The organism is Kitasatospora saccharophila (assembly GCF_039529925.1).
In the GTDB taxonomy this organism is placed as follows: domain Bacteria; phylum Actinomycetota; class Actinomycetes; order Streptomycetales; family Streptomycetaceae; genus Kitasatospora; species Kitasatospora saccharophila.
This window is the reverse complement of the sequence record NZ_BAAANS010000007.1, coordinates 115,105-172,162: the sequence shown is the minus strand read 5'-3', so window position 1 is coordinate 172,162 and position 57,058 is coordinate 115,105. Positions and strand designations below refer to the sequence as shown.

49 protein-coding genes (2 of these 49 running past the window's edge) are annotated in these 57,058 nt (G+C 74.3%); 35 read left to right on the top strand and 14 right to left on the bottom strand.

The features are described 5' to 3' along the window. Positions 1 to 2,609, top strand: the final stretch of a protein-coding gene (locus tag ABD345_RS07775; RefSeq protein WP_344551132.1) for a LamG domain-containing protein. It extends 4,705 nt beyond the left edge of the window; only the last 2,609 of its 7,314 coding nucleotides appear in the window; the start codon falls outside the window, past its left edge; the stop codon is at positions 2,607 to 2,609. 156 nt (positions 2,610 to 2,765) lie between these two features. Next, complete coding sequence (locus ABD345_RS07770) at positions 2,766 to 3,716, top strand: beta-ketoacyl-ACP synthase III (RefSeq protein WP_344551131.1); 951 nt, start codon at positions 2,766 to 2,768, stop codon at positions 3,714 to 3,716. 24 nt (positions 3,717 to 3,740) lie between these two features. Here the strand turns inward: ABD345_RS07770 and ABD345_RS07765 are convergent, their stop codons facing one another. Further along, on the bottom strand, positions 3,741 to 4,070 hold the full coding sequence (locus ABD345_RS07765) for a hypothetical protein (protein WP_344551129.1): 330 nt from the start codon (positions 4,068 to 4,070) through the stop codon (positions 3,741 to 3,743). Between the two features lie 192 nt (positions 4,071 to 4,262). Between ABD345_RS07765 and ABD345_RS07760 the strand changes: the two genes are divergently transcribed. Then, entirely contained in the window at positions 4,263 to 6,755 is a 2,493-nt protein-coding gene (locus ABD345_RS07760; protein WP_380276597.1) for a DEAD/DEAH box helicase, read from the top strand. Between the two features lie 30 nt (positions 6,756 to 6,785). Next, complete coding sequence (locus ABD345_RS07755; protein ID WP_344551127.1) at positions 6,786 to 7,568, top strand: aminoglycoside phosphotransferase family protein; 783 nt, start codon at positions 6,786 to 6,788, stop codon at positions 7,566 to 7,568. A gap of 67 nt (positions 7,569 to 7,635) precedes the next feature. Here the strand turns inward: ABD345_RS07755 and ABD345_RS07750 are convergent, their stop codons facing one another. Continuing rightward, positions 7,636 to 8,481: a helix-turn-helix transcriptional regulator gene (locus ABD345_RS07750; RefSeq protein ID WP_344551125.1), complete on the bottom strand. Its 846-nt coding sequence runs from the start codon at positions 8,479 to 8,481 to the stop codon at positions 7,636 to 7,638. A gap of 148 nt (positions 8,482 to 8,629) precedes the next feature. On the opposite strand from ABD345_RS07750, the gene ABD345_RS07745 reads away from it, so the two are divergent. Continuing rightward, entirely contained in the window at positions 8,630 to 9,403 is a 774-nt protein-coding gene (locus ABD345_RS07745) for an SDR family oxidoreductase (protein ID WP_344551123.1), read from the top strand. Here ABD345_RS07745 and ABD345_RS07740 read toward each other — a convergent pair. Continuing rightward, positions 9,378 to 9,689: a phosphotransferase-like protein gene (locus tag ABD345_RS07740; protein WP_344551121.1), complete on the bottom strand. Its 312-nt coding sequence runs from the start codon at positions 9,687 to 9,689 to the stop codon at positions 9,378 to 9,380. The two genes, ABD345_RS07745 and ABD345_RS07740, sit on opposite strands and share 26 nt — an antisense overlap. Positions 9,690 to 9,709: 20 nt before the next feature. Next, positions 9,710 to 10,228, bottom strand: coding sequence for a MarR family winged helix-turn-helix transcriptional regulator (locus tag ABD345_RS07735; RefSeq protein ID WP_344551120.1), 519 nt, complete (start codon positions 10,226 to 10,228; stop codon positions 9,710 to 9,712). A gap of 87 nt (positions 10,229 to 10,315) precedes the next feature. On the opposite strand from ABD345_RS07735, the gene ABD345_RS07730 reads away from it, so the two are divergent. Continuing rightward, on the top strand, positions 10,316 to 10,903 hold the full coding sequence (locus ABD345_RS07730) for an NADPH-dependent FMN reductase (RefSeq protein WP_344551119.1): 588 nt from the start codon (positions 10,316 to 10,318) through the stop codon (positions 10,901 to 10,903). Between the two features lie 46 nt (positions 10,904 to 10,949). On the opposite strand, the gene ABD345_RS07725 is transcribed toward ABD345_RS07730, so the two are convergent. After that, positions 10,950 to 11,486 carry a TetR-like C-terminal domain-containing protein gene (locus ABD345_RS07725; RefSeq protein ID WP_380276596.1) on the bottom strand — a complete coding sequence of 179 codons (537 nt, stop codon included), beginning with the start codon at positions 11,484 to 11,486 and terminating at the stop codon, positions 10,950 to 10,952. Between the two features lie 216 nt (positions 11,487 to 11,702). Between ABD345_RS07725 and ABD345_RS07720 the strand changes: the two genes are divergently transcribed. Beyond that, positions 11,703 to 12,713, top strand: coding sequence for a zinc-binding dehydrogenase (locus ABD345_RS07720; protein WP_344551117.1), 1,011 nt, complete (start codon positions 11,703 to 11,705; stop codon positions 12,711 to 12,713). A 46-nt stretch (positions 12,714 to 12,759) separates the two neighbouring features. After that, positions 12,760 to 13,167 carry an Imm7 family immunity protein gene (locus ABD345_RS07715; protein WP_344551116.1) on the top strand — a complete coding sequence of 136 codons (408 nt, stop codon included), beginning with the start codon at positions 12,760 to 12,762 and terminating at the stop codon, positions 13,165 to 13,167. A gap of 4 nt (positions 13,168 to 13,171) precedes the next feature. Here the strand turns inward: ABD345_RS07715 and ABD345_RS07710 are convergent, their stop codons facing one another. Further along, entirely contained in the window at positions 13,172 to 14,425 is a 1,254-nt protein-coding gene (locus ABD345_RS07710; protein WP_344551114.1) for an MFS transporter, read from the bottom strand. A gap of 105 nt (positions 14,426 to 14,530) precedes the next feature. On the opposite strand from ABD345_RS07710, the gene ABD345_RS07705 reads away from it, so the two are divergent. From ABD345_RS07705 to ABD345_RS07670, 7 genes are all read left to right on the top strand, one after another. Continuing rightward, positions 14,531 to 15,514 (top strand): ArsR/SmtB family transcription factor, encoded by a 984-nt coding sequence (locus ABD345_RS07705; RefSeq protein ID WP_344551113.1) that lies wholly within the window; start codon positions 14,531 to 14,533, stop codon positions 15,512 to 15,514. Positions 15,515 to 15,655: 141 nt separating this feature from the next. After that, the gene (locus ABD345_RS07700; RefSeq protein ID WP_344551112.1) at positions 15,656 to 16,114 is read left to right on the top strand and encodes a carboxymuconolactone decarboxylase family protein; all 459 of its coding nucleotides are present in this window, start codon (positions 15,656 to 15,658) and stop codon (positions 16,112 to 16,114) included. Between the two features lie 162 nt (positions 16,115 to 16,276). Then, the gene (locus ABD345_RS07695) at positions 16,277 to 19,243 is read left to right on the top strand and encodes a discoidin domain-containing protein (protein WP_425556781.1); all 2,967 of its coding nucleotides are present in this window, start codon (positions 16,277 to 16,279) and stop codon (positions 19,241 to 19,243) included. Positions 19,244 to 19,510: 267 nt separating this feature from the next. Then, positions 19,511 to 19,762: a hypothetical protein gene (locus ABD345_RS07685; protein WP_344551110.1), complete on the top strand. Its 252-nt coding sequence runs from the start codon at positions 19,511 to 19,513 to the stop codon at positions 19,760 to 19,762. A gap of 75 nt (positions 19,763 to 19,837) precedes the next feature. Then, the gene (locus tag ABD345_RS07680) at positions 19,838 to 20,566 is read left to right on the top strand and encodes a maleylpyruvate isomerase family mycothiol-dependent enzyme (RefSeq protein WP_344551109.1); all 729 of its coding nucleotides are present in this window, start codon (positions 19,838 to 19,840) and stop codon (positions 20,564 to 20,566) included. Positions 20,567 to 20,643: 77 nt separating this feature from the next. Continuing rightward, positions 20,644 to 21,384, top strand: a complete 741-nt coding sequence (locus tag ABD345_RS07675) for a response regulator (RefSeq protein ID WP_344551108.1) — start codon at positions 20,644 to 20,646, stop codon at positions 21,382 to 21,384. Continuing rightward, on the top strand, positions 21,381 to 22,481 hold the full coding sequence (locus tag ABD345_RS07670) for a glycoside hydrolase family 11 protein (protein WP_344551107.1): 1,101 nt from the start codon (positions 21,381 to 21,383) through the stop codon (positions 22,479 to 22,481). Before ABD345_RS07675 ends, ABD345_RS07670 begins: the two co-directional genes overlap by 4 nt. A 158-nt stretch (positions 22,482 to 22,639) precedes the next feature. Here the strand turns inward: ABD345_RS07670 and ABD345_RS07665 are convergent, their stop codons facing one another. After that, positions 22,640 to 23,017, bottom strand: coding sequence for an ArsR/SmtB family transcription factor (locus tag ABD345_RS07665; RefSeq protein ID WP_344551106.1), 378 nt, complete (start codon positions 23,015 to 23,017; stop codon positions 22,640 to 22,642). 96 nt (positions 23,018 to 23,113) lie between these two features. On the opposite strand from ABD345_RS07665, the gene ABD345_RS07660 reads away from it, so the two are divergent. The 3 genes from ABD345_RS07660 to ABD345_RS07650 all read left to right on the top strand — a co-directional run bounded on the left by ABD345_RS07660 (position 23,114) and on the right by ABD345_RS07650 (position 26,206). Beyond that, positions 23,114 to 25,099, top strand: coding sequence for a heavy metal translocating P-type ATPase (locus tag ABD345_RS07660; RefSeq protein ID WP_344551105.1), 1,986 nt, complete (start codon positions 23,114 to 23,116; stop codon positions 25,097 to 25,099). 82 nt (positions 25,100 to 25,181) lie between these two features. Next, complete coding sequence (locus ABD345_RS07655; RefSeq protein WP_344551104.1) at positions 25,182 to 25,598, top strand: (2Fe-2S) ferredoxin domain-containing protein; 417 nt, start codon at positions 25,182 to 25,184, stop codon at positions 25,596 to 25,598. A gap of 116 nt (positions 25,599 to 25,714) precedes the next feature. Continuing rightward, positions 25,715 to 26,206: an RrF2 family transcriptional regulator gene (locus tag ABD345_RS07650; RefSeq protein WP_344551103.1), complete on the top strand. Its 492-nt coding sequence runs from the start codon at positions 25,715 to 25,717 to the stop codon at positions 26,204 to 26,206. Positions 26,207 to 26,351: 145 nt separating this feature from the next. Here the strand turns inward: ABD345_RS07650 and ABD345_RS07645 are convergent, their stop codons facing one another. Further along, the gene (locus ABD345_RS07645; RefSeq protein ID WP_344551102.1) at positions 26,352 to 28,526 is read right to left on the bottom strand and encodes a M4 family metallopeptidase; all 2,175 of its coding nucleotides are present in this window, start codon (positions 28,524 to 28,526) and stop codon (positions 26,352 to 26,354) included. A 215-nt stretch (positions 28,527 to 28,741) separates the two neighbouring features. Between ABD345_RS07645 and ABD345_RS07640 the strand changes: the two genes are divergently transcribed. Further along, complete coding sequence (locus ABD345_RS07640) at positions 28,742 to 31,426, top strand: helix-turn-helix transcriptional regulator (protein ID WP_344551101.1); 2,685 nt, start codon at positions 28,742 to 28,744, stop codon at positions 31,424 to 31,426. A 166-nt stretch (positions 31,427 to 31,592) separates the two neighbouring features. Continuing rightward, entirely contained in the window at positions 31,593 to 32,810 is a 1,218-nt protein-coding gene (locus ABD345_RS07635; protein WP_344551100.1) for an MFS transporter, read from the top strand. A 25-nt stretch (positions 32,811 to 32,835) separates the two neighbouring features. On the opposite strand, the gene ABD345_RS07630 is transcribed toward ABD345_RS07635, so the two are convergent. Next, complete coding sequence (locus tag ABD345_RS07630) at positions 32,836 to 33,567, bottom strand: hypothetical protein (RefSeq protein ID WP_344551099.1); 732 nt, start codon at positions 33,565 to 33,567, stop codon at positions 32,836 to 32,838. A 259-nt stretch (positions 33,568 to 33,826) separates the two neighbouring features. Between ABD345_RS07630 and bioB the strand changes: the two genes are divergently transcribed. The 6 genes from bioB to ligA all read left to right on the top strand — a co-directional run bounded on the left by bioB (position 33,827) and on the right by ligA (position 42,416). Continuing rightward, the gene (bioB, locus tag ABD345_RS07625; RefSeq protein WP_344551097.1) at positions 33,827 to 35,068 is read left to right on the top strand and encodes a biotin synthase BioB; all 1,242 of its coding nucleotides are present in this window, start codon (positions 33,827 to 33,829) and stop codon (positions 35,066 to 35,068) included. An 8-nt stretch (positions 35,069 to 35,076) separates the two neighbouring features. After that, positions 35,077 to 36,435, top strand: coding sequence for an adenosylmethionine--8-amino-7-oxononanoate transaminase (locus ABD345_RS07620; RefSeq protein WP_344551096.1), 1,359 nt, complete (start codon positions 35,077 to 35,079; stop codon positions 36,433 to 36,435). A gap of 140 nt (positions 36,436 to 36,575) precedes the next feature. Then, positions 36,576 to 37,307 (top strand): dethiobiotin synthase, encoded by a 732-nt coding sequence (gene bioD, locus ABD345_RS07615; protein ID WP_344551095.1) that lies wholly within the window; start codon positions 36,576 to 36,578, stop codon positions 37,305 to 37,307. Further along, positions 37,307 to 38,026 (top strand): SMI1/KNR4 family protein, encoded by a 720-nt coding sequence (locus ABD345_RS07610; protein WP_344551094.1) that lies wholly within the window; start codon positions 37,307 to 37,309, stop codon positions 38,024 to 38,026. Before bioD ends, ABD345_RS07610 begins: the two co-directional genes overlap by 1 nt. A gap of 174 nt (positions 38,027 to 38,200) precedes the next feature. Further along, positions 38,201 to 40,312 (top strand): vWA domain-containing protein, encoded by a 2,112-nt coding sequence (locus tag ABD345_RS07605; protein ID WP_344551093.1) that lies wholly within the window; start codon positions 38,201 to 38,203, stop codon positions 40,310 to 40,312. 43 nt (positions 40,313 to 40,355) lie between these two features. Beyond that, entirely contained in the window at positions 40,356 to 42,416 is a 2,061-nt protein-coding gene (gene ligA, locus ABD345_RS07600; RefSeq protein ID WP_425556780.1) for an NAD-dependent DNA ligase LigA, read from the top strand. Positions 42,417 to 42,441: 25 nt separating this feature from the next. Here the strand turns inward: ligA and ABD345_RS07595 are convergent, their stop codons facing one another. From ABD345_RS07595 to ABD345_RS07580, 4 genes are all read right to left on the bottom strand, one after another. Beyond that, the gene (locus ABD345_RS07595; RefSeq protein WP_344551091.1) at positions 42,442 to 43,326 is read right to left on the bottom strand and encodes a GNAT family N-acetyltransferase; all 885 of its coding nucleotides are present in this window, start codon (positions 43,324 to 43,326) and stop codon (positions 42,442 to 42,444) included. Positions 43,327 to 43,412: 86 nt separating this feature from the next. Next, a complete protein-coding gene (locus tag ABD345_RS07590) occupies positions 43,413 to 43,547 on the bottom strand; it encodes a hypothetical protein (RefSeq protein WP_344551090.1) in 135 nt (44 codons plus the stop codon). After that, on the bottom strand, positions 43,544 to 44,674 hold the full coding sequence (locus ABD345_RS07585) for a radical SAM protein (RefSeq protein WP_344551089.1): 1,131 nt from the start codon (positions 44,672 to 44,674) through the stop codon (positions 43,544 to 43,546). The genes ABD345_RS07590 and ABD345_RS07585 overlap by 4 nt, the downstream gene beginning before the upstream one ends. Before the next feature lies 1 nt (position 44,675). Continuing rightward, positions 44,676 to 45,212, bottom strand: a complete 537-nt coding sequence (locus ABD345_RS07580) for an ATP-binding protein (RefSeq protein ID WP_344551088.1) — start codon at positions 45,210 to 45,212, stop codon at positions 44,676 to 44,678. A gap of 240 nt (positions 45,213 to 45,452) precedes the next feature. Between ABD345_RS07580 and ABD345_RS07575 the strand changes: the two genes are divergently transcribed. Beyond that, on the top strand, positions 45,453 to 46,802 hold the full coding sequence (locus ABD345_RS07575; RefSeq protein ID WP_344551087.1) for an NsdA family TPR-like regulatory protein: 1,350 nt from the start codon (positions 45,453 to 45,455) through the stop codon (positions 46,800 to 46,802). 269 nt (positions 46,803 to 47,071) lie between these two features. Here ABD345_RS07575 and ABD345_RS07570 read toward each other — a convergent pair whose 3' ends face one another. Next, on the bottom strand, positions 47,072 to 47,911 hold the full coding sequence (locus tag ABD345_RS07570; RefSeq protein WP_344551086.1) for a hypothetical protein: 840 nt from the start codon (positions 47,909 to 47,911) through the stop codon (positions 47,072 to 47,074). Between the two features lie 339 nt (positions 47,912 to 48,250). Here ABD345_RS07570 and ABD345_RS07565 point away from each other — a divergent pair, with 339 nt between their 5' ends. From ABD345_RS07565 to ABD345_RS07530, 8 genes are all read left to right on the top strand, one after another. Next, complete coding sequence (locus ABD345_RS07565; RefSeq protein WP_344551085.1) at positions 48,251 to 48,469, top strand: hypothetical protein; 219 nt, start codon at positions 48,251 to 48,253, stop codon at positions 48,467 to 48,469. Positions 48,470 to 49,168: 699 nt separating this feature from the next. Next, on the top strand, positions 49,169 to 50,035 hold the full coding sequence (locus ABD345_RS07560) for a YihY/virulence factor BrkB family protein (protein ID WP_425556779.1): 867 nt from the start codon (positions 49,169 to 49,171) through the stop codon (positions 50,033 to 50,035). A 479-nt stretch (positions 50,036 to 50,514) separates the two neighbouring features. Next, positions 50,515 to 51,282: a dienelactone hydrolase family protein gene (locus tag ABD345_RS07555; RefSeq protein WP_344551083.1), complete on the top strand. Its 768-nt coding sequence runs from the start codon at positions 50,515 to 50,517 to the stop codon at positions 51,280 to 51,282. A gap of 240 nt (positions 51,283 to 51,522) precedes the next feature. Continuing rightward, positions 51,523 to 51,720, top strand: coding sequence for a hypothetical protein (locus ABD345_RS07550; protein WP_344551082.1), 198 nt, complete (start codon positions 51,523 to 51,525; stop codon positions 51,718 to 51,720). A gap of 518 nt (positions 51,721 to 52,238) precedes the next feature. Continuing rightward, positions 52,239 to 53,222 (top strand): TauD/TfdA dioxygenase family protein, encoded by a 984-nt coding sequence (locus ABD345_RS07545; RefSeq protein WP_344551081.1) that lies wholly within the window; start codon positions 52,239 to 52,241, stop codon positions 53,220 to 53,222. Between the two features lie 49 nt (positions 53,223 to 53,271). Continuing rightward, complete coding sequence (locus ABD345_RS07540; RefSeq protein WP_344551080.1) at positions 53,272 to 54,555, top strand: ROK family protein; 1,284 nt, start codon at positions 53,272 to 53,274, stop codon at positions 54,553 to 54,555. A gap of 72 nt (positions 54,556 to 54,627) precedes the next feature. After that, on the top strand, positions 54,628 to 56,241 hold the full coding sequence (locus ABD345_RS07535; protein ID WP_344551079.1) for an ABC transporter substrate-binding protein: 1,614 nt from the start codon (positions 54,628 to 54,630) through the stop codon (positions 56,239 to 56,241). A 3-nt stretch (positions 56,242 to 56,244) separates the two neighbouring features. After that, on the top strand, positions 56,245 to 57,058 hold the 5' portion of the coding sequence (locus tag ABD345_RS07530) for an ABC transporter permease (RefSeq protein WP_344551078.1). 131 nt of this gene lie beyond the right edge of the window; 814 of the gene's 945 nt are visible here — the first part of the coding sequence; its start codon is at positions 56,245 to 56,247; the stop codon falls past the right edge of the window.

Here is a 57,058-nt window from a genome sequence, read left to right as displayed (position 1 = left end):
GCTTCTACTTCGACGGCACCCTGGCCGGCGCCCACGTCTACGGCGGCCCGGGCGCGCAGTCCAACAGCAGCGACCTGGAGATCGGCCGGGGCCTGAACGGCGTCCTGTGCGAGGTCCGGCTGTGGAGCTCCGCCCGGACGCTCCACCAGATCGGCCAGCCGGTCGCCGTCCGCGAGAAGGGGCTGCTGGCGCGCTGGCCCTTCAACGAGAACGCCGGCAACACCACCCTGGACGTCTCCGGCTCCTTCCCCGCCAAGCTGCGCGGCGCCCGCTGGACCCGCGACGTCGACCCCGCCGCCAGCCCGCTGCGGCTGTACCGCAACGGCGAGCCGCTGCTCGCCACCACGACCCCGCTCCCGGCGGACCTCCTTCCCCACGGCGACCCGCAACTCACCCTCGGCGCGCGGCTGGAGGGGGGCAAGCCCACCGACCTGCTGACCGGCATGCTGGAGGAGGTGCGGATCTGGCGCACCGTGCGCACCAGGGAGCAGATCCTGGACAACCTGTTCACCCGCCTGCGCGGGGACAAGCAGGACCTGCTCGGCTACTGGACGTTCGACCGGGACTCCACCGCCGCCACCACCACCTCGGTGCGCGACGAGGGCCTGCGCGGCAACGACCTGGCCTTCTCCACGAAGCGGCCGCGGATCCTACTCTCCACCGCGCCGGTGTCCACCGACACCGCCCAGGTCCGCTCCGCGCTCGCCGACGTCCGCACCCCCTTCCACGACACCGTCTCCGGCGCGCCCGCCGCCTCCGAGTACGCCGACCTCCAGTTCGACGCCAAGGGCGAGACGCTGGGCGTGCTCAAGCGCTGCTACGGCTTCGTCCGCGACGGCCGCTGGCACCTGGTCACCGGCTACAAGGTCGGCGACCTGACCACCGAGTGGGTCGGCCAGGCCCAGTTCGACCCGCAGCTGATGGGCTACGTCGAGGGCGCCCCGCCGGTGCCCTCGGAGAACCTCACCGACAAGCCCGACGGCTTCCCCGCCGCCTCCTCGGTGGAGTTCACCGAGGCCGACCAGGTGGTGCACAGCCTCTCGGCCAGCAAGACCCGCAGCACCAACACCGCCTTCAACGTCTCCTTCGGCCTGGAGACCGTCGCCGACGTCATGACGGTCGCCGCACCCCTCGGCTTCGGCACCGCCAGCCCGCTGGCCGAGGGCCAGCTCAAGATGGCCGCGACGGCCGGCCTGGAATTCTCCAACACCTGGAGCGAGGACACCACCGTCAGCCAGGGCAAGAACACCGCCCGCAGGACCAGGCTGGAGCTGACCGGGTACACCGAGGACCCCGCCAACGTCCTGAACTCCGACCTCGGCCCCCGGTACGTGCCCGCCAACACCGGCATGGCGCTGGTGCAGTCGCAGACCGCCGACGTCTTCGCGCTGCGCCTGGCGCACACCGGCGCCCTGGTCGCCTACCGGATGCTGCCCAACCCGGACATCCCGCTGGACTGGAACATCGTCCACTTCCCGATCAACCCCCGCTACACCAAGCAGGGCACCCTGGACGGCGGGGTCGGCTTCGACGCCTCCGGCAAGGTCACCGACCCCGACTACCCCACCGCCACCGGCTACGGCGAGTACAGCTACTTCAAACCGCGCGACGCCTACGCGCTCAAGCGCCGCATCACCCGCGACCAGCAGCGGCTGCAGGCCTTCTACCAGTCGATCTCGACCGACGTCGGCCACAACTCGGGCACCGAGCCGGCCGAGACCCAGGCCAAGGCGGTGCTGCGCTCGATGGGCATGTCCGCCGAGCAGCAGGAGGGCGCCCGCTCCACCACCGGCAGCGCCGCCGCCACCGGCTTCGCGCACCGGGACCTGGTCAACACCTACGTCTGGACCGCCCAGGGCGGTTTCTTCGCCGAGACCACCGAGGCCACCGACGCCGTCAGCGAGACCACCTCCGGCTCGTACAACTTCACCCACTCCTACGGCGGCAACCTCGACCTGAGCTTCGGCGCCCTCGGCCTCGGCTGGGCCTTCCACCTCGACGCCTCCCGCGGCGGCGGCTTCAGCACCACCCGGGCCAAGAGCAAGGAGGCCTCCCGCAGCTTCGGCCTCGACGTCCAGTGCGCGCCCTCCAACGACCTGCGACGCCGGGACGCCAACGGCAAACCGAAGTACGACGCCGCGGGCAAGCCCGTCCTCGTGCCGGGCAAGGTCGACGCCTACCGCTTCCTCACCTTCTACCTCGGCGAGAGCAGCGCCAACTTCGACGACTTCTACCACAAGGTCGTCGACCCGACCTGGCTGCAGGGCAGCAACGCCCCCGACGCGGCCGCGCTGCGCCAGACCCGCCAGAGCTCCGCCAAACCCCCGTGCTGGCGCGTCCTGCACCGGGTCACCTACATCAGCCGCGTCCTCGCCCCCGTCCCGCCGCCCGGCGCACCGCCGCTGGAGCGGGCCATGCGCACCGAGAACATCGCCAGCAACTACGAACTGATCAAGCGCCTCGAACCGTACGTCCGCCCCGCCGCCACCAGCTCGGCCAATCTCGCCGCCGCCACCCGCGACGCCCTCACCGCCCAGCTGCCCGAACTCCTGCCCCACGCGGCCGAAATCACCGAGTACCTCGGCCACTACTTCGGAATGGAGAACTGACCCCCGGCCCGGCCCCCGCCCGCTGGGGAGCCGGGCCGGCGCTCGACGGCCCTCGATGCCCTGCGGGCCGCGTTTAGCTTCCGATCGGTCGGTTGCTATATTCCCGGCCGTTGCCCCGGCACCGGCCGGGTGCCGCCGTGGAAAGAGGGAAACACCATGCCCGGAGTCCGGATCGCCGCGCTCGGTCACTACCAGCCCGCCCGGGTGCTCACCAACGACGAGTTGGCGACGATGGTGGACACCAATGACGAGTGGATCCGGCGGCGCACCGGGATCGTGACCCGGCGGATCGCCGGGCCGGACGAGTCGGTGACCGACCTGGCGGTGGGGGCGGCCGCGAAGGCGCTGGCCGCGTCCGGGCTGGACCCGGCGGACATCGGGCAGGTCACGGTGGCCACCTGCAGCGCGGTGGACCGCTGCCCGTCGATCGCGGCGCAGGTCGCGGGGCAGCTGGGCATCCCGTCCGCCGTGGCGTTCGACCTGAACAACGGCTGCGCGGGCTTCTGCACCTCGCTGTCGGTGGCGAGCCACTCGCTGCTGGCGGGCGGGGCGAAGCACGCGCTGGTGATCGGCGCGGAGAAGATGTCGGACCTGGTCGACTGGACGGACCGGCGCAGCTGCATCCTGCTGGGCGACGGCGCGGGCGCGGCGGTGCTGTCGGCGACCGAGGGTCCGGAGAGCGCGGTCGGCCCGGTGGTCTGGGGCTCGGACCCGTCCCGGGCGAGCGCGGTGCGGCTGCTGGGCCAGTGGCACCCGCAGTTCGAGCAGGACGGCCAGGCGGTGTTCCGCTGGGCCACCACCGAGCTGCCCGCGCTGGCCGAACAGGCGTGCCGGGCGGCCGGGTTGAGCCCGGCGGAGCTGGACGGGGTGGTGACCCACCAGGCGAACCTGCGGATCATCGAGTCGCTGGTGCAGAAGCTCGGGCTGCGCGAGGACGCGGTGATCGCCCGGGACGTGGTGGACTCCGGCAACACCTCGGCGGCCTCAGTGCCGCTGGCGCTGGCGAAGCTGGTGGAGCGCGGCGAGCTGCACTCCGGCGCCCGGGTGCTGCTGTTCGCGTTCGGCGGCGGCCTGTCCTGGGCCGGCCAGGTGGTCACCTGCCCGTGAGGCCGGCCCAGGGGGCTCAGCGGCTCAGCACCGGGTGCAGGTGACGGTGAGCGCGATCGTGTCCGGCGGCGGAGGGGAGTCCAGGTACGGGGCGATCCAGCCCGCGAAGCCCTCGCCGCCCTCGATCGGGCCGTAGTGCCAGCGCTGGTTGGGCGCCAGCGGGGTGCCGTCGCCGTTGGCGATGTGCGGGTCGCTGGCCGTCCAGCCCTGGGGGCAGCGGGCCACCACGCCGCCGGAGGAGCCGACCGCGGTGACCGTCTCGACGTTCGGGTCGGCCGCGGCGGCGGCCGGTCCGGCGGCCACTGCCGCCAGGGCGGCGGCGGCCAGCCCGAGGCCGAGGATGCGCTTGCGCATGGGTGTCCTTCCGTTGCTTCGCGCCGCCCCGTGGGTTCGTGGGCGGTCGATCCGCATCATCTCCGTCACGCAGCGTGATATCCCGGGCGCCCTCGGCAACCACCCGTTCGGGCGGAGCGCGGCTGGCGCGCGCGGGCTTTGCCCGCGGTGATCGAGTGCGGGCAAGATAGCGGGGTGACCCTCCTGGACCTGATGCCGAAGCCCGCCACGCCCGACTCGCTGTTCGAGACCTTCGCCGAGTGGGCGTCGGAGCGCGGCATCACCCTCTACCCCGCCCAGGAGGAGGCGCTGATCGAGCTGGTCTCCGGGAACAACGTGATCCTGGCGACGCCGACCGGCTCCGGCAAGTCCCTGGTCGCGGCGGGCGCGCACTTCGCCGCGCTGGCCGAGGGCAAGCGGACGTTCTACACCGCGCCGATCAAGGCGCTGGTGTCGGAGAAGTTCTTCGACCTGTGCAAGATCTTCGGCACCGAGCAGGTCGGCATGATGACCGGCGACGCCTCGGTGAACCCGACCGCGCCGATCATCTGCTGCACCGCCGAGGTGCTGGCCCAGATCGCCCTGCACGACGGCCCGCGCGCCGACATCGGCCAGGTCGTGATGGACGAGTTCCACTTCTACGCCGAGCCGGACCGCGGCTGGGCCTGGCAGATCCCGATCCTGGAGCTGCCGCAGGTGCAGTTCCTGCTGATGTCGGCGACCCTCGGCGACGTCCGCCGCTTCGAGGAGGACCTGACCCGGCGCACCGGCCGCCCGACCACGGCGGTGCGTTCGGTGACCCGTCCGGTGCCGCTGTTCTACGAGTACCGGCGCACCAACCTGCACGACACGCTGGAGGAGCTGCTGAACACCGGCCAGGCGCCGGTGTACGTCGTGCACTTCACCCAGAAGGAGGCGGTGGAGCGGGCGCAGTCGCTGATGAGCATCAACATGTGCTCGAAGCAGGAGAAGGACGCGATCGCCTCGCTGATCGGCAACTTCCGCTTCACCACCAAGTTCGGCCGCAACCTGTCCCGGTATGTGCGGCACGGCATCGGCGTGCACCACGCGGGCATGCTGCCCAAGTACCGCCGCCTGGTGGAGCGCCTGGCGCAGGCCGGCCTGCTGAAGGTGATCTGCGGCACCGACACCCTCGGCGTGGGCGTCAACGTGCCGATCCGCACGGTGCTGTTCACCGCGCTGTCCAAGTACGACGGGCAGCGGGTGCGGATCCTGCGGGCCCGCGAGTTCCACCAGATCGCCGGCCGCGCTGGCCGGGCCGGGTTCGACACCGTCGGCCAGGTGGTGGCGCAGGCCCCCGAGCACGTGGTGGAGAACGACCGGGCGCTGGCCAAGGCCGGGGACGACCCGAAGAAGCGCAAGAAGGTGGTCCGCAAGAAGGCCCCGGACGGCTTCGTGTCCTGGACCGAGGAGACCTTCGAGCGGCTGATCGGGGCCGACCCGGAGCCGCTGGTCTCCCGGTTCAAGGTCAGCCACGCGATGCTGCTGTCGGTGATCGGCCGCCCGGGCAACGCCTTCGACGCGATGCGCAAGCTGCTCACCGACAACCACGAGGACCGCGCCTCCCAGCGCCGCCACATCCGCACCGCGCTCGCCATCTACCGCTCGCTGCGGGAGGGCGGCGTGGTCGAGCAGTTCGACGAGCCGGACGCCGAGGGCCGGATCGCCCGGCTGACCCTCGACCTGCAGGAGAACTTCGCGCTCAACCAGCCGCTGTCCACCTTCGCGCTGGCCGCCTTCGACCTGCTCGACCCGGAGTCCCCCTCGTACGCGCTGGACGTGGTCTCGGTGGTCGAGGCGACCCTCGACGACCCGCGGCAGATCCTCGCCTCGCAGGAGAACAAGGCCCGCGGCGAGGCCGTCGCGGAGATGAAGCGGGACGGGATCGAGTACGAGGAGCGGATGAACCGGCTCCAGGAGATCAGCTACCCGAAGCCGCTGGAGGAGGAGCTCGGCCACGCCTACGAGGTGTACCGCCGGGCGCACCCGTGGATCGGCGACCACCCGCTGCGGCCCAAGTCCGTGGTGCGCGACCTGTACGAGCGCGCGATGACCTTCACCGACTACGTGGGCTTCTACGAGCTGGCCCGCACCGAGGGCATCGTGCTGCGCTACCTGGCGGGCGCGTTCAAGGCGCTGGAGCAGACCGTCCCGGACGACATCAAGACCGACGACCTGAAGGACGTCATCGCCTGGCTGGGCGAACTCGTCCGGCAGGTCGACTCCTCGCTGCTGGACGAGTGGGAGGCGCTGGCCAACCCGACCGAGCCGGAGGCCGGCGAAGTCCGCCTGGACGACAAGCCCGCGCCGGTCACCGCCAACGCCCGGGCCTTCCGGGTGCTGGTCCGCAACGAACTGTTCCGCCGGGTCGAGCTGTGCGCGCTGGAGCACTACGACGAACTGGCCGAGCTCGACGGCGAGGACGGCTGGAACGCCGACCGCTGGGCCGACGCGATGGACGGGTACTGGGAGGAGTACGACGACCTGTTCACCGGCCCGAACGCGCGCGGCCCGAAGATGCTGCTGATCGAGGAGGTCGAGGACGAGGGCCTGTGGCGGGTCCGGCAGATCTTCGACGACCCGAACGGCGACCACGACTGGGGCATCTCCGCCGAGGTCGACCTGTACGGCTCGGACGAGGAGGGCCGCGCCGTCGTCAAGGTCACCTCGGTGGGCGCGCACTGACCCTCCGGTGCGCGCCCGTACGATGGCGCGGTGGAAGAACTGGTGCGCGTGCCGCCGGAGGTCCGGGAGCGGTTCGCCGTCCGGTTCGGGGCCTCGGTGGTTGACTGGTGCGACGAACTGCCGTCCCTGGTGGGCGGGTTGGCCGGGCACTGGGGGCTGGAGGTCGTCCCGGCGGGCGGCGGTGGGACGTCCCGGGTATTCCGTTGCGTGCGCGGCGACGAGGCGGTCTGGCTGAAGCTCACCCCCGAACCCGCGATCGCCCGCGAGGAGGCCGAGGCGCTGGACCACTGGGCCGCCACGCCCTCGGTCGTCCCGCTGCTCGCGGCGGACCTCTCCGCCGGGGCGCTGCTGCTGGCGGACGTCCGGCCCGGTACGACGCTGCGGCGGCTCGGCTGGAACCTGCCGGAAGTCGCCGCCCTGCTACGGGACTTGCGCGTCCCCGCCGCACCGGGCGCAGGCTCGGCGCTGCGGCCGCTCGCCGACCGGGTCGGCTTCGTGTTCGACCTGGCCGAGCGCCGGGGCCGGCCCGTCTCGGCCGCGCGGCGGGCGGCCGCCCTGGAGTTGGCCGCCACCGGCCCGGTCGCCCTGGTCCACGGCGACCTGCACCCGTCCAACGTGCTGGCCGGTCCGGGCGGCCGCCCGGTGGCGATCGACCCGCGCCCGTCCTGGGGCGACCCGGACTTCGACGCGGTCGACTGGGTGCTGACCGGCCCGGGCACCCCGGAACGGCGCATCGCCGACCTGGCCGCCCTCGTCCCCGGCCTCTCCCCCGACCGCTTGCTGGCCTGGTGCCGGGCCCTGGACGGCCTGTGACACCGCCGCTCGCACCGTGGGCGGGGCGGCCGCCGAGAAGAGGGGCCCCGGGCCGGTGCCCGGGGTGTCAGCGGGTGGCGCCGGTGGCCGCCGCCGCGGCGGCGAAGACCTCGCGGGCCCGGCTGCCGGGCGGGGCGAGGCAGGCGAAGACGTACCGCCCGGGTTCGGGGAGCGCGAGGACGGTGTACTCCAGCACCTCGGTGTCCAGTTCGGGGTGGCGCACGTGCAGACGGCCGGGGCCGGGTGGGCCGGCCCGGTGCTGCGACCAGAGCGCGGCGAAGGCCGGGCTGGCGGCGGAGAACCGGCCGACCAGGTCGGCGAGCGCCCGGTCGGCGGGGCGGTCGGCGTGGTGGGCCCGCAGCGAGGCGACCAGGTCGGCGCCGATCGACCGGTCCGGGGCGTGGTTGTCGGCGCCGCGCGAGCCGTGCGGGCAGCAGAACACCTGCCAGAGCAGGTTCCGCTCGTGCGGGGGCCGACGGGCGGGCTCGGCCATCAGCAGCGCGGCGGGGCGGTTCCAGGCCAGCAGGTCGAAGGTCGGGCCGGTGACGAACGCTGGTGCGGCGTCCAGGGTGTCGAGCAGTGCCAGGGTGCTCGCGGAGACCGTCTCCCGCCGGGGTCCGGCCGCGGGCGTCCGGGGGTGGCGGTGGGCGGCCAGCCGGTGCAGGTAGGCCCGCTCGGTGTCGGCCAGGTGCAGGGCGTCCGCGATCCCGTCCAGCACCGGGCCGGTGGGCACCCGCTGGCGCCCCTGCTCCAGCCGGGCGTAGTAGTCCGGCGAGATCCCGGCCCGGGCCGCGACCTCCTCCCGCCGCAGCCCCGGCGTGCGCCGCCGCCCGCTCGCGGCGACACCCGCCTCGGACGGCACCAGCCGGGCACGACGGGCGCGCAGGAACGCCCCCAACGGGGTCTCGGGCATGCCCGTCACCCTCCCACACCCGCGCCGCCCCAGCCAGGACCTGCCGGGTCCCGGCTACCGGGTCCGGGACCTGCCGGGTCCCGGACCCGCGCTCCCCGGTCGAGGTGGCCGCTGGTGGGGCGGGGCGGCAGCAACGAGCCTCGGGGGCATGGGACTTCTGGAGGACAAGGTCACGATCGTCACCGGCGCGGGACGCGGCATCGGGGCGGCGGCCGCGCGGCTGTTCGCGCGGGAGGGGGCGGCGCTGGTGCTGGCGGCCCGGAGCGGGGACGAGGTGGAGGCGCTGGCCGCCGAGTTGCGGGCGGCCGGGGCGCGGGCGGTGGCCGTGGCGGTGGACCTGACCACGGCGGCGGGCGCGGACCGGGTGGTGGACGTCGCGCTGGACGCGTACGGCCGGCTGGACGCGGCGTTCGACAACGCGGGCAACGGCCTGCCGCCCGTGCCGCTGGGCGAGCGCGCCGAGGACGAGTGGGACGCCGTCCACGCGCTGAACCTGCGCGGCACCTGGCTGTGCCTGCGGGCGCAGCTGGCCGCGCTGGTGGCGGGCGGGCGGGGCGGGGCGATCGTGGTCAACTCGGGGGTGGGGGCGCTGGTCGGCGGGTTCGGGGACGGGGTGCAGCAGGCCGCGAAGCACGGGCTGACCGGTCTGGTCCGGGCGGCGGTGGCGGACTACGCGCCGCTCGGCATCCGGGTCAACGCGGTGGCGCCGGGCGTGGTGCGCACCCCGGGCACGGCGGACTTCTTCGCGCTCGGCGAGCCCTTCACCGAGCTGGTGGCCCGCTCGACGCCGCTGGGCCGCCCGGCCCGGGCGGAGGAGGTCGCGGAGGCCGCGGCCTGGCTGCTCAGCGACCGCGCCTCGTACGTGACGGGCGTGACGCTGCCGGTGGACGGCGGGATCACCGCGACCCGGCGCTTCGACTGAGCATCGGGAACCGCGCCACGGCGCGGGTGGTGTCGACCTCCAGGTCGTGGTGGACGCCGCGGTGGACGCGTTCGGCCTGGTCGGCGGCCGTGCCGGTGGCGCGGTCGGCGCGGGCGCCGGCCCGGAACACGTCCAGGCCCGCCGAGGAACACGTCGTCGACGATGACGGGGGCGCCGGCCCGGGCGGTGGCGGCGATCCCGGCGGCCCGGGCTCCGGCGGGAGCGCCCGGGGCGCCCGCGCGAGACTGGTCTTGCCGCTGCTGGAGCCGCCGTTGAGCACGATCACCCGGCGTCCACCGACCCGCCCTAGGGGGCGCCCGGACCGGTCGGGGGCGGGTCCGCGGCGTCCGTGGCGGCGGCGGCACTGCGGTGCGGTTCCAGGCGGTCGACCGCCTGCTCGCTCCAGGCCCGGATGACCGACGCCTGCTCGGGGGTGAGCGGGTCGAGGAAGTGGCGGCGGATGTTGTCGCCGTGCACGAGGACGGCGTTCCCGGCGGCGCGGCGGCCCTCGGCGGTCAGCCGGATCCCCGCGCGGCGGCCGTCGGCCCCGTACCGGGTGCGCTCGACGAAGCCGCGCTTCTCCATCCGGGTCAGCTGGTGCGAGACGCGGCTCTTGTCCCAGTCGAGCGACTCGGCGAGCTCGCCGACGCGCAGCTCGCGGCCGGCGGCCTGCCACAACGTCACCAGCACGCTGAACTCGGGCTTCGAGATGTCGCAGTCGCGCTGCAGGCCGCGCTCCAGCTCCCTGGTGAGCAGGCGCTGCGCGCGCATCCAGGCGTCCCAGAGCTCCCACTCCCCCGGATCCAGCGATCGAGTCTCCGTCATGCCGCCAAGCCTACCCCGACCAGCGGAGTTGTCACATCAACTTTTCCCGACCTAGAGTTGACACATCAACTCCACGGAAGGAAGACCATGCCGCTCCGCATCGCCCTCATCCTCGGAAGCACCCGCCCCGGACGCCGCGGCGACCAGATCGCCGCCTGGGCCCTGGAGGCCGCCCGCGCCCACGGCGGCGCCGACTACGAACTCGTCGACCTCGCCGACCACGACCTCGGCAACCTCGACGAGCCCGGAAACCCGAACTTCCAGCAGTACCAGCACGACCACACCCGCGCCTGGGGCGCCCTCGTCGACGGCTTCGACGGCTACGTGTTCCTCGTCCCCGAGTACAACCACTCCTACCCCGGGGCCCTGAAGAACGCCCTGGACTACGTCTACCGGGAGTGGAACGACAAGGCCGCCGGGATCATCAGCTACGGCGGCTGGGTCGCCGGGGCCCGGGCCGCCGAGGCGCTGCGGCTCGTCCTCGCCGAACTCCAGGTGGCCACGGTCCGCAACCAGCCGACCATCTCCACGCACCCCTCGTTCCACACCGGCGCCTTCGTCCCCCAGCCGGGCCTCGACACCGCCGTGGGCGGCATGCTCGACCAGGTGATCGCCTGGTCCGGCGCCCTGCGCGAGGTGCGCCGGGCCAGGGCGCGGGCGGCCGCGGCCGCCTGAGGCCCGGCTCCCGGCCCCGTGTCCCGCGTCGTGCTCGGTGCGGGGCTCAGCGCGGGGCGAGGCCGTCCAGGACGAGGTCGACCAGGGCGGTGACGAAGGCGGGGGTGACGGGTTCGCCGAGCAGCAGGTGGCGGGCGAACAGCGGGCTCATCAGGGCTTCGACCGCGGTGCGGGGGTCGGCGTCGGGGCGGATCTCGCCGCGGGCGGCGGCCCGGTGCAGCAGGTGTTCGGCGCGGGTGAGGCGGGCGGCCCAGTAGGCGTCGCGGCCGCTGCGGGTCTCGGCGGTGGCGGGGGCGATGCTCAGGTGCAGCAGGGCCGGGCCCTCGGGGGTGTCGAGGAAGGCGCCGAGGGCGGTGAGGAGCCGGCGCAGGTCCTCGCGCAGGCTGCCGGTGTCGGGCAGTGGCATGGCCTGGTCGGTGTAGTCGGCGAGGGCTTCGCGCAGCAGTTCCTCGCGGGTCCCCCAGTTCCGGTAGACCGAGGTTTCGTGCACCCCGGCGGCGGCAGCGACCGCGGCGACGGTGGCGGCCTCCAGGCCGCCCTCGGCGAGCAGGCGCACGGTGGCGTCCAGGACGGCCCGGCGCATCGCGGCGCCGCGGCGGCGCAGCGGGGCGGCGGCCTTGGCCTGGGGAGTCTCGTCCTGGGGCACACCGGGAGCCTAACGCAGGTCTCCTTGCGTTGCACCGGTCCGCGACGTAGCCTCGACAATGCAAGTCACCTTGCGATAGCCCGCCGTACGCCGGGGTGTCGCGAGCGGCAACGAGGCCGCCGACGGCTCGCCGCCGGCCGGAGAGGAACGACCATGGCTACGATGCGCGCCGTCCGCCTGCACCTGCCCACCCGCACGCTGAGCGTGGAGGAGGTGGAGCGTCCGGTGCCCGGCCCCGGCCAGGTGCTGGTGAAGGTCGAGGCGGCGGGCGTCTGCCTGTCCGACGTGCACCTGATCGAGGGCTCGCTCACCCCGCTGTACCTGCCCGGCGAGAGCGTCACGCTGGGGCACGAAGTCGCGGGCACCGTCGCCGAGTCGGGCGCGGAGCCGGGCCGCTGGCAGGTCGGCGACCGGGTGGTGCTGCAGGCCGGCGAGAAGCGCGACGGGATCACCTGGACCCGCGGCGTGGACTACGACGGCGGCTGGGCCGAGTACGCACTGGCCCGGGTCGACACGCTGTTCGCGCTGCCCGACTCGATCCCGTTCGAGCAGGGTTCGATCATCCCGGACGCGGTCTCCACCCCGTGGGGCGCGGTGACCACCACCGGCGGCGTCCGCCCGGCCGAGCCGGTCGGCGTCTGGGGCGTCGGCGGCCTGGGCGCGCACGGCGTGCAGCTGCTGCGGGCGATCGGCGCCAACCCGATCGTCGCGGTCGACCCGGCGCCCGCCGCCCGCGAGCGCGCCCTCGCCTTCGGCGCGGACCTCGCGCTGGACTCGGCCGACCCCGAGCTGGCCGCCAGGATCGGCGCGGCCACCGGCGGCGCGGGCCTGGCCGCCGCGTTCGACTTCGCGGGCGTCCCCGCCGTCCGCGAGCAGGCCATGACGGTGCTCGGCGCGCACGGCCGGCTGGTGCTGGTCGGCCTCACCGACCAGCCGCTGACGGTCCCCGACAGCATCCGCTTCTCGTACCTGCAGCAGCAGATCCTCGGCCACTACGGCTCCGAGGACGCCGCCGTCCCCCAGCTGATCGCCCTCGCCGCGGGCGGCCGGCTGGACTTCTCCCGCTCCGTCAGCGAGGTCCTCCCGCTGGAGCGGGCCGCCGAGGCCGTCGAGCGCCTGCAGACCAAGCAGGGCAACCCGATCCGGCTGATCCTCAAGCCCTGACGAAAACCCTGACGGGCCGTCGGCGGGCATCGGTAGGGTACGGACCGTGTTCGAGTACCACGGCTGGATCAACGTCATGACGAGCGCCGCCGCCGAGGACGACGACGAGCCGGCCCGCACGCTGGAGGCCGTCGCGGAGATCGGGCGACGGATCGCGGAGATCAACAGCCCCTACCTGCTCGACCTGAGGTGGATGAACGGCGAGGCGCTCCTCCACCTCGGGGGCTGCCCCAACCACCGCGACCCGGAGATCCTCCGCTTCTTCGCGGAGGTCGGCGAGCGGGCCCCGGGGTCGTACGGCCTGCTGCACGTGCGGAGCGGCGAGGGACCCGAAGGGTGGAACGAGGTCCGCGTGCTGCGGATGGTGCGCGGGCGGGTGACCGAGCACCTGGAGCCGCTGCTGTCGCCCTGCGTCCCCGTCCTGGAGGACCCGGACCCGCTGTCCGTGCGGTAGCCGCTCAGACCGCCCCCGTCCCCGCCTCGGCCCCCGTCTCCGCCGGTTCCGCCGGTTCCGCGAGGACGGGGGCCGGGGCCGGGGCCGGGCGGTGCCAGCTGGCGATCCACAGGGCGGTCAGGGCGGCGGCGGCGCCCGCGGCGGCCATCGCGGGGCCGGTGCCGGTGCCGACGGCCAGGGTGCCGAACAGGGCCGGGCCGATGCCCTGGAGGGTCATGTTGCCGGAGCCGAGCAGGGTGAACGCCTGGCCCTGGCCGTCCGCGGGGAGCACGTCCAGGAAGCAGCGCTGCAGCCCCAGCGCGTAGGCGAAGCCGCCGCCGGCGGCCAGCAGGGCGGCGGCGCACAGCGGCAGCGGGGCGGGCAGCGCGAAGACCAGCAGCGGCAGGCCCATCAGCGCGGCCAGCGGCGCCACCAGGCGCTCCCGGGTCGCGGGGGCGGCGAAGCGGCCGACCAGCAGGTCACCGGCGAGCATCCCGACCGGCAGGCAGGCCAGCAGGAAGCCGTACCCGCCCGCCGGGAAGTCCCGCGCTCCGGCGTACGCGATGACCAGCGACTCCGCCCCGGTCACCGCGGCCGAGGGCAGCCACTGGGCGAGCAGCAGCCGCCGGACGGCGGTGGCCCGCAGCAGGGCGCCGTTGCCGCGCCAGCTCTGCCGGAGCACCGAGCCGCCGGAACCCCGCAGCGGCGGCAGGTCGGGCAGCCGCAGCCGGATCGCCAGGGCGCTGCCGAGGTGCAGCCCCGCGGCGACCAGCAGCGCGCCGCGCGGGCCGAGCAGGGCGACCGTGACGCCGCCGCCGGCCAGGCCGAGCAACTGCGCGCCGGAGGAGGCGACGTTGTTCAACGACCGGCCGAGGACGTACGCGTCCCCGTGCAGGGTCTGCGCGACCAGCCGGCTGGACGCCCCGTTGAACACCGGGGTGAGCACCGCGACGGCACCCACCAGCAGCAGGCTGACCGCGACCGGCAGCCGGACCAGTCCGAGCAGCGCGGCGGCGCCCGCGTCCAGCAGGTAGCCGCCGGTGATCAGCGGCCGGGGGCGCAGGCGGTCGGTGAGCGAGCCGAGCAGCATCGAGCCGAGCAGCTGCGGCAGGAAGCCGATCCCGAAGGCGACGGCGCTCAGCAGCGCGGAACCGGTGCCCGCGTAGATCAGCACGGCCAGGGTGGTGATCCGCAGCGAGTCCCCGACGATGCCGAGGGTGCGGGTGGTGAACAGCAGCCGGAAGCGCGGGTCGCCCAGCACCTCGCGATAGGTCGTCATGCCGGGCAGCCTGGCGTCCCGGGCCCGGGGCGGGCGAGAGATTCGCCCCGGGACGTAAGGTCGCGGGGTGCGCGGGGTGCGCGGGAAGAGCCGGAGGGGGACGGGGTGCTGAGGTACGAGGTCGCGGCCGAGGACCTGGCGCGCAGCCGGTTCGCGCTCTCGCCCGCGTTCGAACTCGCCAACCTGCTGCGGCTGTTGGACCGCGGCGGGGAGCGGGCGCTGCCGCCGGGGTGGCGGGAGCGGCTGCGGCCGGGGTTCCTGCGGCTGCGGGCGGATCCGGCGGTGCGGGCGGCGCTGGCGCTGCACAACCCGAAGTTCGGGGCGGACTTCATCGCCATCCCGCCGCGCGGCATGGACCAGACCTGGGCGGACGACCTCGCGGCGATCCTGGCCGCGCCGCCGGAACCGGCCCGGGCCGAGATCCGGGCCTGCCTGGCGGCCCGGCCGGAGACCGACCGGGAGGCCCGGGCGGTGCTCGGCTCGCCGGACGCGGTCCGGCTGGTCGCCGGGGCGCTGGACCGCTGCTGGCAGGAGCTGCTGGCCCGGGACTGGCCGCAGCTGCGGGCGCTGTGCGAGCGCGACGTGGTGCACCGGGCGGGCGAGTTGGGGCGGCTCGGCTGGGCGGCGGCGCTGGCCGGGCTGCACGAGAACGTCCGCTGGCGGGACGGCGGGATCGACGTCCCGCCGTTCGACGCCGCCACCACCTACCCGCTGCGCGGCGAGGGGCTGCTGCTGGTGCCCTCGGCGTTCGTCTGGCCGGGCGTCGCGGCGCACCACGACGAGCCCTGGCCCTGCACCCTGATCTACCCGGCCCGGGGCATCTCCGCGCTGTGGGAGCCGGGGGCCGCCGTCCCGCCCGAGGCACTGGCCGCGCTGCTCGGCCGCTCCCGGGCCCGGATCCTGACCGCCCTGGACACCCCGGCCAGCACCACCCAGCTGGCCCGCACCCTCGACCAGGCCCCCGGCGCCGTCGCCGACCACCTCGCCGTGCTGCGCGCCGCCGGCCTGCTCTCCCGGGCCCGGGCGGGCCGCTCGGTGCTCTACCGGCGCACCCCGATGGGGGACGCCCTGATCGGCTCGGCGGGCTGAACCGCCCAACGTCCGGTTCCGGCAGGCGAGTTGGGGGCCGGGCGCACCCGGCGGACCGGCTTGCCTTGGAGCGCACTCCAACTCCTACTGTTTCCAGCGTTCGCACGGAAACCATGCACCGCACGAGTCTCAGGAGCCTCCATGAGCACCGCCACCGCCACCCCCGACGCCACCGCCACCGCCACCGACGCCGCGACCACCCGCCAGGAGCGCCTCGACCACGGCCTGGAGGTGCTCGGCCGGATCGACGGCGACGCGGGGGCGAACATCATGAGCGCGCTCTCCGACGTCTCGCCCGAACTCGCCCACCAGGTGGCCGCCTGGGGCTTCGGCGAGATCTACTCCCGCCCGGTCCTGCCGCCCCGCGACCGCCAGCTGGTCACCCTGGGCATGCTCACCGCCCTGGGCGGCTGCGAACCGCAACTGCGCGTGCACGTGAACGCCGCCCTGAACGTCGGCCTCTCCCCGCGGGAGATCGTCGAGGCGCTGCTGCAGACCGCCGTCTACTGCGGTTTCCCGCGCGCCCTGAACGCCACCTTCGCCGCCAAGCAGGTCTTCGCCGAGCGCGGCCTGCTGCCCGTCACCCCCACCACCGCCTGACCCGAGCGTGACAGTCGGGTTTCATCAATCCTTCACAGCTGATCTTGCATCAATCTGTAACTTTCTTGCGTTCACCCGTGGACTTCCTGCCGTACCGAGCCCTACGCTCGGCACGCCCGGCCACCACCCGGGCCCTCCCCCATGCAGGAAGCACGGTCACCCATGCAGAATCCCCCCACCCGCGCCAGGCGGACCGTCGCGTCGTTGACCACCCTCGCGCTGGGCGCCACCGGCTTGTTGGCGGCGGCCTTCGTCAACGCCGGTTCGGCGCACGCCGCCGCGGTGCCCGCGCTGTCGCCGCTGGCCGTCCCGAACCGCGGGGCGAGCGTCCCGTTCATCGAGCAGGAGGCCGAGTACGCGGCCACCAACGGCACCGTGGTCGGGCCGGACCGGCTGTACGGCCACCTGGTCTCGGAGGCCTCCGGCCGGCAGGCCGTGACGCTGAACGCGACCGGCCAGTACGTGGAGTTCACGCTCACCGCGCCCGCCAACTCGATCGACTTCCGCTACAGCCTGCCGGACTCCCCGGACGGCAAGGGCCGGGACGCCTCGATGGACCTGCTGGTCAACGGGCAGAAGCTGAAGAGCGTAGACGTGACCTCCAAGTACAGCTGGTACTACGGCGGTTACCCGTTCAACAACAACCCGGGCGACACCAACCCGCACCACTTCTTCGACGAGACCCGCACCCTGCTGGGCACCAGCTACCCGGCCGGCACGAAGATCCGGCTGCAGGTGTCCTCCACCGCGCAGTCGCCGACCTTCACCATCGACCTGGCCGACTTCGAGAACGTCGCCGCGCCGATCGCCAAGCCCGCGAACGCGATCGACGTGGTCACCGACTTCGGCGCCGACCCCACCGGCGCCACCGACTCCACCGCCAAGTTCCAGGCCGCGGTCAACGCCGGTGCCGCGCAGGGCCGGACGGTCTACATCCCGCAGGGCAACTTCACGCTGTACGACCACGTGGTGGTCGACAAGGTGACGCTGGCCGGGGCGGGCCCCTGGTACAGCGTGCTGGGCGGGCGCGACCCGATCAACCGCAACCGGGCGGCGGGCATCTACGGCAAGTACGTGGCGGGCGGCGGCTACGGCGGCGGCGTCCGGCCGCAGGAGGCCGGCGGCCCGAGCCAGAACGTCACCCTGAAGGACTTCGCCATCATCGGCGACGTGCGCGAGCGGGTCGACGACGACCAGGTCAACGCCCTGGGCGGCGCGATGTCCAACTCCACCGTCGACAACCTGTGGATCCAGCACACCAAGGTCGGCGCCTGGATGGACGGTCCGATGGACCACTTCACCATCAAGAACAGCCGGATCCTCGACCAGACCGCGGACGGCGTCAACTTCCACACCGGCGTGACCAACTCGACGGTCACCAACACCTTCCTGCGCAACACCGGTGACGACGGCCTGGCCTCCTGGCCGGAGCGGCTGGCGAACGTCAACGACAGCTTCACCCACAACACGGTGGTGCTGCCGATCCTCGCCAACAACATCGTCACGTACGGCGGCAAGGACTTCACCATCTCGGACAACGTGATGGCCGACACCATCACCAACGGCGGCGGCCTGCACATCGCCAACCGCTACCCGGGTGTCACCTCCGGCAACGGCACCGCCGTCGCCGGCACCATCACCGCGGCCCGCAACACCATGATCCGCGCCGGCAACAGCGACTACAACTGGCAGTTCGGCGTCGGCGCGCTCTGGTTCGACGGCCTGAACGAGCCGATCGCCGGCGCGACCATCAACATCACCGACACCGACATCCTGGACAGCTCCTACGAGGCGATCCAGACCATCGACGGCAGCTCCAGCGGCATCAACCTGACCAACGTGAACATCGACGGCGCCGGCACCTACGCGGTCCAGGCGCAGGCCAACGCCCAGATGAAGTTCACCAACGTCAAGGCCAAGAACATCGCGCAGGCCGCCACCCCGATCCACAACTGCGTGGGCACCGGCTTCCAGATCACCGACGGCGGCGGCAACTCCGGCCTGAGCGGCACCACCTGCACCGGCCAGTGGCCCGCGCCGGTCTGGACGTACAACGGCGTCCCGGTCGGCGGCGGCAACGGCGGCACCTCCTCGCCGTCCCCGTCCCCGTCCACCTCGGCCCCGGCCTCCCCGTCGCCGTCCCCCTCCGCCTCCAGCACGCCGGCCTGCCCGAGCGGCACCGGCAACCTGGCCCAGGGCCGTCCGGCCACCGCCTCCGGCACCAACGCGGGCCTGGGCGCGGGCAACGCGGTCGACGGTGACGCCAACAGCTACTGGGAGAGCGCGAACGGCGCCTTCCCGCAGTGGATCCAGGTCGACCTGGGCTGCTCGACCAGCCTGACCAAGGCCGTCCTCAAGCTCCCGCCGGCCACCGCCTGGGCCTCCCGCACCCAGACCGTCACCGTCCAGGGCTCCACCGACGGCACCAACTTCACCACCCTGGTCGGCTCGACCGGCTACACCTTCGACCCGGCCACCGGCAACACCGTGACCGTCAACCTCCCCGCCACGCCCACCCGTTACCTGCGACTGACCGTCACCGGCAACACCGGCTGGCCCGCCGCCCAGCTCTCCGAGTTCCAGGTGTTCGGCGGCGGCAACGGCACCTCCTCGCCGTCCTCCTCGCCGTCCTCCTCGCCGTCCTCCTCCCCGTCGACCTCGGCCTCGCCGTCCCCCTCGGCCTCGGCCACCGCCACCTGCCCCGCGGGCACCGGCAACCTGGCCCAGGGCCGTCCGGCCACCGCCTCCGGCACCAGCCAGAACTACGGGCCGGGCAACGCGGTCGACGGTGACGCCAACACCTACTGGGAGAGCGCGAACAACGCCTTCCCGCAGTGGATCCAGGTCGACCTGGGCTGCTCCCGCGCCCTCACCAAGGCCGTCCTGAAGCTGCCGCCGGCCACCGCCTGGGCCTCCCGCACCCAGACCGTCACCGTCCAGGGCTCCACCGACGGCACCAACTTCACCACCCTGGTCGGCTCGACCGGCTACACCTTCGACCCGGCCACCGGCAACACCGTGACCGTCAACCTCCCCGCCACGCCCACCCGTTACCTGCGACTGACCGTCACCGGCAACACCGGCTGGCCCGCCGCCCAGCTCTCCGAGCTGCAGGCGTTCACCTCCTGACCCGGTCGCTGCCGGGGCCCGCACGGGCGGGGAGCCTCCACGGGCCCCGGCAGCGACCGACCACCACCCGCCCCGCCCGGTCCCCCCGACCGGGCGGGGACGGGCGTTCCCGGGGGCCGACACCTGCCGGGAACCGGCTTCCCCGGCCGTTCCCGCCCCGATCGGAGCGTCAACGGCAGTGATCTGAAAGGTGGTTGGGGCCGCAGGCAGAGTGGGCGACCGAGGCCGCCGGGCCGCACCCGACCTGCCGTGCGATGGGGCGGCGGGGTGGCGGAGGACCGCCCGGCGCGGGAGGTGGTCGAGGCGTCCCTGTCCGCCGCCCGCGGCGGCGACCTGGCCCGGCTGGCCGCACTGCTGGCCCCGACGCCCGACTGCTGCCAGCCGGCCACCCCGTCGAGACCCGCGCCTTCGCCGCCCGGATCGCCCTCGCCGTGCCGCTGCCGCTGCGCGGTCGCCCGGATCGGCATCACCCCGCTCGGCCGACTGGCCCTCGGCCCGGACGGGCTCCCGACCGGCTGAGCCCCGCGCCTCCGCGGGCGCACCTCGCCTCCTGGAGCGGCGGGTGTTGTCACCCGGACGTGATAGACCGTCAGGATGACTGCTCCCCTTGCCTTCCCGGATCTACTGGACCTGATCGACGGGCGCTCCGCCGCGCTGCGCAAGGCCGTGGCCGACGCGCCCGATCCGGGGGCGCAGGTGCCCAGCTGTCCCGGATGGACGCTGGTGGACTTGCTCGACCACCTGGCCGGGGTGCACCTGTTCTGGGCCGCCGCCGTCACCGCCGGGGCCGGATTCACGCCGGTCGCACCGGAGTTGGCCGAAGGGCTGGCGTTCGGCGAGGCGCTGGCCCGGGCCGAGGAGGCGACGGAGGCGCTGCTGGCGGCGCTCCGGGAGGCCGGGCCGGACCGCGCCTGCTGGACGTGGTGGAGCTCGGACGAGGTGGCGAGCGACAGCAGGGCGGTCGCCCGCCACCAGGTGCAGGAGGTCGCCGTGCACGCCCACGACGCGGAACTCGCCGTCGGCGCGCCCCGGCCCGTCCCGGCGGTGGCCGCCCTCGACGGCCTCGACGAGTTCCCCGCCCTGTACTGGGGCTCCGCCGACCCCTGGCCGCACGGCCCAGCCACCGTCCGGCTGCGCGCCGCCGAGGGCTTGGAGCGGACGGTCGAACTCGCCCCCGGAGCCGCTCCCGAACTGCTGGAACTCACCGGCACCGCGAGCGAGTTGCTGCTCGTCCTGCACCGCCGCCGGCCGGCCGGCGCCCTGCTGACGGCCGGCTCCCCCGCCCTCCTCGACCACCTGCTGGCCTGGCCCCGGCTGGGCTGAGCCCGACCGGGCCCCGGATCACACGTCGCGGCGGCGCACCACCAGCGCGGTGAGCAGCACCGCGCGCCGGGCTGCGCATGGTGCTCGGCGGCGCCCCGGACATCGAGGTGGTCGGGGAGGCCGCCACCGGGGCCCAGGCGGTCCCGCCGTGCCGGGAGCGGCGACCGGACGTGGTGCTGATGGACCTCCGGAGGCCCGGCACGGACGGCATCGAGGCCGCCCGGATGATCACCGCTGAGCTCCCGGCGGTCCGGGTCGTCGTGCTGACCACCCTCGACGAGGCCCCCGACGTCCACGGCGCGCTTGCGAGCAGGGGCGAGCGGCTTCCCGGTGGAGGACAGCACCCTGGAGGAGATCCTGGCGGCCGTCCGGGTGGCCGGTGCGATGGGTGTCACCTCCCCATGGTCCCTTCCGGGAGCGGCCGGGTCGAGCGGGTTTCACTACTCCGAAGCGATCGATTCAGAGCAAGAAAGTTTCGAGAAAAACGGACCCGTCCGGTCGGCTTTTTCTCCCGCCACGGTCGATCCGGACTCCGTCGTACCCGCCTCACCAGGCCATCAGGCTCCCGCAGACCGCCATTGAACAGGGAAGACCTTCCACCGGGCGGACCTCCGGTCACCCCTGGCCATTTCGCAAGCGTGTCGAAAGTGTTGACAGCCCGACAGCTGCGGGCCAGCATCGTCGCCATCGGCAGGCCCACGACTGCCGCTCCCGGTCGCCCTTCGCGACTCCCCCCGGCGTTCCCCGGTCGCGGCGCCGCGCCGGGTCACGCCGCGCACCCCCTTCCGTCCACCCCACCGAAGAGGAAGCACACGTGAAGCTCATCCGCCCCACCGGAGGCAGCCGCCTCTCACGGTTCGTCAGCAAGGCGTCCGTCCTCGCCGTGGCCGTCGCGGCCGTGCTCACCGTCTCCACCTCGGCGAACGCCGACACGACCGTCTCCTCGAACAGCACCGGTACCAACAACGGGTACTTCTACTCGTTCTGGAGCCAGAACAGCGGCCAGGCGTCCATGACCCTGGGCACCGGCGGCCAGTACAGCACCACCTGGAACAACGTCACCAACTTCGTGGCCGGCAAGGGCTGGAACCCGGGCACGACCGACGCCGTGACCTACTCGGGCACGTTCAACTGCAACGGCAACTGCTACCTGTCGCTGTACGGCTGGACCACCAACCCGCTCATCGAGTACTACATCGTCGACAACTACGGGAACTACAACCCGAGTACGGGCGCCACCAAGCTGGGCTCGGTGGTCAGTGACGGCAGCACGTACGACCTGTACTCGACGCAGCGCACCGACGCCCCGTCCATCGAGGGCGACCACTCGAACTTCACCCAGTTCTGGGCGATCCGGCAGTCGAAGCGCACCGGCGGCACCATCACGGTGTCCAACTTCTTCACCGCGTGGGCGAAGGCGGGCCTGAACCTCGGCACCCCGAACTACGAGATCCTGGCCACCGAGGGCTACGGCAGCAGCGGCAGCTCCAACATCACGGTCAGCCACGGCACCGGCACCAGCCCGTCGCCCAGCCCGTCCGGCGGCACCAGCCCGTCGCCGAGCCCGAGCGCCAGCACCAGCCCCTCGCCCAGCCCGAGCGGCGGCACCGGTGGCGGCTGCACCGCGACCTTCACCAACTCCTCCGACTGGGGCGCGGGTTACACCGGCGCGGTGACCGTCAAGAACAACGGGTCCACCGCCACCAACGGCTGGAAGGTCACCATGACCTACGCCGGCAACCAGACGGTCACCAACCTCTGGAGCGGCAGCTACACCCAGTCCGGCCAGGTCGTCACGGTGAACAACGCCGCCTACAACGGCGTCGTCCCGGCGGGCGGCAGCACCAACTTCGGCTTCAACGCCAACTACAGCGGCAGCAACGCCGCCCCGGCCCTCACCTGCACCACGAGCTGACCGGGCACCGCGACCGGGCACCGGGCTGCCGGGCCGTTCCTTCGGGGGGACGGCCGGGCGGCCCGGTGCCGTCGTCCGTCCCGGGGCCGGGCGCCCACCGGCGCGGGACCGGGACCGGGCCGGGCTCAGGCCGGGACCAGAACGGGCTCAGACCGGGATCAGGGCGCGTCGAGGTCGTCGGGGCCCGCGTCGCTCAGGCCGAGCCGCAGGTGTTCGCTGTGGTAGACGGCCTGGTCGAGGAGGGCGGCGACGTGGTTGTCGTACAGCTCGTAGACCACCGAGCGGCCGTTGCGGCGGCCGACCACCAGGCCGAGGTTGCGCAGCAGGCGCAGTTGGTGCGAGCAGGCGGACTGCTCCAGCCCGGCGGCGTGGGCGAGTTCGGTGGCGGCGCAGGGGCCCTCGCGCAGGCGGGAGAGGATCAGCAGCCGGGAGGGGGTGGCGAGGGCCTGGAGGGTGGTGGCGATCCGGGCGGCGCTGTCGGCGTCCAGCGGGGTGCGCGGGAGGGCGCTCTTGGTGGGGGAAGCTCCGTGACCCATGTCGACCATCGTACAACCCATGCATGAATGAGCCTTCATATGTTCATGTATGGTGGCCGGGTCGTCCCCCCTGCTCGCCCCGAGGATCCCGCTGCCGTGTCCGCCACCCTGACCGCCCGCCCCGCCGGCGGCCCCGCCACCCCGCCGGGCCGCGTGCCGCGCCGCCGCACCGCGGTCCTCGCGCTGCCGGAGGCCCGCTGGGCCGCGGCCGCGCTGGTGCTGTTCCTGCTCGCCCTGCCGCTGCAGCTGGCCGGCGCCCCGGCCTGGGCCTGGGGTCCGCTGTACGCGCTCGTCTACGCGTGCGGCGGCTGGGAGCCCGGCTGGGCGGGGCTGCGGGCGCTGCGCGAGAAGACCCTCGACGTGGACCTGCTGATGGTGGTGGCGGCGCTGGGCGCGGCGGCGGTCGGGCAGGTGACGGACGGCGCGCTGCTGATCGTCATCTTCGCCACCTCGGGCGCGCTGGAGGCGCTGGCCACCGCGCGGACCGCCGACTCGGTGCGCGGCCTGCTCGACCTGGCGCCCCCCACCGCGACCCGGCTGCTGGCCGACGGCACGGAGGAGGTCGTCCCGACCGACGGGCTGTCCGTCGGCGACACCGTGCTGGTGCGTCCCGGGGAGCGGATCGGCGCGGACGGCCGGGTGCTGGACGGGGCGAGCGAGGTCGACCAGGCGTCGATCACCGGCGAGCCGCTGCCGGTGGCCAAGCAGGTGGGCGACGAGGTGTTCGCCGGGACGCTGAACGGCACCGGCGCGCTGCGGGTGCGGGTGGAGCGGGACGCCGCGGACTCGGTGATCGCCCGGATCGTGCAGCTGGTCGAGGAGGCGTCGGAGACCAAGGCGCCGACCCAGCTGTTCGTCGAGAAGGTCGAACAGCGGTACTCGCTGGGCATGGTGGCCGCCACCGTGGCGGTGTTCGCGGTGCCGCTGCTGGTCGGCGCGGCCTTCACCGACTCGCTGCTGCGCGCGATGACCTTCATGATCGTGGCCTCGCCGTGCGCGGTGGTGCTGGCGACCATGCCGCCGCTGCTGTCGGCGATCGCCACCGCCGGGCGGCACGGCGTGCTGGTGAAGTCGGCCGTGGTGATGGAGCGGCTGGGGCAGGTGGACGCGGCCGCGCTGGACAAGACCGGCACCCTCACCGAGGGCGCCCCGCAGGTCACCGACGTCCGCCCGCTGCCCGGCTCCGGCTTGGACGGGGACGGGCTGCTGGCGCTGGCGGCCGCCGCCGAGCACGCCAGCGAGCACCCGCTGGCCCGCGCCGTGCTGGCCGCCGCCCGCGAGCGCGGACTCGCCCCGGCCCCGGCCGCGGACTTCGCCTCCACCCCCGGCGTGGGCGTCAGCGCGCGCGTCGCCGGGCACACCGTCGCGGTCACCGCGCCGACCGGCTTCCCGACGTCCGACTCCCCGGCCCCGGAACCCCTGGCGGCCGTCGCGGAGTTGGAGGCGGCGGGCCGGACGGCGGTGCTGGTCTCCCGGGACGGCGTGCCGGTGGGCGTGCTGGGCCTCGCCGACCGGCTGCGGCCGGACGCGGCCGCCACGGTGGCCGCGCTGGGCGCGCTGACCGGGACGGCGCCGGTGCTGCTCACCGGCGACAATCCGCGCGCGGCCCGGCGGCTGGCCGCGGAGGCCGGGATCACCGAGGTCCGGGCGGCGCTGCTGCCGCAGGACAAGGTGGCGGCCGTCCGGGAGTGGGAGGCCGCGGGGCGGCGGGTGCTGGTGGTGGGCGACGGCGTCAACGACGCGCCCGCGCTGGCGGCCGCGCACACCGGGGTGGCGATGGGCCGGGCCGGTTCCGACCTGGCGCTGGAGACCGCGGACGCGGTGGTCGTCCGCGACGAACTGGCCACCGTCCCGGCGGTGGTGGCGCTCTCCCGGCGGGCCCGCGCGCTGGTGGTGCAGAACCTGGTGGTGGCGTCGGCGTTCATCACCGCGCTGGTGGTGTGGGACCTCGTCGGAACGCTGCCGCTGCCGCTGGGCGTGCTCGGCCACGAGGGCTCCACCGTCATCGTCGGCCTCAACGGCCTGCGCCTGCTGCGCGACGCCGCGTGGCGGCGGGCCGCCGCCGGAGGGGTCGGCCGGTGAGCGGCCGGGGCCGGTGCGCACCGGCGGCGCGGGGTAGGGTCACCGCCGTGACCACCGTGATCGAGGACGCCGGGAGGGCCCGATGAGCCGTCGCACCCGCAGCAAGGCGGCGGGGGTCCCCGCGCAGGGGACGGCCGCCCGGTGCACCGTCTCGGTCTGCCGGGGCTGCTGCTGCGGCACGCCGAAGGTGCCGCGGCTCGACCACGCCGCGCAGCTGGCCGAGTTGCGCGGCGCCCTCGCCGAGGTGGCCACCGTGCGCCCGGTGGGCTGCCTGGACGCCTGCGAGCACGCCAACGTGGTGGTGGTCCAGCCCTCGGCGGAGGGGCGGCGGGCGGGTGGGCGGCCGGTCTGGCTCGGGCTGGTCAACGACCGGGACGCGTCGGCCGACATCACCGCCTGGATCGGGGCGGGCGGCCCGGGCCTGGCCGACCTGCCCGCCATCCTGGAGCTGTACGTGTTCTCCCCCTCCCGGCGGGTCCGCGAGCACCTGGAGGACTGAGCCGGGCCCCGGCGCGGCCGGAAGCCGCCGGGGCCCACCCGGGCCGCCGGGTGCCGGAGCCGCAGCCGCGGCCGGGCGCTGGCGCGGCCGGGTTCCGGATAGCTACCATCCGGAACATGCGGACGAGCGAGGGCGTGGAGTGGGGCCTGCACTGCTGTCTGACCCTGGTCTGGGTGGGCGGCGCGGAGCCGGTGCCCTCGGCCCGGCTGGCGGCGATGTTCGAGCTGTCGCCGACGTACCTGAACAAGGTGCTGCAACGGCTCACCCGGGCGGGGCTGTTGACCTCCGCTCCGGGGCCGCGCGGCGGGGTGCGGCTGGCCCGGGCGGCGGAGCGGATCACCGTGATGGACGTGGTGGCCGCCGTCGAGGGGCCGGACCCGCTGTTCGCCTGCGCGGAGATCCGGCAGCGCGGGGCGGGCGCCCAGGGGGCGGCTGCCGGCGAGTTCGCCCGCCCGTGCGGGGTCTCCACCGCGATGCGCCGGGCCGAACTGGCCTGGCGGCGCGAGCTGTCGGCGCAGACCGTGGCCGAGCTGGCGGCGGGCACCCCGGCCGCGTCGGTGGCCCGGGTGCGCGCCAACTACGCGCGGCTGTCCGGTACTTCCGCCTGAGCCCGGGGCGGCGCCACTGCGGCCGGACCCTGCCCCAGGAGGGTCCGGCCGCAGGCTGCCGCCTCCGTTGCACCCCGCGCGGGCGCGGCAGTCCCGCGGTCGGGTCCGTCCCACAACGGGCCCGGCCGCGGGAGTACGGGCGTGATCAGCCGATGGCGACGTCGTCGACGAGGAAGATCGTCGTCAGGTAGGTGTCCTCGGTGCCGGCGAACTCCAGCTTCACGCTCCTGCCCTTGTAGGCGGACAGGTCGACGGTCTTCTGGACGTACCCGGCGGAGGCGTTGGCGTTGGAGTAGGTGGCCAGGGTGGTGCCGTTGACGTTGACCTTGAGGGTGTCGTAGGCGGTGTAGCCGGATTCCTGGGTGGAGACCTTGAGCCAGAAGGTGAGCTTGGGGCTGCCGCTGGAAGGGACGGCGATGTTCGACTGGGAGAGGGACTCGGTGGCGTTGGTGCCGTAGCCCATCATCGCGGCGTACCAGGAGCCGCCGTGGGCGGGCTGCAGGGTGGAGCTGGTGATGTCGTCGGCGCTCTGGGTCCAGCCGGCGGTGCCCTGTTCGAAGCCGCCGTTGGTCAGTGCGTTGCCGCTCGGGCTCGGGCTGCCGCTCGGGCTCGGACTCGGGCTGCCGGTGGGCGAGGACGTGGGAGTGGGGGTCGGAGTGCCGTTGCCGGGGTCGGGCAGGGCGGTGCCGACGCTGACGGCGGCCCACGCCTTGGAGATCAGGTACCGCTCCTGGGAGTTGGCGCCGTACAGGTCGGAGGCGGCGTTCAGGGTGGCGGTGCGGGCGGAGGCGTAGTTGGTGGTGGAGGTCATGTAGGTGGTCAGGGCGCGGTACCAGACGGCGGCGGCCTTGTCGCGGCCGATGCCGGTGAAGGTGTCGTTGTTGCAGGTGGTGCCGTTGTGGGCGCGGCCGCCGATGGTCTTGGCGCCGGTGCCCTCGGCCGCCAGGTAGAAGAAGTGGTTGCCGATGCCGGAGGAGTAGTGGACGTCCACCGACCCGGCGCCGGAGGTCCAGCAGCCGAGGCTGCTGCCGTCGGAGGCGGGGTTGTCCATCCGGCGCAGGGAGCCGGCGGACATGTTGAGCTTCTCGCCGATGAAGTAGTCGCCGGGGTCGTTGGCGTTGTCGGCGTAGAACTCGACCATGGTGCCGAAGATGTCGCTGGTGGCCTCGTTGAGGCCGCCGGACTCGCCGGAGTAGTTCAGGTTGGCGGTGGCGGCGGTGACGCCGTGGCTCATCTCGTGGCCGGCCACGTCGAGCGCGGTGACGGGGGTGTTGCCGTTCTGCGAGGAGCCGTCGCCGAAGGACATGCAGAAGCAGGAGTCGTCGTAGAAGGCGTTCAGCAGGCCGGTGTCGACGTGCACGTACGCGGGGGCGCCGCGGCCGTCGTTGCGGATGCCGGAGCGGTTGAAGGTGTTCTTGTAGAAGTCCCAGGTCTTGGCGAGGCCGTAGGAGGCGTCCACGGCGGCGCTCTCCCGGCTGGAGGTGGTGCCGGTGCCCCAGCTGTTGGTGGACTTCGTGAACGCCCGGGCGTTCTGCTTCGGGTTCGACTGCGAGCTGTTGTAGGAGTCGTAGACGACGGTGCCGCCGTGGGAGGCGTCGGTGAGGGTGTAGCCGCTGCCGGTCTGGGTGGTCTCGATGGAGACCTGGCCGGCGGTGACGCCGTTGCCGGTGCCGGTGACGCCCTGGTGCAGCTCGTACTGGTCGAGAGGTGCACCGCTGGCGGCGTCGAGGATCACGGCCTCGCGCGAGGCCGCCCCGGCCTCGCCGTCGCCGGTGACGGTCGCACGGTACGCCAGCAGCGGCACCTTGCCGACCGCGTACACCACCAGGGTGCTGCCGTCCGAGGCGCCGGCCTTGGCGTTCTTGACGTGCTTGGCGTGCCGGACGGCCGCGGCGGAGGCGTCGGAGGCACTGAGCTTCGGCGTGGTGCCGGCGACCTTGATCGCGCCCGGGTGAGCCTGGTCGGAGCCGGTGGCCTTGCCGTTGCTGTCGTAGTGGACGACCAGGTCGCCGCCGATGACGGGCAGGCCGCGGTAGGTGCGGTCGTAGCGCACGTGCCGGGCGCCGTCGGTGTCGAGGAGCACGTCCTTGGCCACCAGGCGCTCGTCCGCGCCGAAGCCGAGCGACTTCGCGACGGCAGCGGCCTCCCGGTCGGCGGTGCGCAGCGCCTCGGCGCGGACGTCGGCGCTCACCGCCTTGAACCCGGCGCCGGGTCGGGCGGTGGAGCTGGCGGCCGCGGTGGACTGGGTGGCCAGCACGGTCACGGTGCCCAGGGTGAGGGCGGCGGCGACAGCGGCCGCGAGGGCGTTCTTGCGGGACATCGCGATTCCTTCCGCCGAGCCGGGGTTGAGGGGGGAAGGGGGCAGCAGGACGTCGTCGGGGGGTGGGGGGGGCGTCCGGCGGCCGGGGGAACGGCTCGGCTGTGGCGATGAGGCTAGGGAAGGCCGGGGGCGGCCGAAATCAGGGCGATCCCTTGACCTGGACCGCGGCGGCCGCGGTGGCGCACGATGGCCCGGTGCCAGACTCCGCGACGTGGTTGAGCGAACTCCGGGAACCGGTCGGTGCCGTGCTGCCTGCGGTGCCGGACGACGCGCCCGGCAGCCGCCGGGTGGTGCTGTTCGGGCCGCCGGGGATCGGCCGGACCACCGCGGCCGGCACCCTGGCCCGACGGCTGGGGCTGCCCGTGCTGCGGCTGGCCCCGGGCCCGCAGGACGCCCCCGTCCCGTGGACCGGTCTGCTCGAACTGGCCCTGGCCCTCCAGCCGCTGCCGGCCGCGCGCGACCTCGCCGCGGCCGTCGACGCGGCCGCCGGCGCCGAGCCCGCCGGCGCCTCCCTGCGGCTGCGCCGGCTGGCCACGGCCCTGCTGCGGGAGGTGCCGCCGCTGACCCTGGTGGTGGACAACGCCCAGTGGCTGGATCCGGCCAGCGCGGCCGTCCTGCGCTGGGCGCTGCGCCTGGTTCCGGAGCTGCCCGTGATCGCCACCGAGCGCGGCTGGCACCCCGGGTCCGAGGGCCACTGGAGCGGCGAGGACGCGCACGCGGTGCGCGTCCCGCCGCTGACGGCCGCTCAACTGTCCGCCCTGCTCGCCCCGTACCGTCCCACCCCCGGCCAGGTCGACCGGATCCACCGGTGCAGCGGCGGGAACCCGGCCCTGGCCCTGGCGCTCGCCGAGGTCGCGGACCCGGGGGAGGACGAGGACGGGGCGGCCCTGCCCCCGGCGGCGCGCCGGCTGGTGGGCGAGTGGCTGGGCACGGTGTCCGAGGAGGCCCGGGAGCTGTTGACCCTGGCCGCGCTCGACGACCGGCCCGACCGCGAACTGCTGGCCCGGCTCGTCGGCCCGGCCGCCGGCGGCCTGCTGGCCGAGGCCGGGGCGGCCGGCCTGGTCGACCTCGAACGGGCCGACGGTGGTGTGCACTTCACCGCCTCCGCGATCGGTGCGGAACTCACCGCCCGGCTCACGGACACCGCGCGCCGGCTGCTGCACGGCCGGCTGGCCGGGGCCAGCCGCGACGGCCTGCGCCGCGACCGGCACGCCGCGCTGGCCGCCGACGCCACCGACCCGCGCACCGCCCGGGACGCGGCCCGGGCCGCCGTCGGCGCCCGCCTGCGCGGCGAGCACGCGCTCGCCGCCGAGCTCTCGCTGCTCGCCGCCCGGCTCACCCCGCCCCGGGAGACCGCCCTGCTCAGCGAACGGGCGCTGACCGCCGCCCGCGACGCCGCGCACTACGGCGACCTGGCCCGCGGCCGCGCCGCCGCCCGCCTCGTGCTGGAGCACGACACCAGCCCAGCCCGGCGCGTGGAGACCCTCATCGCCGTGATCGACGCCAGCGGGCAGCACCTCCAGGCCGCGGACCGGCTGTTCGCCGAAGCCCTGCACGCGGCGGCCGACCACCCCGGCCTGGCCGCCCAGGTCCTGATCCGCCAGTCCGCCTGGGCCAACGTCAACGCCGGCGACCCCCACCGGGCGTGCGCGCTGGCCGAACGGGCCGCCGCCCTCGCCGTGACCGCCGGCGACAGCGCCGCCACCGCCATGGCCCTCACCCTGCAGGCCCGCTTCCAGCGCATCCTCGGCCACCCCGCCGCCGCGGCCACGCTGGCCCGCGCCCTGGCGCTGCCCCGCGACCCGCACACCCCCGCCAACGGCACGCCCCAGCACCTGGCCGCCCGCCACGCCCTCTTCGACGACCGCCCCGACCACGCCCGCGCCCTGCTGCTGCCCCTGCTCGTCGAGGCCGAACGCGCGGCCGACGCCGAGGCCACCGTCGACGTCCTGCGCAGCCTCGCCGAGACCGAACTGCGGGCCGGGCGCTGCGCCCGGGCCCTCGACCACGCCCACCGCGCCCAGGCCCTCACCGACCGCACCGCCCTGTCGCCCGCCCCCGCCTGCTACACCTCCGCCCTGGTCGAGGGCGCCGCCCGCAGCACGGAGGCCGCCCTCGCGCACGCCCGCCGCGGCATCGACACCGCCCGCCACGAGGACAACAAGGTCTTCCTCTCCCGCAACCTGCACGTCCTCGGACACCTGCTGCTGGCCACCGGCCGTCCGAAGGAGGCCCTGGAGCCGCTGGCGGAGGTCCGCGTCCTGGAGGAGGGGCAGCAGGTCCGCGACCCCTCCGTGCTGCGCTGGCACGCCGACCTCGCCGAGGCCCTGGTCGCCGTCGGCCGCCTCGACGAGGCCGAGGACCTGCTCGCCGATACCCGCCGCACCGCCGCCGACCTCGGCCGGGCCTGCGTCCTCCCCGGGCTCGAACGGGCCGCGGCCCTCCTCGACGCCGCGCACGGCGACTGCGACGGGGCCGCCCGGCGCCTCACCGAGGCGGCCGACCGCCTGCGCCACCTCCCCCTCGAACGCGGCCGGACCCTGCTGGCGCTCAGCCAGACCGAACGCCGCGGGCGCCGCCGGGCCGGCGCCCGGGCGGCGGCCCGCGAGGCCGCCGACCTCTTCGCCGCCCACCTGGCCGGCCCCTGGGCGGACGCCGCCGCCCTCGTCCTGCACCGCCTGGAGCCCGGCCCGGCCGGGGACGGTGCCCGGCCCCGCCTCACCGGTGCCGAGGAACGCTGCGCCCGCCTCGCCGCCGCCGGGGCGAGCAACCGCGACATCGCCGCCGACCTGACCGTCAGCGTCAAGACGGTCGAGGCGACCCTCACCCGCGTCTACCGCAAGCTCGGCGTGCGCTCGCGCGTCCACCTCGCGCACGCCGTCGGCCCGGCGCTCGACTGACCGGCCGCCCCGGCCGCCCCGACCGCCCCCGGTCGGCAACGGGTCTTCGGGGAGGGCGAGTTGCCGGAACGGGCCTTCCGCTTCCGGCGATTCTGGATACAGTGTGTCCGGAATGATTCAGGACCTCAGATGTCCTGGATACCGCACGCCCGAAGGGACCCCTCCGGTGACCGAAGCGCTCAAGGCCCCACCCGCACCGACCCCCGCCGCTCCCCCCGCCGGGGCCGGCCTCGGCCTCGCCGCCGTACTCGCCCTGGGCACCTTCGCGGTCGGCACCGACGCCTTCGTCACCGCCGGGTTCCTGCCCGCGATGGCCGACTCGCTGCACGTGTCGACCTCGGCCGCCGGACAGTCGGTGAGCCTGTTCGCCGCCGGGTACGCGCTCGCCTCGCCGCTGCTCGCGGTCGCCACCGCCCGGCTGCCCCGGCGCACCCTGCTGGTCGGCGCGCTGGTGCTGCTGGCCCTCGCCAACGCGCTCACCGCGCTCGCCCCGAACTACCCGGCACTGATGGGCGGACGGCTGCTCGCGGCGCTCGGCGCGGCCGCGTTCACCCCGACGGCGGGGGCGACCGCGGCGGCGCTGGTCCGGCCCGAACGGCGCGGCCGGGCCCTCGCGGTGGTGATCGGCGGGCTGACCGCGGCCACCGCGCTCGGCGTCCCGCTGGGCCGGGTCGCCGCCGTCGGCCTGGGCTGGCGGGCCGCCCTGGGCGCGGTCGCCGCGCTGACCGCGCTGTGCGCGCTCGCGGTGCGCCTGACCCTGCCCGCGCTGCCCGGCACCGAACCCGTCCCGCTGCGCACCCGGCTGGCCGCGCTGCGCCGCCCCGGGGTGCTCACGGTGCTGCCGCTGACCGTGCTCGGGATGACCGCCTGCTACGTCCCGTACTCCTACAGCGTGCCGGTGCTGGACGCCGTCGGGGTCTCCGGGCGCACCGCGGTGGTGGCCGCGCTGGTGCTGTACGGGGCCGGCGCGGTGGCGGGGAACCTGCTGGCCGGACGGCTGGCCGACCGGCGCGGGCCGGTGCGGGTGCTGACCGCCGGGTACGCGGCGATGGCGGTGTCGTTCGCGGTGCTGGCGGCCCTGGCGGCCGGGCACGCCCGGGCGGGGATCGCGGCGGCCGGGGTGCTGGTGTTCCTCTGGGGCGCGAGCAGTTGGTGCCAGACCCCGCCGCAGCAGCTGCGCCTGCTGTCCGCCGCCCCCGAGCAGGGCGCGCTGCTGGTGTCGCTGAACGCGTCCGGCATCTACCTGGGCATCGGCGCGGGCAGCGTGCTGGGCGGACTGGTGCTGCCGCTGGGCGCGGCCGCGGTGTACGCGCTGGCGGCGGTGCTGGCGCTGGCCGCCGGGGTGCTGCTGCGGACCACCGCGCGCCGCGCGGCCGGCGGCTGAACCCGTACCGTTCCCGGCCGGTCCGCTACATCCACATGAAGGGCTGGCCGGCGACGGCCGCGGCGGACCGGTTGCTGTCCTTGAGCACCTCGTCCGGCGTCCCGCCGGGGCGCTGGTCGCGGTAGCGCGAGACGGTCAACGTGATGTGGTGGCCGACCAGTTCGACCTTGGCCACCGACATCGGCTCGGCGTCCCCGGCGGGCGGCAGCACCTCGTCCGGGTAGGTGAACCCGAAGTCCGCGGCCTTCTCCCGGACGACCGGCAGCGCCTTGGCCGCGGCGCCCGCGTCGAGGAAGCGCAGCACCGTGACGCTGGAGACCACCGGCTGGTCGGCCCGGGTCAGCGCGACCCCGATCCAGCCCTGGCAGGCCAGGTCCGCCAGCACGTCCCGGTTCCGGTCCCGCTGCACGTCCTTGCAGTCCGCGCCCTCCCGGGAGCCCGAGCGGCGCGCCCGGTAGCCGTCGTACTCGTAGGCCCGCTGGGCGGGGAAGTACCGTTCCGCGACGAAGGACTGGGACTCCGTCAGCGGCGGCGCCGGCTGCCCCGCGGCGGCCGGCGCGGCGGCGGGCTTGTCCCCGGCGGGCGTCCCGGACGCGTCCCCCTGGTGCGGGTTCGAGACCACCCAGACGCCGCCGGCCGCGAGCACCGCGACGGCGCCCCACAGCGCGGCCAGCCGCCGCCGCTCGCCGGCCGCCCGGTGCCCGGCCGGCGGCTGCTCGTCGTCCGCGCGCGCGGGCGCGTCCCGCTGGATGGTCATGGCGCAGATTGTAAGCAGTTGATCGGACCGTCCTTCCTTCGGGTCGGTCGCACCCGCACTCCTGACCGCTCCCCTCCGTCCCGGGCCGCCCCGTCCGCCCTGCTGCGCTCTCCGGTCCGCCCTTCCCCCCTCTCCGGTCGACCCGGCGGCCGGGCGGTCACCGTGGGCCGCGACACTGTGACAACTCGCACAGCCTGCGGGCGATCTTCTGGCGGGTTCCCTCTGGCGGACGCCGGGGCGGGGCGGGCAGGATCGGGCCATGGACCTCCTCGACATCCTCACCGACAAGGGCCTCCGCCGGGAACTTCCCACCCGGGAGGAGGCGCTGGCCGTGCTGGCCACCGGCGACGACGAACTGCTGGACGTGGTCGCGGCCGCCGGGCGGGTGCGCCGGCGGTGGTTCGGCCGGCGGGTGAAACTGAACTACCTGGTGAACCTGAAGAGCGGGCTGTGCCCGGAGGACTGCTCGTACTGTTCGCAGCGCCTCGGCTCGAAGGCGGAGATCCTCAAGTACACCTGGCTGAAGCCGGACCAGGCCGCCGAGGCGGCGGCCGCGGGCGTCGCGGGCGGGGCCAAGCGGGTGTGCCTGGTGGCCAGCGGGCGCGGGCCGACGGACCGGGACATCGACCGGGTCGCGGACACCATCGCGGCGATCAAGGGCGCGGACGAGGGCGTCGAGGTGTGCGCCTGCCTGGGCCTGCTCTCGGACAACCAGGCCGAACGGCTGAAGGCGGCCGGCGCGGACGCGTACAACCACAACCTGAACACCTCCGAGGCCACCTACGGCGACATCACCACCACCCACACCTACGCGGACCGGGTGGACACCGTCACCAAGGCGCACGGCGCGGGCCTGTCGGCCTGCTCGGGCCTGATCGCGGGCATGGGCGAGAGCGACGAGGACCTGGTCGACGTGGTGTTCGCGCTGCGCGGGCTGGATCCGGACTCGGTGCCGGTCAACTTCCTGATCCCGTTCGAGGGCACCCCGCTGGCGGAGGAGTGGAACCTCACCCCGCAGCGCTGCCTGCGGATCCTGGCGATGGTCCGGTTCGTCTGCCCCGACATCGAGGTGCGGATCGCCGGCGGCCGCGAGGTGCACCTGCGCTCGATGCAGCCGCTCGGCCTGCACATCGCCAACTCGATCTTCCTCGGCGACTACCTGACCAGCGAGGGCCAGGCCGGGCAGGCCGACCTCGACATGATCAAGGACGCCGGGTTCGAGGTGGAGGGCGCCGGGCAGACCACCCTCCCCCGCCACCGGGTCACCGCCGGCGCGGGCGCGGGCTGCGGCGGCCACCAGGAGCAGCCGGGCGGCTGCGGGACGGGCGGCGGCTGCGGCACCGGCTGCGGCCCGTGCGGCGGCCACGGCGAGGTTCCGGAAACCGTCGCGGCCGCGGCCGACGCGGCTGACGCGACCGACGCCGCCGAGGACGAGGCGCGCACCGACCTGGTCCGGGTGCGCCGCCGCGGCGCGGGCACCGAGCTGGCCCCGAACGCCTGATGCACCTGATGGAACGTCAGAAACACCTGGACGCCGCCCGGTTGCTCGAACTGGACCGGGCGCACGTCTGGCACCCGTACGGCCCGATGCCGGGAACGGTGCAGCCCCTCGTGGTGGAGTCGGCCGCGGGCGTGCGCCTGCGGCTGGCCGAACCGGTGGGCGGGCACCGAGAGTTGGTGGACGGCATGTCGTCCTGGTGGGCGGCCGTGCACGGCTACCGGCACCCGGTGCTGGACGCGGCGGTGCGCACCCAGCTGGACTCGATGAGCCACGTCATGTTCGGCGGCCTCACCCACCGTCCGGCCGTCGAACTCGCGGTCAAACTCGTCGAGTTGACGCCGGAGCCGCTGCAGCACGTGTTCCTCGCCGACTCCGGTTCGGTGGCGGTCGAAGTCGCCCTGAAGATGTGCCTGCAGTACTGGCGCTCGCTCGGCCGCCCGGAGAAGCACCGGGTGCTGACCTGGCGCGGCGGCTACCACGGCGACACCTTCCACCCGATGTCGGTCTGCGACCCCGAGGGCGGGATGCACCACCTGTGGGGCGGCGTGCTCCCCCGGCAGCTGTTCGCCGACGAGCCGCCCGCCGGGTACGACGCCCCCGCCGACCCGGCGTACCTCGCGCACCTGGCCGAGCTGATCGGGCGGCACGCGGGCGAACTGGCCGCCGTCATCGTCGAACCGGTGGTGCAGGGCGCCGGCGGGATGCGCTTCCACTCCCCCGCCTACCTGCGCGCGCTGCGGGAGCTGTGCGACGCGCACGACGTGCTGCTGGTCTTCGACGAGATCGCCACCGGCTTCGGCCGCAGCGGCGAGCTCTTCGCCGCCGACCACGCGGGCGTCTCCCCCGACGTGATGTGCCTGGGCAAGGCGCTGACCGGCGGCTACCTGACCCTGGCCGCCACCCTGTGCACCGGCCGGGTCGCCGAGGGCATCTCGCGCGGCGAGGTCCCGGTCCTGGCGCACGGGCCGACCTTCATGGGCAACCCGCTGGCGGCGGCCGTCGCCAACGCCTCGATCGACCTGCTGCTCTCGCAGGACTGGCGCGGCGAGGTGCGGCGGATCGAGTCCGCCCTGCGCACCGCGCTCGCGCCCTGCGCCGGACGGCCCGGCGTCGCGGACGTCCGGGTGCTGGGCGCGATCGGCGTGGTGCAGCTGGACGCCCCCGTCGACATGGCCGCGGCGACCCGGGCCGCCGCCGAACAGGGCGTCTGGCTGCGGCCGTTCCGCGACCTGATCTACACCATGCCGCCGTTCGTCACCGCGGACGCGGACGTCGCCGCCATCGGCCGGGCGATCGCCGCAGCGGCGGCGGCCTCCACCGCGACCCACGCCGACGCCGCCGTCGGCACCGGCACCGGCACCGGCTAGGCCACCGGGCCGGACGTACCCGTTGGCCGTCCAGGCCCGTCCGTTCCGGCCCCGCCCCGTCCGCCGCCGACCTGATCGCCTCCCGTCCCGTCCGCCCCGCCCCAGCACCTCCAGCACCCCCAGCCAGGAGCACCAACGCCATGTCCCGCGTCCTGTTCGTCACCGGCACCGGCACCGAGGTCGGCAAGACCCTGACCACCGCTGCCGTCGCCGCGCTCAGCCCGGGGCCGGTCGCGGTGCTGAAGCCCGGCCAGACCGGGTTGGGGCCGGACGAGCTGGGGGACGCCGCCGAGGTGGCCCGGTTGGCCGGGCCGCTGGTGCGGGCGGTCGAGCTGGCCCGCTACCCGGAGCCGCTCGCGCCCGAGACGGCGGCCCGCCGGGCCGGGCTGCCGGCGCTGGATCCGGACGACGTGGCCAAGGCCGTGGCCGGTCTGGCCGCCGAGCACGACACCGTGCTGGTGGAGGGGGCGGGCGGGCTGCTGGTGCGCTACGACGAGCGGGGGCGCACCCTCGCCGACCAGGCGCTGGCCTGCCGGGGCCTCGGCCTGGAGGTCGAGTTCCTGCTGGTCGCGGCGGCCGGCCTGGGCACCCTGAACGCCACCGCGCTCACCGCCGAGGCGCTGGACCGGCGCGGCCTGCCGCTGCACGGCGTGGTGATCGGCTGCTGGCCCGCCGTCCCGGACCTCGCCACCCGCTGCAACCTCGCCGACCTCCCGACCGCCGCCGGTGCCCCCCTGCTCGGCGCCCTCCCGTCCGGTGCGGCCGCCCACACCCCCGCCACCTTCCGGCCGTTCGCCGCCGCCGCCATCGCACCGTCCCTGGGCGGCAGTTGGGACGCCGCCGCGTTCGCCGCCGCCCACCGCCCGGCCTGATGGACGACCTCCCCGACGCCGCTCACGCCCTGCGCGGGGGCCTCCACTCCCCCGCGCGGGCGCTGGAGTTCGTCCGCTGGCTGGCCGCCGCCTGGACCGACCGTCCACTGGCCCCGGAGGACGGCTGTCCGGCGGACGAACTCGCCGCCGCAGAGGCCCGGTTGGGCTTTCCGCTGCCCGCAGCCCTGCGCTCCGGCTACGCCCTGTTCGGCCGCCGGGACGACCTGACCCGCAACCAGGACCCGCTGGTCCCGCCGTCCGGGCTGTACGTCGACGAGGAGTCGGACGGGGTGCTCGTCTTCCGCGAGGAGAACCAGAGTTGCGCGTTCTGGGGGATCCCGCTGGCCGAACTCGGCCGGCAGGACCCGCCGGTGGTGCTGTCCACGGGCCGCGAGTGGACCCCGTTCCTGGAGCGGATGTCGCTGGCCTGGGTCGAACTCGCCCTGACCGAGCTGCTGTTGGGCTCCCAGCACTACGACGCCTGCGAACTCCCGGCCGCCCGGCTGCCCGCGCTGCACACCCTGCACACCCGTCTCCCGCTGCCCGACCACCCGATGTGGGCGAGCTGGGACGAATCCCCGATCCGCTGGTACGCCGCCCCCGGCCGCCTGCTGCGCCACGACGGCCTCGGGAACCTCCGCTGGCTGCACGCCACCGCCCGCACCCCGGCCGCTCTCGCCGCCCTGCACGCCGACCTCCCGGCCGCCTGGGTCCGCTGACCGGCCCGCACCGCCGCGTCCGCCACCGCACCCAGCACGTTCCCCACCGCACCCACCGGGTCGGCCGCCGCACCCGCCGCGTCCGCTCCGGTGACGCGCCCGCGTGGCATCCCCGGGCGCCCGGCGGGCTGGCATAGCGTCGGGCCGACCTGCGGCGCGACGAGAGGATCAACGATGCGACGGGCCACCGTGACGGCTTCCGCCCTGGCCGCCCTGGCCGTACTCGGTGCGGTCGGGGCCGCCCCCGCCGCGGTGCCCGGGCCCGGGGCGGGCGAGGCGGTGGTGACGGTGCGCACGGGCGGCGACCGGACGGGCGCGCAGTCCGTGGGGCCGCTGGCGGGCGTCCGGCTGGGGCTGTTCGCGGCGGAGGGGGACGCGGCGCCGGTCGATCCGGGGTGGGGCGTGTGCGTCTCGGACGCCGACGGCGACTGCTCCTTCCGGGTGCCGGACACCGGCCCGGGCGGGGCCAACGCGGGTCGGGAGCTGACGGTGCGGCAGCCGGACGGCGGGGTTCCGGCGGGCTGGTTCGCCAATCCGGCGCTGCGGACGGGCCCGGGCAGCGGCTCGGACTCGGTGGCCTCCCCGTACGTCTTCCGCACTCCGGCACTGGCCGCCGGGAACACGTACCGCTCGACCGCCGACTTCATGATCAGCGACGACTACCGGAACCTGCCGACGGCCTCCGGCGGGGTGTGGCAGGACTCGCGGAACAATCCGCCGCTGCCCGCGCACTGCGGACTGGACGTCGCCCTGGTGCTGGACCTGTCGGCCTCGGTCGGCAGCGAGCTGCCCTTCCTGAAGGCGGCCGCGGACCACTTCACCGACGCGCTGACCGGCACGCCCTCCCGGCTGGCGGTGTTCTCCTTCGACCAGGCGTCCCCGGCGACCGGCGTGAGCGCGAACCACCCGGAGCTGCACCCGGTGTCGACGCCGGCGGGCGCGGCGGAGTTCAAGTCGCTGTACGCGGACTGGACGCTGGGCAAGGGCACCAACTGGGACACCGCGCTGTGGTCGGTGGCGCGGGCCGCCCCGGTGTACGACGCGGTGGTGGTGCTGACCGACGGCAACCCGACCCGGTTCGCGGACGACGCCCAGGGCGACGGCTCGCGGACCCACTTCCGGGACGTCGAGAACGGCGTCTTCTCCGCCAACGCGGTGAAGGCGAAGGGCAGTCGGCTGATCGCGCTGGGCGTCGGCAAGGGCGTCGAGGGGGTCTCCGGGCTGAACCTGCGGGCGCTCTCGGGGCCGACCGCGTACGCCGACGGCGGCGACCTGACCGCGGCCGACTACTTCCAGACCAAGGACTTCGCCACCGCCGGGCAGCAGTTGCACGACCTGGCGCTGTCGCACTGCGACAACAGCGTGACGGTGGTCAAGCAGCTCGTCCCGGCCGGCACCACCGGCGAGGACACCACGGGTGCGGTGAACGCCCCGGCGGGCTGGACGTTCGGGGCGTCGACCGGCACGCCGGGCGTCGGCGGGCTGCCGCGGGAGCTGACCACGACCGACGACGGGACGGGCTCGGTGGTCTTCCAGCCGGAGCTGGGCGAGCGGCCGTCCGCCTCGCTGGACATCAGCGAAGTCCAGCACGACGGCTACGAGTTGGTCACCAAGGACGGCAAGAACGCGGTCTGCGTGAACCTCGACACCGGGCAGCCGGTGGACGTCTCCGACACCGGCACGGCCGACCGCCCCGGGTTCGCCCTGGAGCTGCCCCGGCTCGCCGCGGTCAGCTGCACGGTCTACAACCGGCCCGCCGCCGCCCCGGCCGGGGCGGACCTGACGGTGGACAAGACCTGGCGGATCGACGGCACCGTCCACCCGGAGGGCGGCCAGCCCGCCGGGTTCACCGCCACCGCCTCGCTGACCGGGCCGGACGGCGCCGCGGCCGCGCCGCAGCCGTGGGGCACCGCGCGCACCGGCTACCGGATCGGCGACCGGGCCACCGTCACCGAACGGGCCGAACTCGCCGACCCCGCCTGCACGTTGACCGACCGGCGGATCACCGCGCTGAACGGCGCCCCGGTCGACCTCCCGCTCGGCAGCGCGCTCACCCTCGACACCGCGCACACCCGGGCCGAGGTCACCAACACCGTCGAGTGCCACCGCACCGGCCCGTCCGCGTCGCCCTCGCCGTCCCCCGTCCGCCCGGGCGGCGGACACCTCGCCGCCACCGGCAGCGGGGGCGCCTCCGTGCTGCTCCCGGCCGCCGGCGGCGCCGCCCTCGCGGGCCTCGCCCTGCTGGCCCTGCGGGCCCGGCTCGACCGGCGGCGCGACGACGGCTGACCGACCGGTCGGAACCGGTCGGTTGTCAGTGCCGGACGGAAGGATGACGGTCATGAACAAGGCCGATCTGCTCTCTTCCGGCGACTACGCCGACGCCGTCGCCACTGCCGCGCGGGCCGCCGCCGCCTACTACGCGGACGGGACGACGACCCTCGGGGACGACGAGTACGACGCGCTGGCGCGGGCGATCGCCGCGTACGAGCAGGCGCATCCGGAGCAGGTCTCGGAGCAGTCGCCGACCGGCAAGGTCGCGGGCGGCGCCGCGGTGGGGGACGTACCGCACTCGGTGCCGATGCTGTCGCTCGACAACGTGTTCTCCGGCGAGGAACTCGCGGACTGGGCGGCCTCGTTGGAGCGCCGGCTGGGTCGGGCGCCGGCCGGCTGGTGCGTGGAGCCGAAGCTGGACGGCCTGGCCGTCGCGGCCCGGTACGAGGGGGGCGTGCTGCGCCGGGTGCTGACCCGCGGCAACGGCCTCGCGGGCGAGGACATCACCCACACGGCGGGGGACGTGCTGGGCCTGCCGACCGTCCTGACCGAGCCGCTGGACGTCGAGCTGCGCGGTGAAGTCCTGCTCACGCACGCCCAGTTCGAGCGGGCGAACGAGGTCCGCACGGCGCACGGCGCGGTGCCGTTCGCCAATCCGCGCAACGGCGCGGCGGGCACGCTGCGGGCCAAGGACCGGCCGTACCGGATCGAGTTGACCTTCTTCGGGTACGACGCGGTGGGCCTGGACGAAGAACTGGCGCACAGCGCGCTGCTGGAGCGGCTGGCCGCGCTCGGGGCGAACACGGCGGCCTCCACGGCGGCCGCGCCGCTGCGCTGCGCGGGCGTCGAGGAGGTGCAGCGGCGGGTCGAGGAGATCACCGCGCTGCGGTCGGAACTCCCGTTCGGCATCGACGGCGTGGTGGTGAAGGCGGACGACGCGGCCGACCAGGCGCAGGCCGGTTCGGGTTCGCGGGCGCCGCGCTGGGCGGTGGCCCGCAAGCTCGCGGCGGAGCACAAGGTGACCAGGCTGCTGGCGGTGGAGTGGGCGGTGGGCCGCACCGGCGTCATCGCGCCGCGCGCCGTGCTGGAGCCGGTGGTGATCGACGGCGTGACGGTCTCGTTCGCGACGCTGCACAACCCGGCGGACATCACCCGGCGCGGCCTGATGCTGGGCGACCGGGTCTTCGTCTACCGCGCGGGGGACGTGATCCCGCGGGTGGAGGCACCGCTGGTGGCGGAGCGCACCGGCGAGGAGCGGCCGATCGTCTTCCCGGCCGCCTGCCCGCGCTGCGGGGAGGCGATCGACACCGGCGAGCAGCGCTGGCGCTGCGTGCGGGGGCGCAACTGCCAGACGGTGGCGTCGATCGTCTACGCGGCGGGCCGCGACCAACTGGACATCGAGGGCCTGGGGTCGACCCGGGCGGTGCAACTGGTGGAGTCCGGTCTGGTCCGCGACCTGGCGGACGTGTTCACGCTGACCCGCGAGCAGCTGCTCTCGCTGGAGCGGATGGGCGACACCAGCACCGAGAACCTGCTCGCGGCGATCGAGACCGCCCGCACCCGCCCGCTGAACCGGGTGCTGTGCGCGCTGGGCGTGCGCGGCACCGGGCGCAGCATGTCGCGGCGGATCGCGGCGCACTTCGGCTCGATGGCGGCGATCCGGGCGGCGGACGCGGAGAGCCTGGCGGCGGTGGAGGGCATCGGCCCGGAGAAGGCCCGCCTGGTGGTGTCCGAACTCGCCGACCTCACCGACCTGTTGGACCGCCTGGCCGAACTCGGCGTCGGCACCCGGGTCACCGAGCCCACCGCCCCGGCGCCCACCGCCGAGCCCGCCGAGGACGCGGCGGCCGGGGCCGCCGGCCCGCTGGCCGGTCAGGCCGTGGTCGTCACCGGCGCCATGACCGGCCCGCTGGCCGCCCTCTCCCGCAACGAGGTGAACGAACTCGTCGAGCGCGCCGGCGGCAAGTCCTCATCCTCGGTCTCCAAGCGCACCACCCTGCTGGTCGCGGGCGAGAAGGCCGGCTCCAAGCGCACCAAGGCCGAGGAACTGGGCATCCGGATCCTGACCCCGGAGGAGTTCGCCACCCTGGTCGCCGACCACCTGCCCGTCGCGGCCTGAACCGCCGCCTTTGGGTGGCTGCGGGTCAGAGGGTGTCGGCGTGGACGAGGCCGAGGTCGGTGAGTCCTTCGGAGCGACAGAGGCCGTCGGAGGCTCCGCCGATCTCGGTCTGCAAGAGTTGGTAGTCGGCACCGTGGGTGTGCCCCCAGTGCATGGCGGCCCGCCACAGGGCTCGGCCGTGGCCGTGACCGCGGAGGTCGGGCAGGACGCCGAAGTACTGCGGCAGCAAGCGGGGACGGTCGGCGGAATCGGGCATGGTCTCCATCGGGCCGATCGCGCCGACAACCCGGCCGTCGTCGGCGACGGTGACCAGGACGGGGCCGACGGTGCCGGTCTGCATGCGGGAGTGGAGGAAGGCGAAGCCGTCTCCGGCCAGCTCGTCGGCGAAGTCGGCGAACGTCGCCTGCACGGCCTCCGGGTGGGCCTCCAGCGGCTGCACGGCGTCCGGTTGGACGGTGGGCCGGTCGGGGGTGAACTCGCGGAGCTGGAGGCGGGTGCAGGCCTCGGCAGCAGTGCTGGCCGCTTGGCCGGGGGCCTGGAAGGACAGGACGCGGGCCCTGGCTGCGTTGTGGGCGGCGGCGAGCTTTGCGGCGAGGTCGGCAGCCTCTTCCTGGTGGCCGTCGGTCGGGTCGCCGTAGAGGTGGACCTTGAGGGTGCCGGTGCCGCGGGTGGACAGCGTGGGGATGAGGGTGAGGTCGGGGCGGTGGACGAGGTCGAGCGGCAGGATCGTCTCGTCCTTGGTGTCCGACCAGCGGCGGTCCTTGTCGTAGGCGAGGAAGCGGCCGGTGCCAGCGATGTCGATGACGTCGGCGAACAGTCCGGGGGTGAGGGCGTCGGGGTGGACCGGCCCGAGGGTGGGCACGAACGGCACGGTCACCACGGGGCTCATCCAGTCCCACGTCAAGCGCATGCGAGCACCCTACCCACCGGCCCCGCACGCCGCAGGCCCCGGCGCGAAAGCGACCGGGGCCTGCGGGTTTTCGACCGTTCAGTGTCTTAGAACGGGTTGTCGTCGCCCGCGTTGCAGGAGCACTTGGTGGACTCGGCGAGTTCGTCGAGGTCGTCGACGAGCTCGATGTCGACCGCGCCGGCGCGGGTGACTCCGAGCTGGATCATGGCCTGGGGGTTCATGCGGACACCTCCTCCCTGGGTCGTCCGTGCTGGCAGTAGCTTGCGAGTGGGGCCTTCGCCTCCTGGTAGAGCTTGGCCATCGGCCGGCAGACCCCGCAGGAGCCGGACAGCCGGCAGCCGGTGCATCCACCGGTGCGAAGCATGAGGGAGTCGGCGATCGCGCCCAGGCGGCGGAGGCCGTCGAGGCCCTCGGTCATGAGGTCCACGCCGGGGTCACGACCGACCTTGCAGATCGACGCCTTGCCGTGCGGGTCGGAGTGGAAGAAGGTGTGGCCGGCGTTGCAGCCGGTGAACACCTTCCGCTGCCGCAGGTGCTTGGCGGACTGCGCGGGCAGCGACTCGGCGCCGCCGTAGATCGTGGGGGCCATGTTGACGTAACTGTTGTGCTCCAGGCCCCAGTTCTCGGCCATGGCGACCATCGCGGCCTCCTCGTCGGTGGAGTGCTCGGTGACGACGAGGTTGAGCCGCATCGGGATTCCGGCCTCCAGGGCGGCGGCCATGCCCTTGTGGAAGGTGGCGAAGGAGCCCTTGCGGCGGGTCAGGCCGTCGTAGCTGGCGGCGCTGGCCCCGTAGACGGAGACGACGACCCGGTAGGCGGGCATCCTGGTGAGGACGTCCAGGATCTTCGGCTGCCACAGGCGCGAGCCGTTGGTGGAGACGGTGAGCATCATGCCGAGCTCGTGGGCGAGGGTGTAGGCGTCGGTGAAGTCGCGGTCGACGGTCGGCTCGCCGCCGGTGATCTGCAGCCACAGCACCCCGGCGTCGCGCATGAGGTGCAGGAGTCTGGCCTTGTCGTCCATGTTCAGGCCCTCGAAGGTCTTCTCGCCGAGGTAGCAGTGCTCGCAGTCGTAGTTGCAGCCGAGGTTGATCTCCCACGACGCGCGGCTGTACTGCGGGTCGGCCGCGGCGCGGACCAGCAGGTAGTCCCGCAGCGGGCGGACGGGCGTCAGGTCCATCGCCCAGCGCTGCCGGGCCGCCTTGACCAGCCAGGGCGGGGTGGCCTCGCCCGCGGCGGTTGCGCGCTCCAGGTCGGTGTACTGCCGCAGCGGGACCTTGATGCCGGCGGTGCTGCCGGGATGGACGACCAGGTAGTCGTCCAGGAACCGGCTGGCGATGAGTTCGTGCACGTCAGTGCCTCCTCGATCGGGTCGGACAGCTGGTGCTCGGGAAAAGTGGGGTGCTTCCGTGCGGGGTGCGGGGACGGGGGTGCAGGGGCCATTGAGGCGGCCGGAAGCGGTCGAACAGCCTCCGGGCCGCGCGGCGGGGCTGCAGCAGGAGCTGGCGGCGGATCAGCGGTTGTTCGGGCAGGTTGAGTTCGGCCCACATCCGCTTCCCGGCCTCGGTCCGCTGGGCGCCGTGGTCGCGTGCGAGGCGCTCGACCAGGAACATGCCCTGGCCGGCCTCCGGGTCCGAGCCGACCGTGCGGGCCCGAGGCAGGATCAGCGAGCCGCCGGAAACCTGCACCATCGCCAACCGCCGTACCGGGTCGGCGTGGACAGCGGCAGTCAGCATCGCGCCCTTGGAGTGCCGCACCGCGTGGGTGACCAGCTCCGAGGTGATCACGTCCAGCGCGGTGCGGGTGTCCTCTTCCAGGCGGATGCCCCAGCCGACGGCAAGGGTCCGGACCCGGCGCCGGGCGGGCCGGACCTGGGAGGGGTCTCTCACGAGGTGGAACGACGAACTGACGGCCATGACGGAGCCCTTCGGCGGCGCTTGGTGAGCGGCACCCACGCCACCGGGATGAACCGAACGCAGTGGTGGGTGCCGCCGAACGGGAAGGCTGGACCGGGCGCCGTTCTCGTGCCCGGTCGACCTGACACCGAGTCAACAGGTGTGCGCCGGGCGTGAACACGGTAGAGAGACCCCGGACGCTTGAAACCCTTGAAACCTCGCCGGGGGGCTGGCATGGCAGCACGGATGCGGACGCCGAACGGCAAGCTCGCCGGGCTGATCGCGCAGTGCCGCTGGTCGAGCAACGGCGAGTTCGCCCGCGCGGTCAACCGGGCCGGCACCGAGAGCGGGATCAAGTTGCGGTACGACGAGTCCGCGGTCTCGCACTGGCTCTCGGGCACCCGCCCGATGGCCAAGTACCGGGCCGTCGTCCTCGAAGCCCTCACCCGCCGGCTCGGCCGCCCCATCACCGCGTTCGAGGCAGGATTCGCCGATCAGCCCGACGTCCAGGCCGCCTCGCCGGATACCGTGGCGGGACTGATCGACCTGGGGAGCACGGACATGGACCCATCGCGAAGGGGCGTGCTCAGCGCGGGCCTGTACTCGGTCGCCCTGACCATCCCCCGTTGGAAGGACGTCCTCGGCCGGTTCGAACGGATCAGGACCGACCCGCACACCCGGATCGGCATGGCCGAGGTCGACGCGGTGATCCAGATGACCGAGCGGATCAGCGAACTCGACGACCAGTTCGGTGGCCGGACCGCCCGACCGATGGCCGCCGCCTTCATGGTCAACAACATCGCCCCGTACCTGAAGGCCGACGCCTCCGACGAGGTCCGCCGGGCAATGCTCTCCGCCGCGGCCGACCACCTGTACCTGACCGGCTACATGGCCGTCGACGAGCGCCTGGACATGCTCGGCCAGAGCTACTACACCAAGGCCCTCGAACTCGCCGGCGCCGCCGGCGACCACCTCACCTACTGCACCACCCTGCGGGGCATGAGCGTGCAGGCCGTCGAACTCGGCCACGGCGCCGCCGCGTTGAGGTACGCGTACGCCGCCTCGGCCGCCTCCCCCGAGGCCGGGCCCAGGATGCGCGCGTTCCTCGCCGGGCAGCAGGCCCACGCACTCGCACAGACCGGCGACGCGAGCGGGGCGCTGGCGATGCTGCACGAGGCGGAGATCGCGATGGAGAAGGCCGAGTCGAAGGCCAAGGCCCACGGCTCCTACGACCCGTCTTCCCTGGCCTACCACGTCGCCCAGGTCAACTATGAACTCGGCCACCGCGGCACCGCGATCCGCGCGATGGAGCAGTCCGAGAAGATCCGCCCCACCGTGTACCGGCGGGCGCGGGTGCGGCACCGCGCAATGCTCGCCGAGTGGAAGCTCCAGGAAGGCCGGCTGGAAGAGGCGGTAGCCGAGTGGCACCGCGCGCTGGACGACTATCCGCACGTCCAGTCAGGCCGGGCTGACGACCGCTACCGGGCGATGCTCACCGCGATCGGCCCACACCGCCGCAACGCTCACGCACGCGAGCTGTACGAACGCGCCCGCCCGCTGGCCAAGCCCGTACCCACCTCCTGAACTGGCACCAGCCTGCCGGATTCGCAGGGAGCTGGGCGGGAGTCCCGCCCAGGCAACCCACTACCCGGCAGGCTGGGCGGTGTCGGCCGATCCGCCCTCTGAGGCTATGCAACCGAGCTGGGTCTTCCGGGGCGATCCGACCGCCAGAACCCGCGTACCAATCAGTGGTACAACCGGCTGGAGTACCACCCCGGCCACGGGCTCGCCGACCACCTTGTTGGCGACCAGAAGTGGGGAGACGCGCTGTACCCTGACCGGGGGCAGCAAGGTCACGCCTGCAGTGGCCGATCGTTGATCTTCGACTCGTAATACTTCAGCTCCATGGGGGCAACCCATGGGCGGGTCGGCGGCCACTGCTGTCCCGGCAACGCGGCATGCGCATTGGTGAACCTCCAGGAGCCGGTCTCCTCTTCGATGTACTCCAGTCCCAAGAGTGCGACGAACCCGTTGATAATGCCGATGATTCCCTCGTCCCGGCCATCGCTGCAACTGATCCACGACCGAAGGTCATACTTACCAGGACCGCCCGCCCTGCGGGTCTGATGGTCGTCGATCCAGCGGTGCAGGGGCTCATACTGCTCCAAGGTCACGGTGACGGACTCGCCAGCAGCGAGCTCAACGCGTGTGCCGAGCGTCGCGTTGGCCACGAAGAGCGGGTCGGTCGGCGCGATGCTCCCATGCAGCATGAACTCTGTGTCCGTGCCGATGTTCCGTATCGTCAGGGTGTAGCGAAGGCCGAGCAGAACGTTCTCATCGCGTGGAGTGCGAAAGATGTAATCGCTGGGCCAGGAACTGCCGGGCGACCATGCTGCCACGGCTTGGCGAAGTGGAGGCCACTCGACCTGGCCCGGAGTGACTGCCAACTGGGGAGCTGCCGTGGCAAGTCGAGCCTTTCGTGCATCCAGCGCACCCAATTCGGAGACGGTGAGGGCCTGCGCTGCCGTGGTGTTGGCCTCCGCGCTGAGCTGGTTGGCGCGCTCGCTGGTGGCGACGGCTTCGCGGGCGATCCGGGTCTGCTTCACCGCCCAGACGCAGCTGAAGACAGCGGCCACGAAGGCCATGCCAGCGATGACGGCCGAGACGAGGGCGATCTTGTCGGAGCTTGTCACAGTTGCACCGTACGAGCCGGAGTACGTGCCAGAGAAGGCTCTGTGCCGGAGAGAGCCTGGAACATCTGGAGCACCACCCCGACCTGACCTCGCCGCCCACCTCGACCATGACGCCGCGAACCAGGAACAGGTCCTCGCCGCAGATGCACCAGAACCACTCGGTTGGAGCGGGACCGGGCGGTCGTGCCACGGTAAGGCCCCACACCGGATGCCGGCGTGGAACCTGGTGGCAGCGAGACGTCGCGGGCGTCCGCGGCGGAAAATCGAAAGGGCGATCGCATGGTGGAGTTCTGAATCGGGGAACGTCGGTTCCGGACGAAGGGCGAGACCGAGGCCGCCGTGAAGGCAGTGCTCCATGAGCATCACATCAGCACCGAGCTGAGCGGCGAGGAGTTCGCCACTGCCGAGGGCGGGTGGGACAAGATCGCGTTAACGTCGTCGGCCGAGTACGGGGTCGGCGCATTCGTCGACCGCGACCAAGCCGAACGCCGGCGCAACCACTGGGGCAGGCGCGCGGTTCTCGGCCTGCTTACGCAGGAGGAGAACCGCACTCGCTGACTTCCCGGCCAGAGACCGGTCAGCGGTCGCAGCCTCGCACCTGGCCTTACCGCACTGTGAGGCCCGTTCAGCACTCGGCGGGAGCAGATCGGTCAATCCCGGCAGGGGCCGGGATCCGGAGGAGCCCCTGCCAGCCTCCGCGTGACTGGAAGCCCGACGCATCAGGCGGATGAGCATTCAAGCCACAGTCCGGCCGGACGGAGCGAAGCGGGCGCGGCACTGCCGAATCGGCCGTAGGACGATGAATGCCCCCGCCGCCCGGCCGGATCACTGGACGTCCTGCCCAAGCTCAGTTGGCTTCGCTTATGTGTGCAGTTGGCTCCGCCTGCCGCTGGAAGCGCCGCTCGGAATACCGGCGCCAGAATCGCCAGCATCGGGGGTGATATGCAAGGTCCCTACGAGCGGCGTCCAGAAAGAGGTTCAGCGCCAAGCCAAACGCCTCGTACTGGCGAAGGGCGGCATCGGCATCGCCCCTGCTGTGATAGGGATCCGGTGCTTTGCGTTCGAGTTCCTCGGCCACGCCGGTCGGTTCGCCGCCGGTCGGTTCGCGCCGGGCGGTTTCGCGCCGGGCGGGGCGGGCATCCGGTCCGGGCGACCGGTACGGCGCGTTCGGCTTTCGGTGGGTGGGGGTCTGCGGTGGCTCGGTCGCCGGACGGGGACAGACGTTGGTGGCGGGCGTTGCGGCGCACGCCGTTGCGGATGTGGAACGACGACATCACCGACTTCGCGGCGGCGCTGACGTACTACGCCGTCCTGGCGATCCTTCCGGCGCTGCTGGCCACGGTGGTGGGCTTCGCGCTGATCAGTCCGGCGGCGGCCCGGGAGGCGGCGGTACGGCTGGCGGCCCTGGTGCCCGGTCAGGCCGGCGCGGAGGTGGGCGGGGCGCTGTCCCAGGCGCTGGGGGGCGGTTCGGCCGGGTGGACGCTGCTGGTGGCGGGCGCCGGTAGCGCGCTGTGGTCGTGCTGCAGCTACCTGGCGGTGTTCCGGCGGGCGCTGCACCGGATGCACGGCACCAGCGACCGGCGTTCCCCGTTGGGCCGGGCCCCGCGGATCGTGGTGACCGCGGCGGTGCTGCTGGTGCTGCTCGCGGTGAGCGCCCTGGCACTGATCCTGAGCGGCCCGGTCGCGGAGGGGGCGGGCCGGGTGCTGCACCTGGGCGGGACGGCTCCGCTGGTCTGGTCGGTGGTCCGCTGGCCGGTGCTGCTGGTGGTGGCGGCGGCGCTGGTGCTGATCGTCTTCCGGACCGGCCCCGAGGCGGCCTGGCGGCGGTGGGGCAGTCTGCCGGGCGGCACGCTGGCGGCGGCGCTCTGGCTGGTCTTCTCGGCGGGTTTCGCGCTGTACACCAGCGTCCTGGGCACGTACAGCCACCTGTACGGTTCGCTGGCGGGGACGGTGGTGTTCCTGATCTGGCTCTGGCTCTCCAACCTGGCGCTGCTGGCGGGCGCGCAGTTCACGGCGGAACTGCGCCGCGCCGCCGCGGAGCGCCCCGTCCGGCCGGAGGAGCGCGGCGCGCCCGGACCGGCGGGGGACCCGCCCGCCGACCTGCCCTCCCGGCCCGGGGGGTAGGGCCGGTTCCGAACGGGACGGGCGCCTTCGCTGCCGTCGCCCGTCAGTTCGCGGTGCCGCCGTTCCCGGGGGTGGCGTTCGCGGCGGTGCACGAGCGCGGTGACCCGGGCCGCGTCGCGGGGGCCGTGCGGGCCCCCGGCGTGGACGACCCGGCCGTGCGCCGGGTGCGCTCCGACCCGCTCGGGCTGGTGCGGGTACTGAAGCGGCAGCCCGACGGCGGCGACCTCCGGCTGTGCGGCGGCGACATCCTGGCCGCTCAACTGCTCGCCGAAATAGACGAGTTGGTGCTCAAGCGGTACCCGGTGGTGGCGGGCGGCGGCCTCCCGCGTTCGCCGGGCCGCTGCGCCCGCGCCCGTTCCCCCGGTGGAGACCCTCACTTTCAGCCACGGCGGCACCGTCACCACCTACCGCCCCGCCGGGTAACGTGGCTCCACCGGGCCCGACCGGGTGCCGGGCCGCACGAGGGGGATCAACGCACGATGAACACCGCTGATGTGACGACCCGTTGGGTGCGCCCCGCGGAGGGCGGCCCCGAACTCTTCCTGGCCGCGCCCGCGGACGGCGCGCCGGTGGCCACCGTGGTGGTCGGCCAGGAACTCTTCGGGGTCACGTCCTGGGTGCGCGGGGTGTGCGAGCGGCTGGCCGCCGCCGGGTACGCCGCCGTCGCCCCGGACTTCTACGGCCGGGAGGCCGAGCGGGTCGAGCTGCCCTACGACGACACCGGCCGGGTGGAGGGCTTCGAGCTGCTGGGCTCCCTGACCGCGGAGCAGGTCACCGCCGACACCGCGGCGGCCCTGGCCCTCGGCGCCTCGCTGGGCGGCGGCCCCGGCCGGGCCTTCGTCGGCTTCTCGGTCGGCGGCCACCTGGGCCTGCTGGCCGGCACCCGCCTCCCGCTGGACGTGGTCGCCGCCTGCTACCCCACCTGGACCCTGGAGGGCGGTACCCCGCTCGCCGACGACCACCCGCCGCTCACCGAGCGGGGCGCGGCCGCGCTCGCCGCCCACGGCACCACCGTCCTCGGCCTGGTCGGCGCCGAGGACCACATCGTCCCGCCCGAGCAGTGGGAGCGGATCACCGAGCGGCTCACCACCGCGGGCGTCGGCCACGACCTGGTCACCTACGCGGGCGTCCCGCACGGCTTCCTCTGCGCGGACCGCCCCGCCACCCACCGCCCGGCCGAGACCGCGGACGCCTTCGCCCGCATCCTCGCCGCCCTGGCCGGCCTGTCGGCCGTCCCGACCGTCTGACGCACCCCGTCCTGCCCCGTCCTGCCCCACCCTGCCCCGTCCGGCCACCCGCCGGGCGGGGCCGTTGCTTTCCCGAACCGCGCCGCCGGCCGCACCCCCAGCCCCGCCGCCGGCCGCACTGCCCGCTGCGCCGCCGGCCCCGCCGGCTGCGCCGAACGGACGACCCCGCGTCACCGGCCGCGCCACCCCCGCGTTGAACCGGCGTCAGCCACACCCCCCGACCCCCGAGGACCTCACCCCGTGCGCACCGCCCTCACCACCCTCGCCCTCGCCGCCGCCCTGCTCGCCCCCGCCGGGGCGGCCGCCGCCGCGGCGGAGGCCCCGGCGCCCGTCCCCAACCAGGGCTACAGCATCCCCGTCGGCGCGATCACCGACCTGGGCGCGCTCCCGGTGCTGGGCGGCCTGGGCAACGACTTCGCCCACCTGCTCGGCCAGTAGGACGCCCCCGGCGCGGGGGGCGCCGGGCGGGGGCGCAGGGGGTGCGCGGGGGGCGGACAGGGGGGTGGCGGGGTTGTTTCCGCTCCGAAAGTTTTGCCCGGGGCCGGCGGCGGCGACAAGGGGCTACGGGGGTTCGTCGCGGGGTCGTCACCGGGCCGCAACATGTCGCAATACTCCGCAACACCCGCTCCCAACTGGGGATATGACGATTGACAGCGGGCGTTCGGGCCGAGCACGATGAGCGCCGAGCCCACTCGCAGCGAGCCGGAAGGAGGGCCGATGCGTACCGTCGTTGTCGTCTGTTGTCCGTCGTGCCCGGCCCCGGTGGGTCTGCGTCCGCGCGGCTGTTGTCGGCGCTGCTGCGCGTAGTCGGCGCGCCCTTCCTCCTCTCCCCTCTCCCTTCTCCGTCCGTCACGGCGGTGCGCCCTGTGGGCTGCCCGGTCGCCGTGCGGTGTCCGGCTGTCGTGGCGGCACCCGTGCCGCCGTCGCCGTTCCCCTCTCCCCGAAGGAGTTCCACCATGTCCGTTTCCACGTCCACTCCCGCTCCCACCGCGCTGCGGCTGACCCCGGCGGCGGGCCGGATCGGCGCGGTCGTCCACGACGTCAAGCTGGGCGGCGACCTGCCGGCCGAGACGGTGGCGGCGCTGGAGGCCGCGCTGTACGAGCACAAGGTGCTGTTCTTCCGCGGTCAGGCGCACCTGGACGACGCCGAACACGAGGCGTTCGCACGGCTGTTGGGGCAGCCGGTGTTCCACCCGACGGTGCCCAGCGCGGACGGCCGGTACATCTTCGAGCTGGACGCCACCAAGGGCGTCCGGGCGAACAACTGGCACACCGACGTGACGTTCGTGCCCTCGTACCCGAAGGCGTCGATCCTGCGGGCGCTGGAGCTGCCGCCGGCGGGCGGCAGCACGGTGTGGGCGAACACCGCGGCCGCGTACCAGGACCTGCCGGCGCCGCTGAAGGCGCTCGCGGAGAGCCTGCGGGCGGTGCACACCAACGACTACGACTACGCGGCGAACCTGGCGCTGGCGCCGGAGCTGGCGGACAACGCCGAGGTGGCGAAGCTGTTCCGGCAGGTGTTCGTCTCCACGGCGTTCAAGACCGAGCACCCGCTGGTGCGGGTGCACCCGGTGACGGGCGAGAAGCACCTGCTGCTGGGCTCGTTCGCGCAGAAGATCGTCGGGGTGTCGGGCAAGGACAGCCGGGCCCTGATCGAGCTGTTCCAGCGGTACGTGGAGCGGCTGGAGAACAGCGTGCGCTGGGACTGGCAGGTCGGCGACGTGGCGATCTGGGACAACCGGGCCACCCAGCACTACGCGGTGAACGACTACGGCGACGAGCCGCGCCTGGTGCGCCGGATCACCCTGGACGGCGACCTGCCGGTGGGCGTGGACGGGCGGCCGAGCCGGCTGCTGGAGCCGGCCGACCCGCCGCGGGTGGCGGGCCTGGTCCCGGCCGTCGAGCTGGAGGCCGAGGCGCTGGCCGGCCCGGTCTCCTGACCGGTCGATCGACGACGCAACCACCCGGCACAGCAGAGGAGTCGAATCCGTGACCAGCACCGTCCGCGGCATCCCGGCCGGCCCCGCGCCGCACTCCGCGACGCGTCCGGTGGCGCGCCCCGCGGGGCACGCCGCGCCGCGCCCCGCGTCCCGGCCCGGGGACGACCGGCGGGAGGCGAACGCGGCCACCGTGCTGCGGGCGGTGCTGGACCACGGGCCGGTGGCGCGCAGTGCGGTGGCCCGGTTGACGGGGCTGAGCGCGGCGGCGGTCTCCCGTCAGGTGGTGGATCTGCTGCGGCTCGAACTGCTGGCGGAGCGGCCGGAGTTGGCGGTCGCCGCGCCGGGGGTGCGGGGCCGTCCGCAGCTGCCGCTGGAGGTGGACGCGGAGCGCCTCGCGGTGGCGGGGCTGCACGTGGGCCTGCCGTTCAGCACCTTCGCGCTGCTGGACCTGCGCGGCCGGGTGCTGTTCCGGCAGGAGCTGCCCAACGGCGGGCGGCGCGGGTCGGCGGTGCTGAAGGCGCTGCTGGCCCGGCTGCCGCGGCTGCTGGCGGCGGCCGCGGCCGCGCCGGCCACGGCCGGGCGGCGGGTGCTGGGGCTGGGTGCGGTGACCGGCGGGGCGGTGGATCCCGAGCGCGGGGTGACCGTCCGGCACGAGCCGCTGGGCTGGCACGAGGTGCCGTTGCGGGCGCTGCTGGAGCGGGCGACGGGGCTGCCGGTGCGGGTGGACAACCACGCCCGGGCGCTGGCGGCGGCGGAGGTGCTGTTCGGTGATCCGGCGGCCCGGCGGTCGATGGTGCAGCTGTTCGTGGGCCACGTGGTGGACGCGTCCATCTCGGTGGCCGGGACGGTGCACCAGGGGCCGCCGTCGGTGACCGGTGACGGCGGGCACCTGCCGGTGCCGGGCAGCACGGCGCGATGTCACTGCGGCCGCAACGGCTGCCTGTCGGTGGCGGCCTCGGACGACACGCTGTTCGAGGCGGCCGTGGCGCAGGGCGTGATCGCCCGGCCGGACCGGGGGCTGCTGCTGGCGGCCGTCCGGTCCGGCGACGCCCGGGCCGACGCGCTGGTGCGCGAGCGGGCCCGGGTGGTGGGCGGGGCGCTGGCCCTGCTCGCCGACGTGGTCAATCCGGACCTGCTGGTGCTGACCGAGACCTTCGCGGTGGCCGACCCGGTCTACCTGGACGTGGTGCGCGAGGAGTTCGCGCTCCGCTCGCACCTGCACCGGGACGCCGACCTGCTGGTGGCGCAGCGCTTCGGCGCGGATGCGCTGGCGGTGGCGGCCTGTGCGCCGGTGCTGGGCGAGCTGTACGCCCGTCCGCTGCTGAACCTGTGACACCCGGGCCTCCCTGCCCCCGCGCATTCTTCCCAATCATCCGAACTCGCTTCTCCTGAAGGACTGTTGACCATGAACGCGTTCTCCGCCGGCTCCGGTGGCCCGCTCCCCCTCTCCGCGATCTCGCGCCGGGCGCTGCTGCGCGGCGCCCTGGCGGGTGCCGGTCTGCTGGCGCTGTCGGCCTGCCGTTCGGCGGCGGACTCCGCGGCGGGGACGGACGCGGCGGCGTCGGGCGACGCGGCCTCGCCGCGCCGGGGCGGGGTGCTGACGGTGGGCGTCGGGGTGGACTTCACGCCGGCCCTGCTGTTCGCGCAGAGCGCCAACTCGCTGCTGCAGCGGCTGGTGTTCAACACGCTGACCCGCTACGACGAGCAGCTGCGCCCGCAGCCGGAGTTGGCGAAGAGCTGGGAGGTGGCGGCGGACGGGCTGGGCGTGACGCTGAAGCTGCGGGACGACGTGACGTTCCACAGCGGGCGGAAGTTCACCGCGGACGACGTGGTGTTCGCGATCAAGAACCTGCAGAACCCGGTGCGGTCGGCGCAGTTGAGGTCGACGGCGCTGACCGTGACGGACTTCCGGAAGAACGGCGACTTCGAGCTGACGCTGGTGCTGGCGCACCCGGTGTCCAACCTGTTCGACCTCTTCGAGTTCATGATCATCCCGGATTCGGCGACCGTCGAGGACGCGGTGGCGGGCACCAAGCTGATCGGCACCGGCCCGTTCACCTTCACCGACCGCAAGCCGGGCTCCTCGCTGAGCTTCGCCCGCAACGAGAAGTACTGGAACCCGGGCCGCCCGTACCTGGACGGGGTGGAGATCAAGGTGATCCCGCAGGCGGAGACGCTGCTGTCCTCGGTGAAGACCGGGCAGACCCAGCTGACGTACGCGGTGCGCGGCAAGGACGTGGCGACGCTGAAGGACGACAAGCGGTTCCGGATCACCCAGTACGACACCGGCGCGGGCGCGTTCTACATCGGCGCGAACCTGTCCTTCCCCGAGGTGCAGGACAAGCGGGTGCGGCAGGCGATCGCCTGGGCGATCGACCGGGACCGGCTGGTGCAGCAGGCGCTGGGCGGGTACGCGACGGTGTCCTCGGTGCCGTGGCCGAAGTCCTCGCCGGCCTACCGGGAGGAGGACGCGAAGCGCTACCACCACGACCCGGAGAAGGCGAAGGCGCTGCTGGCGGAGGCGGGGGTGACCTCGCTGTCGCTGCCGCTGGCGCACCAGTCGGACGCCGGGTCGACGGCGGTCGCGCAGATCCTGCAGTACGACCTGAAGCAGGTCGGCATCGAGGTGCAGCTGCAGCCGGTGGACTCGCCGACCATGCAGAAGCAGCTGATATCCCAGTCCATGCCGGCGCTGTGGACGCTCAGCCACAGCTTCTCGCAGGCGCACCCGGCGACGCTGGCGGTCAGCGCGTACCCGTTCAACGAGGCGAAGAACACCTCGAAGTTCTCCTCCCCGGCGTACACCGACGCGGTACAGAAGGCGTGGAACCGCTCGGACCCGGACAGCGCGGAGGCGAAGGCGCTGTACCAGCAGGTGACGGACATCCTGCTGGACGAGCAGTTCATCGTGGACCTGGCGATCGCCGGGCTGGTGGAGGTCGCGGGCGCGCAGGTGCGCGGGGTGACGCTCAACAAGTACTCGTACCTGAACCTCGACGACGCGTACCTGGCGGGCTGAGCCGTGCGGACCTTCCTGTTCAAACGGCTGCCGAGCGCGCTGGCGGTGCTGGTGGCCGCCTCGTTCACGGTGTTCCTGATGCTGCGGCTGATCCCGGGCGATCCGGCGACCACGCTGGCCGGGCCGGACGCCTCGCCGGCCACCGTCGCGGCGATCCGGGCCCGGCTGGGGCTGGACGCGCCGCTGGCCGAGCAGTACCTGCACTGGCTGGGGCAGGTGCTCAGCGGTGACCTGGGGCCGAGCTACGCGATCGGCGGGCAGGTGTCCGAGCTGATCGGGGACGGCCTGGCCGCGACCTTCCAGCTCACCGTCGCCGCCCTGCTGCTGGTGGTGCTGCTGGCGGTGCCGACCGCGCTGTACGCGGTGTCGGCGCGGCGGCGGGGCCTGGCGGGGGTGCTGCGGGCGCTGACCACGGGGGCGCTGGCGGTGCCGCCGTTCGTCACCGGGGTGGTGCTGGTGCTGGTGTTCGCGGTGGGCCTGGGCCTGCTGCCGGCCGGCGGGCACGCCTCGCTGTTCGACGCGCCGGACCTGGCGGTGCAGTACCTGGCGCTGCCCGCGCTGTGCCTGGCGCTGCCGAGCGCGGCGATCCTGGCCCGCTACCTGCAGGACGGGCTGGAGCGGGCGCTCGGCGAGGACTACGTGCGCACCGCGACGGCGCTGGGGGTGTCGCGGCGCCGGATCCTGTGGCGGCACGCGCTGCCGAACGCGCTGCCGCCCGCCGTGACCGTGCTGGGCCTGCAGATCGGGCAGCTGATCGCGGGCGCGGTGGTGGTGGAGCGGATCTTCGCCTGGCCGGGCCTCGGCCAGCTGATCGAGC

Excerpts from the sequence above, each read along its gene's own strand:
- ABD345_RS07770 (WP_344551131.1), top strand. The coding sequence starts at position 2,766 with ATGCCCGGAGTCCGGATCGCCGCGCTCGGTCACTACCAGCCCGCCCGG.
- ABD345_RS07765 (WP_344551129.1), bottom strand. The coding sequence starts at position 4,070 with ATGCGCAAGCGCATCCTCGGCCTCGGGCTGGCCGCCGCCGCCCTGGCG.
- ABD345_RS07760 (WP_380276597.1), top strand. The coding sequence starts at position 4,263 with ATGCCGAAGCCCGCCACGCCCGACTCGCTGTTCGAGACCTTCGCCGAG.
- ABD345_RS07750 (WP_344551125.1), bottom strand. The coding sequence starts at position 8,481 with ATGCCCGAGACCCCGTTGGGGGCGTTCCTGCGCGCCCGTCGTGCCCGG.
- ABD345_RS07745 (WP_344551123.1), top strand. The coding sequence starts at position 8,630 with ATGGGACTTCTGGAGGACAAGGTCACGATCGTCACCGGCGCGGGACGC.
- ABD345_RS07735 (WP_344551120.1), bottom strand. The coding sequence starts at position 10,228 with ATGACGGAGACTCGATCGCTGGATCCGGGGGAGTGGGAGCTCTGGGAC.
- ABD345_RS07730 (WP_344551119.1), top strand. The coding sequence starts at position 10,316 with ATGCCGCTCCGCATCGCCCTCATCCTCGGAAGCACCCGCCCCGGACGC.
- ABD345_RS07725 (WP_380276596.1), bottom strand. The coding sequence starts at position 11,486 with ATGCGCCGGGCCGTCCTGGACGCCACCGTGCGCCTGCTCGCCGAGGGC.
- ABD345_RS07720 (WP_344551117.1), top strand. The coding sequence starts at position 11,703 with ATGGCTACGATGCGCGCCGTCCGCCTGCACCTGCCCACCCGCACGCTG.
- ABD345_RS07710 (WP_344551114.1), bottom strand. The coding sequence starts at position 14,425 with ATGACGACCTATCGCGAGGTGCTGGGCGACCCGCGCTTCCGGCTGCTG.
- ABD345_RS07700 (WP_344551112.1), top strand. The coding sequence starts at position 15,656 with ATGAGCACCGCCACCGCCACCCCCGACGCCACCGCCACCGCCACCGAC.
- ABD345_RS07695 (WP_425556781.1), top strand. The coding sequence starts at position 16,277 with ATGCAGAATCCCCCCACCCGCGCCAGGCGGACCGTCGCGTCGTTGACC.
- ABD345_RS07680 (WP_344551109.1), top strand. The coding sequence starts at position 19,838 with ATGACTGCTCCCCTTGCCTTCCCGGATCTACTGGACCTGATCGACGGG.
- ABD345_RS07675 (WP_344551108.1), top strand. The coding sequence starts at position 20,644 with ATGGTGCTCGGCGGCGCCCCGGACATCGAGGTGGTCGGGGAGGCCGCC.
- ABD345_RS07665 (WP_344551106.1), bottom strand. The coding sequence starts at position 23,017 with ATGGGTCACGGAGCTTCCCCCACCAAGAGCGCCCTCCCGCGCACCCCG.
- ABD345_RS07655 (WP_344551104.1), top strand. The coding sequence starts at position 25,182 with ATGAGCCGTCGCACCCGCAGCAAGGCGGCGGGGGTCCCCGCGCAGGGG.
- ABD345_RS07650 (WP_344551103.1), top strand. The coding sequence starts at position 25,715 with ATGCGGACGAGCGAGGGCGTGGAGTGGGGCCTGCACTGCTGTCTGACC.
- ABD345_RS07645 (WP_344551102.1), bottom strand. The coding sequence starts at position 28,526 with ATGTCCCGCAAGAACGCCCTCGCGGCCGCTGTCGCCGCCGCCCTCACC.
- ABD345_RS07630 (WP_344551099.1), bottom strand. The coding sequence starts at position 33,567 with ATGACCATCCAGCGGGACGCGCCCGCGCGCGCGGACGACGAGCAGCCG.
- bioB (WP_344551097.1), top strand. The coding sequence starts at position 33,827 with ATGGACCTCCTCGACATCCTCACCGACAAGGGCCTCCGCCGGGAACTT.
- ABD345_RS07620 (WP_344551096.1), top strand. The coding sequence starts at position 35,077 with ATGGAACGTCAGAAACACCTGGACGCCGCCCGGTTGCTCGAACTGGAC.
- bioD (WP_344551095.1), top strand. The coding sequence starts at position 36,576 with ATGTCCCGCGTCCTGTTCGTCACCGGCACCGGCACCGAGGTCGGCAAG.
- ABD345_RS07610 (WP_344551094.1), top strand. The coding sequence starts at position 37,307 with ATGGACGACCTCCCCGACGCCGCTCACGCCCTGCGCGGGGGCCTCCAC.
- ABD345_RS07605 (WP_344551093.1), top strand. The coding sequence starts at position 38,201 with ATGCGACGGGCCACCGTGACGGCTTCCGCCCTGGCCGCCCTGGCCGTA.
- ligA (WP_425556780.1), top strand. The coding sequence starts at position 40,356 with ATGACGGTCATGAACAAGGCCGATCTGCTCTCTTCCGGCGACTACGCC.
- ABD345_RS07595 (WP_344551091.1), bottom strand. The coding sequence starts at position 43,326 with ATGCGCTTGACGTGGGACTGGATGAGCCCCGTGGTGACCGTGCCGTTC.
- ABD345_RS07590 (WP_344551090.1), bottom strand. The coding sequence starts at position 43,547 with ATGAACCCCCAGGCCATGATCCAGCTCGGAGTCACCCGCGCCGGCGCG.
- ABD345_RS07575 (WP_344551087.1), top strand. The coding sequence starts at position 45,453 with ATGGCAGCACGGATGCGGACGCCGAACGGCAAGCTCGCCGGGCTGATC.
- ABD345_RS07560 (WP_425556779.1), top strand. The coding sequence starts at position 49,169 with ATGTGGAACGACGACATCACCGACTTCGCGGCGGCGCTGACGTACTAC.
- ABD345_RS07555 (WP_344551083.1), top strand. The coding sequence starts at position 50,515 with ATGAACACCGCTGATGTGACGACCCGTTGGGTGCGCCCCGCGGAGGGC.
- ABD345_RS07545 (WP_344551081.1), top strand. The coding sequence starts at position 52,239 with ATGTCCGTTTCCACGTCCACTCCCGCTCCCACCGCGCTGCGGCTGACC.
- ABD345_RS07535 (WP_344551079.1), top strand. The coding sequence starts at position 54,628 with ATGAACGCGTTCTCCGCCGGCTCCGGTGGCCCGCTCCCCCTCTCCGCG.